The sequence below is a fragment of the Pseudonocardia oroxyli genome (genome assembly GCF_900102195.1).
Taxonomy (GTDB): Bacteria; Actinomycetota; Actinomycetes; order Mycobacteriales; family Pseudonocardiaceae; genus Pseudonocardia; species Pseudonocardia oroxyli.
In genome coordinates this window covers 1-41,017 of record NZ_FNBE01000026.1, presented here as the reverse complement: position 1 = coordinate 41,017, position 41,017 = coordinate 1, and the positions used below count along the sequence as shown (strand labels likewise).

At 73.2% G+C, this 41,017-nt stretch carries 38 protein-coding genes; 24 read left to right on the top strand and 14 right to left on the bottom strand.

Annotated elements, in window-relative coordinates; translation table 11 throughout:
- Positions 1 to 570: 570 nt before the first annotated feature.
- Positions 571 to 1,743: an HNH endonuclease gene (locus BLS43_RS27845; RefSeq protein WP_176921605.1), complete on the top strand. Its 1,173-nt coding sequence runs from the start codon at positions 571 to 573 to the stop codon at positions 1,741 to 1,743.
- A 113-nt stretch (positions 1,744 to 1,856) separates the two neighbouring features.
- Positions 1,857 to 2,702, top strand: coding sequence for an Ltp family lipoprotein (locus BLS43_RS27840; RefSeq protein WP_218130040.1), 846 nt, complete (start codon positions 1,857 to 1,859; stop codon positions 2,700 to 2,702).
- A gap of 26 nt (positions 2,703 to 2,728) precedes the next feature.
- Here BLS43_RS27840 and BLS43_RS27835 read toward each other — a convergent pair whose 3' ends face one another.
- Entirely contained in the window at positions 2,729 to 3,634 is a 906-nt protein-coding gene (locus BLS43_RS27835) for a DUF8129 domain-containing protein (RefSeq protein WP_093089683.1), read from the bottom strand.
- A gap of 160 nt (positions 3,635 to 3,794) precedes the next feature.
- On the opposite strand from BLS43_RS27835, the gene BLS43_RS27830 reads away from it, so the two are divergent.
- Positions 3,795 to 4,145, top strand: a complete 351-nt coding sequence (locus BLS43_RS27830; RefSeq protein ID WP_093089682.1) for a hypothetical protein — start codon at positions 3,795 to 3,797, stop codon at positions 4,143 to 4,145.
- 44 nt (positions 4,146 to 4,189) lie between these two features.
- Here BLS43_RS27830 and BLS43_RS27825 read toward each other — a convergent pair whose 3' ends face one another.
- Both BLS43_RS27825 and BLS43_RS27820 read right to left on the bottom strand, forming a co-directional pair.
- Positions 4,190 to 5,692 (bottom strand): flavin-containing monooxygenase, encoded by a 1,503-nt coding sequence (locus BLS43_RS27825; protein WP_218130039.1) that lies wholly within the window; start codon positions 5,690 to 5,692, stop codon positions 4,190 to 4,192.
- Positions 5,693 to 5,804: 112 nt separating this feature from the next.
- A complete protein-coding gene (locus tag BLS43_RS27820) occupies positions 5,805 to 6,392 on the bottom strand; it encodes a TetR/AcrR family transcriptional regulator (RefSeq protein WP_093089680.1) in 588 nt (195 codons plus the stop codon).
- Positions 6,393 to 6,569: 177 nt separating this feature from the next.
- On the opposite strand from BLS43_RS27820, the gene BLS43_RS27815 reads away from it, so the two are divergent.
- A complete protein-coding gene (locus tag BLS43_RS27815) occupies positions 6,570 to 7,310 on the top strand; it encodes an alpha/beta fold hydrolase (protein WP_093089679.1) in 741 nt (246 codons plus the stop codon).
- Here the strand turns inward: BLS43_RS27815 and BLS43_RS27810 are convergent.
- Positions 7,285 to 8,310, bottom strand: coding sequence for an AraC family transcriptional regulator (locus tag BLS43_RS27810; protein WP_093089678.1), 1,026 nt, complete (start codon positions 8,308 to 8,310; stop codon positions 7,285 to 7,287). The genes BLS43_RS27815 and BLS43_RS27810 overlap by 26 nt on opposite strands.
- A 70-nt stretch (positions 8,311 to 8,380) precedes the next feature.
- Here BLS43_RS27810 and BLS43_RS27805 point away from each other — a divergent pair, with 70 nt between their 5' ends.
- The 3 genes from BLS43_RS27805 to BLS43_RS27795 are packed head-to-tail and all read left to right on the top strand — an operon-like array spanning position 8,381 to position 11,462.
- Complete coding sequence (locus BLS43_RS27805) at positions 8,381 to 9,835, top strand: flavin-containing monooxygenase (protein WP_093089688.1); 1,455 nt, start codon at positions 8,381 to 8,383, stop codon at positions 9,833 to 9,835.
- A 1-nt stretch (position 9,836) separates the two neighbouring features.
- A complete protein-coding gene (locus tag BLS43_RS27800) occupies positions 9,837 to 10,661 on the top strand; it encodes an SDR family NAD(P)-dependent oxidoreductase (RefSeq protein WP_093089677.1) in 825 nt (274 codons plus the stop codon).
- A gap of 30 nt (positions 10,662 to 10,691) precedes the next feature.
- Positions 10,692 to 11,462, top strand: coding sequence for an alpha/beta fold hydrolase (locus BLS43_RS27795; RefSeq protein ID WP_093089676.1), 771 nt, complete (start codon positions 10,692 to 10,694; stop codon positions 11,460 to 11,462).
- Here BLS43_RS27795 and BLS43_RS27790 read toward each other — a convergent pair.
- The gene (locus BLS43_RS27790; RefSeq protein ID WP_093089675.1) at positions 11,440 to 12,588 is read right to left on the bottom strand and encodes an acyl-CoA dehydrogenase family protein; all 1,149 of its coding nucleotides are present in this window, start codon (positions 12,586 to 12,588) and stop codon (positions 11,440 to 11,442) included. The two genes, BLS43_RS27795 and BLS43_RS27790, sit on opposite strands and share 23 nt — an antisense overlap.
- Positions 12,589 to 12,658: 70 nt before the next feature.
- Between BLS43_RS27790 and BLS43_RS27785 the strand changes: the two genes are divergently transcribed.
- From BLS43_RS27785 to BLS43_RS27775, 3 genes are read left to right on the top strand one after another with little or no spacing between them, the layout of a single operon-like run.
- Positions 12,659 to 13,564, top strand: a complete 906-nt coding sequence (locus BLS43_RS27785; RefSeq protein WP_093089674.1) for a LysR family transcriptional regulator — start codon at positions 12,659 to 12,661, stop codon at positions 13,562 to 13,564.
- A gap of 25 nt (positions 13,565 to 13,589) precedes the next feature.
- Positions 13,590 to 14,453: an SDR family NAD(P)-dependent oxidoreductase gene (locus tag BLS43_RS27780; RefSeq protein WP_093089673.1), complete on the top strand. Its 864-nt coding sequence runs from the start codon at positions 13,590 to 13,592 to the stop codon at positions 14,451 to 14,453.
- A 9-nt stretch (positions 14,454 to 14,462) separates the two neighbouring features.
- On the top strand, positions 14,463 to 14,843 hold the full coding sequence (locus BLS43_RS27775; RefSeq protein WP_093089672.1) for a DUF5313 family protein: 381 nt from the start codon (positions 14,463 to 14,465) through the stop codon (positions 14,841 to 14,843).
- A gap of 16 nt (positions 14,844 to 14,859) precedes the next feature.
- Here BLS43_RS27775 and BLS43_RS27770 read toward each other — a convergent pair whose 3' ends face one another.
- The 3 genes from BLS43_RS27770 to BLS43_RS27760 all read right to left on the bottom strand — a co-directional run bounded on the left by BLS43_RS27770 (position 14,860) and on the right by BLS43_RS27760 (position 18,334).
- The gene (locus BLS43_RS27770; RefSeq protein WP_093089671.1) at positions 14,860 to 15,123 is read right to left on the bottom strand and encodes a hypothetical protein; all 264 of its coding nucleotides are present in this window, start codon (positions 15,121 to 15,123) and stop codon (positions 14,860 to 14,862) included.
- Positions 15,123 to 16,472, bottom strand: a complete 1,350-nt coding sequence (locus tag BLS43_RS27765; protein ID WP_093089670.1) for an O-antigen ligase family protein — start codon at positions 16,470 to 16,472, stop codon at positions 15,123 to 15,125. Before BLS43_RS27765 ends, BLS43_RS27770 begins: the two co-directional genes overlap by 1 nt.
- Positions 16,473 to 16,741: 269 nt before the next feature.
- On the bottom strand, positions 16,742 to 18,334 hold the full coding sequence (locus tag BLS43_RS27760; protein WP_093089669.1) for a glycoside hydrolase family 13 protein: 1,593 nt from the start codon (positions 18,332 to 18,334) through the stop codon (positions 16,742 to 16,744).
- Between the two features lie 47 nt (positions 18,335 to 18,381).
- On the opposite strand from BLS43_RS27760, the gene BLS43_RS27755 reads away from it, so the two are divergent.
- Complete coding sequence (locus tag BLS43_RS27755; protein WP_093089668.1) at positions 18,382 to 19,374, top strand: LacI family DNA-binding transcriptional regulator; 993 nt, start codon at positions 18,382 to 18,384, stop codon at positions 19,372 to 19,374.
- Between the two features lie 988 nt (positions 19,375 to 20,362).
- Here the strand turns inward: BLS43_RS27755 and BLS43_RS27750 are convergent.
- The gene (locus tag BLS43_RS27750; RefSeq protein ID WP_218130038.1) at positions 20,363 to 20,776 is read right to left on the bottom strand and encodes a MarR family winged helix-turn-helix transcriptional regulator; all 414 of its coding nucleotides are present in this window, start codon (positions 20,774 to 20,776) and stop codon (positions 20,363 to 20,365) included.
- 79 nt (positions 20,777 to 20,855) lie between these two features.
- On the opposite strand from BLS43_RS27750, the gene BLS43_RS27745 reads away from it, so the two are divergent.
- From BLS43_RS27745 to BLS43_RS27735, 3 genes are all read left to right on the top strand, one after another.
- Entirely contained in the window at positions 20,856 to 22,052 is a 1,197-nt protein-coding gene (locus BLS43_RS27745; protein WP_093089667.1) for an FAD-dependent oxidoreductase, read from the top strand.
- 81 nt (positions 22,053 to 22,133) lie between these two features.
- A complete protein-coding gene (locus tag BLS43_RS27740; protein WP_093089666.1) occupies positions 22,134 to 23,453 on the top strand; it encodes an ammonium transporter in 1,320 nt (439 codons plus the stop codon).
- 70 nt (positions 23,454 to 23,523) lie between these two features.
- A complete protein-coding gene (locus BLS43_RS27735) occupies positions 23,524 to 23,736 on the top strand; it encodes a hypothetical protein (RefSeq protein ID WP_093089665.1) in 213 nt (70 codons plus the stop codon).
- Between the two features lie 106 nt (positions 23,737 to 23,842).
- Here the strand turns inward: BLS43_RS27735 and BLS43_RS27730 are convergent, their stop codons facing one another.
- Positions 23,843 to 25,735, bottom strand: coding sequence for a copper-translocating P-type ATPase (locus BLS43_RS27730; protein WP_245707884.1), 1,893 nt, complete (start codon positions 25,733 to 25,735; stop codon positions 23,843 to 23,845).
- A gap of 213 nt (positions 25,736 to 25,948) precedes the next feature.
- Between BLS43_RS27730 and BLS43_RS27725 the strand changes: the two genes are divergently transcribed.
- From BLS43_RS27725 to eutC, 3 genes are read left to right on the top strand one after another with little or no spacing between them, the layout of a single operon-like run.
- Positions 25,949 to 27,331 (top strand): ethanolamine ammonia-lyase subunit EutB, encoded by a 1,383-nt coding sequence (locus tag BLS43_RS27725; protein WP_093089663.1) that lies wholly within the window; start codon positions 25,949 to 25,951, stop codon positions 27,329 to 27,331.
- Positions 27,328 to 27,495, top strand: a complete 168-nt coding sequence (locus tag BLS43_RS30330; RefSeq protein WP_176921604.1) for a hypothetical protein — start codon at positions 27,328 to 27,330, stop codon at positions 27,493 to 27,495. The genes BLS43_RS27725 and BLS43_RS30330 overlap by 4 nt, the downstream gene beginning before the upstream one ends.
- A complete protein-coding gene (gene eutC / locus BLS43_RS27720; RefSeq protein WP_093089662.1) occupies positions 27,492 to 28,205 on the top strand; it encodes an ethanolamine ammonia-lyase subunit EutC in 714 nt (237 codons plus the stop codon). Before BLS43_RS30330 ends, eutC begins: the two co-directional genes overlap by 4 nt.
- Here eutC and BLS43_RS27715 read toward each other — a convergent pair.
- The 3 genes from BLS43_RS27715 to BLS43_RS27705 form a co-directional block, all read right to left on the bottom strand.
- The gene (locus BLS43_RS27715) at positions 28,194 to 28,577 is read right to left on the bottom strand and encodes a DUF6401 family natural product biosynthesis protein (protein ID WP_143030269.1); all 384 of its coding nucleotides are present in this window, start codon (positions 28,575 to 28,577) and stop codon (positions 28,194 to 28,196) included. The two genes, eutC and BLS43_RS27715, sit on opposite strands and share 12 nt — an antisense overlap.
- Positions 28,578 to 28,870: 293 nt before the next feature.
- A complete protein-coding gene (locus tag BLS43_RS27710; protein ID WP_093089660.1) occupies positions 28,871 to 29,914 on the bottom strand; it encodes an alpha/beta hydrolase in 1,044 nt (347 codons plus the stop codon).
- 19 nt (positions 29,915 to 29,933) lie between these two features.
- Positions 29,934 to 31,439 (bottom strand): benzoate-CoA ligase family protein, encoded by a 1,506-nt coding sequence (locus tag BLS43_RS27705; protein WP_093089659.1) that lies wholly within the window; start codon positions 31,437 to 31,439, stop codon positions 29,934 to 29,936.
- A gap of 110 nt (positions 31,440 to 31,549) precedes the next feature.
- On the opposite strand from BLS43_RS27705, the gene BLS43_RS31435 reads away from it, so the two are divergent.
- The 5 genes from BLS43_RS31435 to BLS43_RS27680 all read left to right on the top strand — a co-directional run bounded on the left by BLS43_RS31435 (position 31,550) and on the right by BLS43_RS27680 (position 38,089).
- Entirely contained in the window at positions 31,550 to 33,361 is a 1,812-nt protein-coding gene (locus BLS43_RS31435; protein WP_143030268.1) for an AAA family ATPase, read from the top strand.
- Positions 33,362 to 33,449: 88 nt separating this feature from the next.
- On the top strand, positions 33,450 to 34,253 hold the full coding sequence (locus tag BLS43_RS27695; protein WP_093089657.1) for a PIG-L family deacetylase: 804 nt from the start codon (positions 33,450 to 33,452) through the stop codon (positions 34,251 to 34,253).
- A gap of 164 nt (positions 34,254 to 34,417) precedes the next feature.
- On the top strand, positions 34,418 to 36,172 hold the full coding sequence (gene ctaD, locus BLS43_RS27690; protein WP_093089656.1) for an aa3-type cytochrome oxidase subunit I: 1,755 nt from the start codon (positions 34,418 to 34,420) through the stop codon (positions 36,170 to 36,172).
- A 4-nt stretch (positions 36,173 to 36,176) separates the two neighbouring features.
- Positions 36,177 to 37,394, top strand: a complete 1,218-nt coding sequence (gene serB, locus BLS43_RS27685) for a phosphoserine phosphatase SerB (protein ID WP_093089655.1) — start codon at positions 36,177 to 36,179, stop codon at positions 37,392 to 37,394.
- On the top strand, positions 37,391 to 38,089 hold the full coding sequence (locus BLS43_RS27680) for a peptidyl-tRNA hydrolase (RefSeq protein WP_093089654.1): 699 nt from the start codon (positions 37,391 to 37,393) through the stop codon (positions 38,087 to 38,089). Before serB ends, BLS43_RS27680 begins: the two co-directional genes overlap by 4 nt.
- 13 nt (positions 38,090 to 38,102) lie before the next feature.
- On the opposite strand, the gene BLS43_RS27675 is transcribed toward BLS43_RS27680, so the two are convergent.
- Positions 38,103 to 40,127, bottom strand: a complete 2,025-nt coding sequence (locus tag BLS43_RS27675) for an ATP-dependent DNA helicase (protein WP_483880050.1) — start codon at positions 40,125 to 40,127, stop codon at positions 38,103 to 38,105.
- A gap of 378 nt (positions 40,128 to 40,505) precedes the next feature.
- On the opposite strand from BLS43_RS27675, the gene BLS43_RS30325 reads away from it, so the two are divergent.
- Both BLS43_RS30325 and BLS43_RS27670 read left to right on the top strand, forming a co-directional pair.
- Positions 40,506 to 40,673: a hypothetical protein gene (locus BLS43_RS30325; RefSeq protein WP_176921603.1), complete on the top strand. Its 168-nt coding sequence runs from the start codon at positions 40,506 to 40,508 to the stop codon at positions 40,671 to 40,673.
- Between the two features lie 68 nt (positions 40,674 to 40,741).
- Positions 40,742 to 41,017, top strand: a 276-nt coding sequence (locus BLS43_RS27670) for a helix-turn-helix domain-containing protein (protein ID WP_218130008.1), incomplete at its 3' end; no start/stop codon positions are given.

The following is a 41,017-nucleotide window of genomic DNA, read 5'->3' as shown; positions in this document are numbered from 1 at the left end:
CGCAGCTCCAGGCCCAGATCGACGCGTTCGACCACATCGACAACGCCGAACGCCCCCACCAAGGACTGCCCGGCCGCACCACACCGGCAGCCGCGTGGCAGGCCACACCGAAGGCCGATCCACCCCGCCCCGGAACCGCCCGACCCCACCAGCAGGTCTCCCGGCCGGCACCCGCGTCCGAAAGGTCAGCTCCACCGCCACGATCACCCTCGACAAGGTGTTCTACGAGATCGGCGCCGAGCACGCGTTCAGGCAGGGGTCCTGATCATCAGCGCCGGCATCCAGCCCGGCGCCACGATCATCGTCGCCGACCTCGACGGCGAGATCCTCCTCGAGCGCAACAGACCCGAACCCGGCATCCGCTATGTCGGAAACGGTCGTTCCCCCGGACGCCGCCCGAAACACCCCCCCCGAGTGTCACCGATGTCCTGACACGCCAACCGTCACCAAAGTCCTGATGCAGAACTGTCACCCATGTCCTGAGGCATCACAGCGGGTACGGGCGACGGCCGGTCCACATGGATCGAACACATGTTCGTTTCATGGGTGCTGAGCTGCTATGATGGCTGCATGACCACGACCCTCACGGACCCTCCCGCAGCGACAGGCACCGTGCCGTCGCGGGAGGAGCGGGCCGCGGGGTTCGCCCGGATCGAGCGGCTGGTCGCGCTGCGGAACCGGATCGACGCGGAGATCGCCGAGGAGGTCCGGGCCGCGGCGCAGCGGGAGGTCGAGGCCCGGCTGGAGGAGGCGCTGGCCGATCCCGAACGGGTCGAGGCGAGCATCGTGGGGCAGCTCGGGCTCGCCCTGCGGATCTCGCCCACCCGGGCCCGCACCCAGCTACGACTCGCCCGTGACCTGCACGCCGGGCTGGAGAAGATCCGGGAGGCGTTCGCGGCCGGGGAGCTGGACGAGCGGCGGGTCGCCGCGATCGTCGCCGCCGCCAGACACCTGAGCTCTGACGAACGGACCGAGCTGGACCGTCGACTCACCACACACGACCTGCCCATGCTCGGGGTGCGCAAGGTCGCCGACCTCGCCCGGACGGTCGCCGCGGCGGTGGCGCCGGAAGCCTTCGCCGAACGTGCCCGTGCCGCCCGTCGGGACCGGCACGTCGCGATCTCTCCCGCCGAGGACGGGATGGCGGTGTTGCGGGCGCTGTTGCCGATGGAGCAGGCCATCGCCTGCTACGCGGCGCTGCGCAAGGCGGTCACCGAACACTGGGTGTCCCCGGAGCCGGTGACCCGGACCCGCGGGCAGATCATGGCCGACACGCTCGTGGAGCGCCTGAGTGGGCAGGCCGCCACGACCCCGGCGCAGGTGGAGATTCAAGTCCTGGTGCCGGTGGAGTCGCTGCTGGACCCGGACTCGCCGTTGCCGGCGGAGATCCCGGGCCTCGGCACCACTGATCTCCTCGACCAGGCCACCTGTGTGGGTTGGCGGCGGCTGGTCACCAAGGAGGGGATCGTCATCGGCGGTGACTCCCGCCGCCGCGCCTTCGGTGGGGTGCTGGCGGACTGGATCCGGGCCCGGGACCGTGGCCGGTGCACCGAACCGGGCTGTGACGCCCCGATCGCCCACCTCGACCATCGCAGACGCTGGTCCGAAGGCGGGGCGACGAGTCTGGAGAACGGCCGCGGTGCCTGCGCCTTCCACAACCAGGTGCGTGAACAGGCCGGGTGGAGTGTGGAGGGCGCGGCCACCGTCACGCCTACCGGACGCCGTTACGCGTTGCGGCTGTAGGGCGGCGAGGACGCACAAATCGTACGCAATGCTGATGAACTGCACGTTCACTGTGTACGGCCACGCCCACGCCGCGCGATGGGGAGAGCAGACGATCGAACGGAGCCTCCCCGATGACGTACCCGGGCAACCCACAGCACGGCGGACAGCCGCACGGCGGCCACGATCCGTACGGCCGCCGGCCCGGGCCGCACACCCGGCAGGCGCCCCCGCCGCAGTACACGCAGCAGATGCCGTCGCCGCAGTACACGCAGCAGGCTCCCCAGCCGACGTACGGGGCGCGGGGGATCCCGCTGCAGCGTCAGCCGCACCCGACGAACGTGCCCGTCCGCCTGCCTCATCCGAAGCGGTCGAAGCGGCCCATGCTCGCCGGTGGCGTTCTCGGCGGGATCGCCGTTCTCGCCCTGGTGGTCGCCGCGCTGACGGGCGGCGGGTCCTCGTCGAGCACGGCGAGCCGGTCGGGCTACACGCAGTTGCCCGAGTCGTCCCGCTCCCCGCTGTCGGTGCCGACCGTGTCGAGCGCACCCGCCGTGGCGGCGGCGCCCACCGCTGCTCCTGCCCCCACGACGTCCCGCGCACCGGCCGCGGCGGTGACACCGGCGGCCCCCGCGTCTCGCGCACCTGCTGTCGCCGCAGCCCCGGCGGCTGCCCAGCCTGCGGCCCCCTCAGGAAGCGTGTCGCAGCGCAATGCGGTCAGGAAGGCCGAGAGCTACCTGTCCTTCGCGTCGTTCTCCCGTACGGGATTGATCGAGCAGCTGGAGTACGAGGGCTTTTCGAAGGCCGACGCCACGTACGCCGTCGACCACGTGACCGTCGACTGGACCGACCAGGCCGCGAAGAAGGCCCAGAGCTACCTGGAGTTCACCTCGTTCTCCCGGTCCGGGCTGATCGAGCAGCTGAAGTACGAGGGCTTCACCCAGGCCCAAGCCGAGCACGGCGCAGACGCCGTGGGGCTCTGACCCCTCACTGACCCCTCACCGACCCGTCACCGACCCGCGGCGTCCCGCGCGACCGTCTCCGCCTGCTCCCGCAGCGCGTTCAGCACCCCGCGGCGGTTCTTGTGGCGCTCCTCGTAGCGCTGCACGGCACGCACGTCGGCGGGGTCGCGCAGCCTGGCCACGGCGACCGAGGCGTCCGCGACCGAGAGCTGGTCGATGGTCGGGATCGGCAGCTCGGCGGCGGCGAGCCCGCCGGTCTCGCGGCGCACGGCATGGGCGAGGTCGCCGTCGTCGGTCTCCTCGGCGCGGCGGGCGGCGGACTCGAGACCACCGGCGAGGACCTGCCCGGCGGTGGACGCGGTGCCCGCGATCCTGCCGAGCCCGGCCTGCACCCGGTCGGCGGCCTTGTTGACGCCCTCGACGGTCAGTCGGACCGGCAGCTGGGCGGCCTTGCCGACGCCGGCGGCCACGGTCTGCAGCGGTGTGGGTGCGAGGGCGGTCGGCCCGCCGCCCGCCTCCTGGGCGAGCACGCCCTGCAGCCACCCGATGGTCTCGGTGTGGGCCGCGACGAGCCGGTCGGCCAGGTCGTGCACCGGCCCGGACCGGGTGAGCGCCTTGAGGTACCGGGCCCGGTCGGCGAGCTGGTGTTCGAGGGCGAGGTCGCCGAGCAGCGCCTCGTCGATCGGCTGGGTCTGCTCGACGGCGCCCTTCACGAGCGTGCCGAGCCACCCGACCGCCGGCGCGACGACGTCCGGCACGGTGCCCAGCTCGCGCAGCGCGTCGGCGATGGCGGCCGAGCGGTCCTCCGCCTTCGCCGCGTTGTCCAGCAGCTCGTCCCGGACGGCGTCGGTGCGTGCCTGGGCGGTGCGGGTGCGCGCCAGCGCGATCTCGGTGCGGGTGAGGTGTTCGAGCGCCCGGAGCTGGGCGACGACGGCGGTCCTGGTGTCGGTCATGGGGCTCCTCGGGGTCGGGGACGGGGACGGGGACGGGGACGGCGAGCTGAGGGGCTCCCCGGCCCGACGCGGAGTACACCGGCCTGTGGGCACTCGCACACCCCGTGCGTGGCGCGGGACCGATCCGGGTAGCCCGGCGCAGTCGATCATCGGAGGAACCATGACCACGTTCGCTCGCGCCCTCGGCGTCGCGACCGCCGCCTACGCCGTCGCGACGCTCGTCCGGCCCTCGGTGCTCACGGGGCCGACCGGGCTGGGCGACTCGGCGCCCGCCCAGGTGCTGACCCGCGCCGTGGGTGCCCGCGACCTGGCCTCCGGTGTCGCGGTCGCGACCGCGCCGACCGGCAGGGCGCTCGAGTTCGCGCTCGGGGTCCGCATCGGCGCCGACCTCGGCGACGCGGTGGCCTTCGGCCTGTCCGACATCCCGTCGGACGCCAAGAGGAAGACCCTGGCCGTGTCCCTCGGCTGGGCCGCGCTGAACGGTGTGGCGCTCGCCCTGCTCCGGAGGTAGCGGACGGCGCCGACGCACCCGCGTGCGTCGGCGCCGCGGCCCGCTCAGGAGTAGGTCAGTCCGTCCTCGATGTCCGCTTTCGGCAGCTCGACGCGGTCGACGTCGTGCTCGTGCATGTGCAGCCACGGCTCCCGGTCGCCCTGGCCGAACATGCGGTCCTGCGAGCGCTGGACGTACCCGGGGTTGAAGTTGTCCAGGTCCGACCACGGCCGCAGGGGCATGTCCGCGTCCGTCGGCCGCAGCTTCGGGGTCACGGTGTGCAGGCCCGACTCGTCCATGTGCCGCATGATCCGCTCGACGACGTCTGCGACCAGGTCGACCCGCAGCGTCCAGCTGTGCCGGAAGTAGCCGAAGGCGTACGCCATGTTCGGCACGTCGCTGATCATCAGGCCGCGCCAGGTGACCTTCGTCCGGAAGTCGACGGCCTCCTCGTCGACCCGGAACGGGACGTCGGCGAAGGCGGAGAGCCGGAACCCGGTGGCGGTCACGATGACGTCCGCCTCCAGCTCCTCGCCGGAGCCGAGCCGCACGCCCCTCTCGGTGAACTCCTCGATGGTGTCGGTGACGATCGAGACCTTGCCCTCGCGCATCCGCTCGAACATGTCGCCGTCGGGCACGAACGCGATGCGCTGCTGCCACGGCCGATAGGTCGGCGTGAAGTGCTTCTCGATGTCGGTGCCCTCCGGCAGCAGCGGCCGGATGCCCTCGATCAGGAACTCGTGCAGCTGGTCGGGGTCGTCCTTGCCGGTCGTGGCCAGCCAGTCGAGCTGCTGGATGTACTGGCGGCGGAGGATCTCGTGGGTCCACTCGGCGGGCAGGTCGAGCGGTTCCAGGGTGGCGGCGAGCTCGTGGACGGTGGGTGCGGCGAACCAGTACGACGGCGAGCGCTGCACCATCGTGACGTGGGCGGCGGTCTTCGCCGTGTTCGGGACCACGGTGGCGGCGGTCGCCCCGGAACCGATCACCACCACCTTCTTCCCGGCGTAGTCCAGGTCCTTCGGCCAGGACTGCGGGTGCACGATCGGCCCCCGGAAGCGGTCCATCCCCGGCCATTCCGGGGTGTAGGGCTCGTCGTGCTTGTAGTAGCCGGAGCACATCCACAGGAAGTCCGTGGTGTAGCGCAGCTCCTCGCCGGTGTCCTCGCGCACCACGTCGACGGTCCAGCGGTGCTCGGCCGAGGAGAAGTCCGCCGCGGTCACCCGGTGCCGATAGTGGATCTTGTCGGCGAGGTCGTCCTCCTGGATCACCTCGTCGAGGTACTCGAGGATCGCCCCACCCGCGGCGATCGACGGGCCGCGCCACGGCTTGTGCCGGTAGCCGTAGGTGAACAGGTCGCTGTCGGAGCGGGCGCCGGGGAACTGATGGGTCCACCAGGTCCCGCCGCGGGCGTCCTGGGCCTCCAGGATCGCGAAGCTCCGATCGGGGAACGCCTCGCGCAGGTGGTGCGCGACGCCGATGCCGGAGACCCCGGCTCCGACGATCAGCACGTCGACGTGGCCCGCGTCCGTGGGCGTGGCGGGGCGGTCGGTCGTGGCGGAAGTCGTCACGGTGGGTACACCTCCCTGTGTCCTGCGTCTCATCGTGAGCGACCGGGGCCCCTCGCTCTTCGTGCGCGCCGCACAACACTGGGGTCGGCCCGTCGTCGCGCCGGACGAAGGCTCAGGGCGACAGGGCGCGCCGCCACTGCTCCCGGACGGCACCGCGCAGCCGGTCGAGGTCGACCGCGGCGGGGTCCAGGTGGTGCTGCAGGGCGATCCCGCGGAGCTGTCCGAGGATCGCGACGGCCGTGTCGTCCGGGTCCACCTCGCGGACGGTGCCCGCGGCGATCCCGGCCGCGACGTCCGCGCGCAGGTCGGCACGGAACCCCGCGTCCCGGGCGCGGAAGGTCTCCGCGATCTCGGGCGAGGTCAGCGACTCGGCCCAGAGCAGCAGGAAGGCCCGGTTGGCGGGCCCGGAGCCCGCGAGCGCGCCGATGTACCCGTCGACCAGGAACAGCAGCCGCTCCAGCCCGGGCGCGTGGTCGACGCCCGGTACGAAGCCGCTCTGGGTCGTGCGGGCGAGCGCGGCGACCAGGGCCTGTTTGGAGCCGAAGTGGTGGGTCACGATCCCGCGGCTGTACCCCGCCCGCTCGCCGACCCTGGCCAGGGTCAACGCGCCCAACCCGCCCTCGACGACGAGATCCGCCGCGGCGGCCAGGAGGGCGACGCCGGTCTGGGCGCGGCGTTCGGCCTGGGTGCGGCGGGGCATGTCGGGACCCTATCATCAAGTTGCGTGTTGAATAGCAAGTATGTCAGAGTGGAGGCGGATCCGGAGGAGGACCGCGATGATCGAGATCGATGAGCGGGCGCTGGAGCGCCTCGTGGGACAGGGCGAGGGCCCGGTGGGGGAGTCCGTGCTGCAGCCGACCGCGCCCGGGACGCCCTCGTGACCGTCGTCCTCGTCCACGGCAACCCGGAGACGGCCGCGGTCTGGCGGCCGATGCTCGCCGAGCTGGGGCGAGACGACGTGGTGTGCCTGTCGCCGCCCGGGTTCGGTGCGCCGCTCCCCGCGGGGTTCGGCGCGACCGTCCTGGAGTACCGGGACTGGCTGGTCGGCGAGCTGGCGGCGCTCGACGGCCCGGTCGACCTCGTCGGTCACGACTGGGGCGGCAACCACGTGCTGGCGGCGGTGAACCTGCGCCCGGACCTCGTCCGCAGCTGGGCGAGTGACACCCTCGGCGCGTTCGACCCGGACTACGTGTGGCACGAGCTCGCGCAGCGGTGGCAGACCCCCGGCGTGGGCGAGGCGGACGTCGCCGACCGGTTCGAGTCGTTCGACGCCCGTCGCGCGGCGCTCGTCGAGCGGGGATTCCCGGAGGACCTCGCCTCGGAGATCGCCGCCGGTCAGGGGCCCGAGCTCGGGGCGGCGGTGCTCCTGCTCTACCGCTCGGCGGTCCAGCCGGTGATGGCGGAGCTGGGTCGCGATCTCGGCGGGCTCGGCACCCGGCCCGGGCTCGCCGTCGTGGCCGGTGCGGACCACGTCGTGGGCTCGGACGAGTACCGGCGCCGGACCGCGGCGCGGGCAGGCGCCCGGGTGGCGGAGCTGCCCGACCTGGGCCACTGGTGGATGGTGCAAGACCCGCCGCGCGCCGCGGCGGCGCTCACGGAGTTCTGGGCGAGCCTGTAGCCGCCCGGCGGAGCTCGGTCGGCGTGCGGTCGAACCAGCGCTTCGACGCCCGGGTCAGGGCGGACTGGGCGCGCAGCCCCACCATGGCGGTGACCTGGGTGAACGGCAGATCGGTCGTGGTGATCAGGCGGCGGGCGGTGTCCCGGCGGACGTCGTCGAGGATCCGCTCGAAGGTGGTCCCCTCCGCCGCGAGGTGGCGTTGCAGGGTCCGGGGGTGCAGTCGCAGCAGACGGGCGACGTCCCCCGCCCGCGGGGCCGTGGAGCCGAGCGAGCGGGCCAGCGCCCCCCGCACCCGTCCGGACACGGTCTGGCCGGGCTCGGCGAAGCGGCTCTCCAGGTAGTCCAGTGCGAGGGTGCGCAGGACCTGGTCCCCGCCCGCGATCCGCGCCTCGGTCAGGCCGGCGGGCAGCCGGAGTACGCCGGAGTCCCGCGAGAAGCGGACGTCCGCGCCGAAGAAGTCCGTGTATCTCGTCACCGGGACGAGTGGTGGATGGGTGAGATGGGCGGACCGCAGGCCGTACGGACCGCCGTGCAGGAGCACGATGATCCGGTGCAGCAGCCCCAGCCCGAGATCCGACGCCTGCGCGGGCATCGGCTCCGGGCCCGTCGCCCCGTAGCGCAGTGCGGCCACCCCGCGCACCTCCTCCGGGTCGGGGACCAGGGCGATCGACAGCGCGGGACTGTGGACGAACAGGAAGCGCGAGGCGCTCGCCATCGCCTCGCCGAGCGTCCCCGCGTTCTCGATCGCGACGGCGAGCGGGCCGAGGATCCCGGTGTCCTGCCGCTCGGCGAGCAGCAGGCCGAGGTCCGGGCGATCGAGCTCGGCCGCGGCCACCTCCAACAGGAGCCCGACGGTGCGGACCGCCACCACGGCGTCGTCCGCGGAGAGGGCGGCGGGGTCGATCCCGAACCGGGCGAACAGCGCGGCGGAGTCGCCGCCCAGACCGTCCACGAGCTGGGGCAGTCCCCGCAGGGACGCTGCCCGCACCACCGCTCCCATGTCGCGTGAGGATAAATCATTGTCGCGTTCGGATAAGCACGGCGAGGGGGAGGAGGCCACGATGAAGGCCATGAACGACGACGTGGTCGAGACAGACGTCCTCATCGTCGGGGCCGGTCTCTCGGGCATCGGCGCCGCGTACCGCCTGCAGCAGGAGCGCCCGGGGGACAGCTACGCGATCCTCGAGCAGCGCTCCGCGATCGGCGGCACCTGGGACCTGTTCCGGTACCCGGGCGTGCGGTCCGACTCCGACATGTTCACCCTCTCCTACCCCTTCCGGCCGTGGCGCGGGGAGAAGTCCCTGGCGGACGGCGAGAGCATCCGCACCTACATCCGGGACACCGCGCGCGAGGCGGGCATCGACCGGCACATCCGGTTCGACACGACGGTGTCCGCCGCGGAGTGGTCCAGCGCGGACCAGCGCTGGACGGTGCGCACGAGCCGGGGGGAGTGGCGCGCGAAGTTCGTCTACCTCTGCGCCGGCTACTACTCCTACGACCGGGGCTACCAGCCGGACTTTCCCGGTCTCGCCGACTACGCGGGCACGTTCGTGCACCCGCAGGCCTGGCCCGAGGACCTGGACCACACCGGCAAGCGGGTCGTGGTGATCGGGTCCGGGGCCACCGCCGTCACCCTGGTCCCGGCGATGGCCGAGAAGGCCGAGCACGTGACCATGCTGCAGCGGTCGCCGTCCTACCTGACCGCGCTGCCGCCACGGGACGGCTTCGCGGACACCCTGCGCCGGCGGCTGCCCGCCGGACTGGCGCACCGCATCGTCCGGGCGAAGAACATCGCCGTCACCCAGGCCTTCTACCAGCTCGCGCGGCGGCGACCGACGCTCGTGCGCAAGACGCTGCGCCGGATGGCGCTGCGGTTCCTCGACGAGCAGGCCGTCGACCAGCACTTCACGCCCCGGTACGAGCCCTGGGACCAGCGGCTGTGCGTGGTGCCGGGCGCGGACTTCTACAAGGTCGTCCGGGCGGGGGACGCGTCCGTGGTCACCGACCACATCGACACCTTCACCGAGAAGGGCATCCGGCTGGCGTCGGGCGAGGAGCTGACGGCGGACATCGTCGTGTCCGCCACGGGCCTGCGGATGCTCCCGCTCGGCGGGCTGTCGCTGAGCGTCGACGGCGAGCCGGTGACCCTCGCGGACACCTACTCCTACCGCGGCCTGATGCTCTCCGGCGTGCCGAACCTCGCCTACTGCATCGGCTACACGAACGCCTCGTGGACGCTGCGCGCGGACCTGTCCTCGCGCTACGTGACCAGGCTGCTGACCCACCTCGAGAAGCACGGCTACGACTCGGCCGCGCCGACCACGCCCGCCGCCATGGAGCGCCGTCCGCTGCTCGACCTCACCTCGGGCTACGTGCAGCGCTCGATCGACGCCTTCCCGCACCAGGGCACCGCGGCGCCCTGGCGGGTCACCCAGAACTATGTCGTCGACCTCGTCCAGATGTCCCGCGCGGACCTCGCCGAGGACATGGTGTTCACGCCGGCCCGTTCGCTGCAGGAGGTCTGAGATGGAGAAGTACCGGTTCGCGGGACGCACCGCCGTCCTGACCGGCGCCGCGAGCGGCATCGGGGAGCAGCTCGCCTACGGCCTGGCCGAGCGCGGCAGCCCGCTGGTCCTGGTCGACCGGGACGCGGACGGGCTCGAACGCGTCGCCGCCCGCGTGCGCGCCACGGTGAAGGTCGAGACCCACGTAGTGGACCTGGCGGACCGGGCCGCGGTGGCGGCGCTGGGCGAGGAGCTCGCGTCGACCCCGGTCCGACTCCTGATCAACAACGCGGGGGTCGCGCTCGGCGGCCGGTTCCGCCAGGTCACCCTCGACGAGTTCGAGTGGGTCATGGACATCAACTTCCGGGCGCCCGTGGTGTTGACCCACCACCTGCTGCCCGCGCTGACCGCGGAGCCGGGTGGGCACCTGGTCAACGTGTCCAGCCTGTACGGGCTGATCGGCCCCGCGGGGCAGTCGGCATACTCGTCGAGCAAGTTCGCGATCCGCGGCTTCAGCGAGGTGCTGCGCCACGAGCTGGCCGAGACCGGCACCGGGGTCACCCAGGTGCACCCCGGCGGCATCCGGACGAACGTGGCGAAGAGCGCGCGCCTGGGGTCCGGTGTGGATCCCGACGAGGCGGCGCAGCACCAGGCCGCGTTCGCGAAGCTGCTCAGCTACCCGCCGGAGAAGGCCGCGGCCGAGATCCTCGACGGTGTCGAGAACCGGCGGACCCGGGTGCTGATCGCCTCCAGCGCGAAGGTCCCGGACGTGCTCGCCCGGGTGCTGCCGGGCTCCTACGGCCCGGTGCTGGACCGGCTGGTCGCCCTGCTCGCCCGCCGCGCCTGAGCCGGTCGTCACCCCGATAGGGTGACGACCATGGAGGTGCACGGGCCGTCCGGGCCGCCGGTGGTGCTCGTGCCCGGCGGGGCGGCGCCCTGCACAGGCTTCTTCCCCGGGCTGGTCGAGGGGCTCGCGGGCGACTGTCGCGTGGTCGTGCACGACCGGCCCGGCACGGGCACCGCGGGGCCGGGTGAGCTGAAGGACGCCACGGCCCACCTGCACGCGCTGGTCGGCGCGCTGGACATGGGCCCGGCCGTCGTGGTGGGGCAGAGCCTCGGCGGGGCCGTCGCGGCGCTGTGGGCGCGTGATCACCCCGGGGACCTGGCCGGGATCGTCCTGCTCGACGCCACGCCGATCACCGATCCGCGGCTGTGCCGGATCATCGAGTGGCAGACCCGCCTGCTCGGCGGGCCCGCCCGGCTGCCGGGCCTGGGGCCGTTGCTGGACAAGGGCTTCGCCGCCGCGGGGCGGCGTGCGGTGCTGAAGGCGCCGCTGCCCGCGCAGAGCGTCCCGGCGATCGACACCCTGTTCGACGGCGGCCTCGGGAGGCTCGCTGCGGCAGTCCGCGGGATCGCCGCCCTGTCCGACGGGTTCCGGACGGCCGACCTGCCGCTGCTGCCGTCCGCGGTCGTCTCGGCGGACCGGGCGCGGCCGGGCGCGATGGGCCGCTCGCACGAGGCCCTGGCCACGGCGTTCGGCGCCACCGTGACCACCTGGCCCGGAGCCACGCACACCGTGCACCTCGACCATCCGGACGAGGTGCTGGCCCTCGTCCGGGACGTGGTCAGGCGAGCCCACCCCGCTTGACCAGCTGCGCGGCGATGACGTTGCGCTGGATCTCGTTGGTGCCCTCGCCGACGATCATCAGGGGGGCGTCCCGGAAGTAGCGCTCGACGTCGAACTCGGTGGAGTAGCCGTAGCCGCCGTGGATGCGCACGGCGTTGAGCGCCACCTCCATCGCGATCTCGGAGGTGAACAGCTTCGCCATGCCCGCCTCCATGTCGCAGCGCTCGCCCGCGTCGAACTTCTCGGCGGCGAACAGGATGAGCTGGCGGGCGGCGGTGAGCTTGGTGGCCATCTCCGCGAGGTAGTTCCCGATCGACTGGTGCTGCCAGATCGGCTTGCCGAAGGACTCGCGCTCCTGGCTGTAGCGCAGCGCGTCGTCGAACGCGGCCTGCCCGACGCCGAGGGCGCGCGCGGCGACCTGGATCCGCCCGGTCTCCAGGCCCTTCATCATCTGCGCGAAGCCCCGGCCCGGCTCACCGCCGAGCACCGCGGACGCCGGGACGTGCATGTCGTCGAACACCAGCTCGCAGGTCTCGACGCCCTTGTACCCCAGCTTCTTGAGGTCCCGGGACACGGTCAGCCCGGGACCGTGCTCGACGAGCAGCACCGAGACGCCCTTGTGCTTGGGCTCGGCCTCGGGGTCGGTCTTGCAGAGCAGCGCGATCAGCCCCGAGCGGCGGGCGTTGGAGATCCACGTCTTGGCGCCGTTGATCACGTACTCGTCGCCGACGCGCGCGGCGTGGGTGGTCATCGCCTGCAGGTCCGAGCCGCCGCCCGGCTCGGTGAGCGCCATCGTCGCGCGCAGCTCGCCGGTCGCCATCCGCGGCAGGTAGCGGTCCTGCTGCTCCCGCGTGCCGAAGGACTGCAGCAGCTTCGCCACGACGGTGTGCCCGCCCATCGCGCCGGCCAGGGACATCCACCCGCGCGCCAGCTCGGCGGTGACCAGCGCGTAGCAGGGCATCGAGACCGGGGCCTCGCCCCACGGCTCCGGGATCGCGAGCCCGTAGATCCCGAGCTCCTTCATCTGCTCGATGAGCTTCTCGGGGTAGGTGTCCGCGTGCTCGAGGTCGGCGACGACCGGCTTCACCTCGCGGTCGACCCACTCCCGGACCGTCGAGACGACTGCCCGCTCCTCGGTACTCAGCATTCATCCATCATGAGCCCGCATGGCCGTCGCCGTACAATGCCGGCTCCTGATGGGGTCATGAGGGAGTGGCATGGAGGTCCGGCAGCTGCGGGCGGTCGTGGCCGTCGCGGACACCGGCAGCGTCACGCGCGCCGCGGTGTTGCTGCACCTCGTGCAACCCGCGGTGACCCGCCAGGTGCACGCGCTGGAGGAGGAGCTCGGAGTGGAGCTGTTCGTGCGCAGCCGCACGGGCATGCGTCCGACGGAGGCCGGGCTGGCGTTCGTGGAGCGCGCCCGGCGGGCGTTGACCGAGCTGGACCGCGCTCGGGCCGAGGTGCAGCCCAGCGTCGAGGTGGGCGGCAGCGTGGCGGTGGGGCTGCTCGACAGCCTCACCGAGGCCGTCGCCGTCGGGTTGGTGGCGCGGGTCCGGCAGGACTACCCCGGCATCCGGCTGCGGCTGATGACCGGCTACTCGGGGCACCTGCAGGAGTGGCTCGAGTCCGGCACGGTCGAGATCGCGCTGCTCTACGACGTCACGACCTCGGCCTCGGTGGCGGTGCGACCGCTGTTCGAGGAGTCGCTCTGGGCCGTCGCGCCGCCGGGGGACTGGCCGGGCGGGCCGGTGGCGCTGACCGATCTGGCCGCACACCCCGTCGTCATGCCCGCCCCGCCGCACGGCCTGCGCACCCTGCTCGACGGGGCGTGCGCCCGCGCCGGCGTCGAGCTGGACGGGATCGTCGAGGTCAACACCATGATCACGCAGAAGCGGCTGGCCGCGTCCGGGGTGGGCTGGACCGTGCTCCCCGCGGTGGCGGTGGAGGCGGACGTCGCGGCCGGGGTCTTCTCCGGCGGCCCGCTCCCGGTGACCCGCTCGGTCGTCCTGGCCCGCTCGGCGGGGCGCCGCCCGTCGCCCGCGATGGAGGTCGTCTCGCGCGAGCTCGAGCGGGGCGTGAGCCACGCCGCCTTTTCTTCGCCGCCGCCCCGGTATAAGGATTGAGGCAGTCGTATGCGAGGGAGCGGACATGGCCGGGGTTCAGGACAGGGTCGTCGTGGTGACCGGGGCGGGAGGCGGGCTCGGGCGCGAGTACTCGCTGCTCCTGGCGCGTGAGGGTGCGCAGGTCGTGGTCAACGACCTCGGTGGTTCCCGGGACGGGTCCGGGAGCGACGGGTCGGCGGCCGACAAGGTCGTCGCCGAGATCATCGAGGCGGGCGGCCGGGCCGTCGCCAACCACGACAGCGTGGCCACGGCCGAGGGCGGCGCGGCCATCGTGGCGACCGCGCTCGAGGCGTTCGGCCGGATCGACGGCGTGGTGGCGAACGCGGGCATCCTGCGGGACCGCACGTTCATCAAGATGACCGACGACGACTGGGACGCGGTCCTCAAGGTGCACCTCTACGGCGCCTACAACGTGATCCACAGCGCCTGGCCGCACTTCCGGGAGCAGGCCCACGGCCGGATCGTGGTGGCCACCTCGACCACCGGGCTCTACGGCAACTTCGGCCAGGCCAACTACGGCGCGGCCAAGCTCGGTCTGGTCGGGCTGATCAACACCCTCGCCAAGGAGGGCGCGAAGTACGACATCAAGGCGAACGCCGTGGCGCCCGTCGCCGCCACGCGGATGACCACGGACATCATGCCGCAGGAGGTCCTGGACAAGCTCCCGCCGGACTTCGTCGCGCCGCTGATCGGCCTGCTCTGCGGTGACGAGCTCGAGGAGAACGGCGCCACCTTCGTCGCCGGGTTCGGCCGCTACCACCGCGTGGAGCTGTTCCACGCCGCGGGCGCCGCGTTCGAGAAGACCCCGACGGTGGCCGAGCTGGCCGCGCAGTGGTCCTCGGTCGTCGACCTGTCCTCGCCGCAGCCCGGGATGGGGCTCTCGCTCTAACCTGGGGACGTGCAGCGTCCTGGAGTGCTGAGGTGGGTCTGGTACGCCTGCGGTGGCAGGCTGCCCGCCCGGTACGCCGACTGGGTGCTGCACGACGCCACGTGCTCCACCTGGGTGGTCCGGCACCTGGCGCGCACCGTCGTGCCCCTGGTGATCGTCTCGGTGCCGATCGTGCTGCTGGTGCCCGGGCCGTTGTGGGTGCGGCTGTGCGGGCTGCTGCTCGGCTGGTTGGTCTCCGCCCAGTTCGCGATCTTCCTGCTGCACGATGCGGTGGACCACCGGGTCCGCCGCGCCGGCTACCCGCCCGGCTACGCGCAGGCCGTCCGGGACGTGACGGCCCGCGCGGAGCGCGAGGCGCGCCGTGCGGCCTACCGCCGGCGCTACGGGTAGCACGCGCTGTGCGTCGTCAGTTCGGCGGGAAGGGCGGGATCCCGGGGATCGCGTTCGGGGCGCTGAACCCACCCACCGGCTGACACAGCCCGGCGGGCACCGGGTTGCTGAACTGGCCGACCGCGAGGCCCGAGTTGGCCACCGGGTTGCTCTTGCAGATCACCACCGACGGTGGGCTGTAGTCCGCGAGGGCGGGCGCGGCGCCGCCCGCCCACACCAGGACTCCGCTTCCGAGGACGATGAGTGCGGTGCGCAGGACCGTGCGGGACTGCGTGGTCATCAGGAGATCTCCTTGTGGGTCGGGTGGGGCTCGTCGGTCGGGTGGGGGCTGATCAGGACGACGGCCGCGCAGGCGAGCAGCGGGACCGCCGGGATGTGCCAGAGGAAGTCGAGGGCGCTCTGCACGGCGAGCGCAGCGAGGATCGCGAGGCCCGCCGCGGAGCGGTGCCCGAACGCGAGCGCGGCGGCCGCGGCCAGGACGAGGGCGAGCCCGACCAGTCCGGTCTCCGTCGCGACCTGCAGGTACTCGAGGTGGGTGAACCAGGCGTGCACCCGGTTGCCCGCGTGGTCGAGGTAGGTCAGGTCGAGCCTGCCCGGCCCGATCCCGGTGACGGGTGCGGTCCGGAACTGCTCGAGGGTCACCCGCGCCAGGTCGACCCGGGCCGAGGAATCGCCGTTGAGCCGGGTGTCGGCGATGGCGACGACCGCGGTGTCGACCGGCGGGCTGCCCCACGGACCGACGACCAGCCCGGTCACGGCCAGGACGGGGGCGGCGGCGAGCGCGGCGAGCCGCGGGGTCCCGCGCAGGAGCAGGCCGGCACCCGCGGCCAGACCCGCGGCGGCGAGCAGGGGTTGCGGCGTGGCGCCCTCCGGCAGCGACGGCAGCAGCCCGACGAAGCCCAGTCCTGCGGCGAAGGGCACCGGAGCGAGGGAGCGCAGGCGGGTGCGCCCAGCCGGGGTACAGGCGAGGACGACGAGCCCGACGGCGAGGGCGAGCGCCCCGCCGCGGCTCAGGGTCGCGGCCAGCCCGAGGAGCAGGACCGCGACGAGCAGCCGCCGGTGCAGCCGGTCCTCGACCCGGGTCACGGCCACGATCAGAACGGTCACCAGGACCGCGGCCGCGGCGTTGGCGTAGGTCAGGGTCGAGGAGGCCCGCCACAGCCCGACACCCGGGATCGACAGCGGCGCCAGGTGCAGCGCGGTCCCGATCCAGCCCGCGGCCGCGACGACCACGCCGAGGGTGAGCACCACCCCGCGCAGGAGGTCGCGGGCGGCGGGCCCGAGCCCGGCCGCGATGACGATCGCGATCGCGAGCACCCCCGCGACCGCCGCCGTGGGCAGGCCGAGGAGCGCGTCCCCGGACACCGCGGCCCGCACGAGCGCCCACGCGGCGAACGCACCCAGCAGTCCGGCCGCGAGGAGCGGGCCGCGCGCTACCGGTGTCCGGCTGCGCTCCCGGAGCGCGCAGCACCCCGCGGCGACGACGAGGACGGCGCAGAGCAGGAACGGGCCCGGATGGAACGCGCCCTGGCCGAGGACGGCGACCGCGAGCGCCGCGCCGAGCACCGTGGCGGTGGTCCGGTGTCCTGATCCGGTGGTGGCGCGGATCGGTGCCTCTGTGATGAGCATGATGTGTACCCCCGTGACGGAGGGTGCACCTGTGGCGCGTGGTTCGGGATACCGATCACCTGTTCCGGCGACCTCACGAACGAGTGGTTCGCGGTGATCATGAACACTGCGTGAGCGACACGCGCGGGCCGGCCGTCGACCGTGAGCTGACAGTCACCGGCGCGGGCCCACCCGCAGAAGGGAGACTCCGCGTGTCCGGAACGGGGGACTCGCGGGGCACCCCCCGCGAGTCCCCCGGTTCCGACACGCGAGTCGGACACCCGGGTGGATCAGACCCGGATCCAGGCCGCGGTGTCCCGAGGGAGCTCGCCCGCGTCCGTCAGCGGGGCGCTGGTCAGGACGACCTCGGCTCCCTCGGGGAGGTCGAAGGGCTCCGCGTCGATGTTCAGGAGCAGGGCGAAGCCCGGGTCGCGGACGAAGCCCAGCGCACCCGGCGAGACGTCCAGCCAGGTCAGCGGCCCGTCACCGAGCGCAGGCTCGGCACGGCGGATCCGCAGCGCCGTGCGGTACAGGTTCAGCATCGAGTCGGGGTCCTTGTCCTCCCGCTCGGCGGCGAACCGCACGAACCAGTCCGGCTGCGGGAGCCACGGCTGCCCCTCGCCGGGGCCGAAGCCGAACGGCGCGGAGTCACCGGACCACGGGATCGGGACCCGGCAGCCGTCCCGGCCGCGCTCGGTATGGCCGGAGCGACGCCAGGTGGGGTCGTCGAGCGCGGCTTCGGGGAGGTCCTCGACCTCGGGCAGGCCCAGCTCGTCGCCCTGGTAGACGTACGCGCCGCCGGGCAGCGCCAGGATCAACAGGGCCGCCGCGCGGGCGCGCCGCAGGCCCAGCTCGAGATCGGCGGGCACCCCGAGCAGCGAGTCCAGCGACGTGCCGATGTCCGCCCCCGGGTCCCGGGCCAGCCGCGACACGTGCCGCGCCACGTCGTGGTTGGACAGCACCCAGGTCGCGGGCGCCCCGACGACGGCGTGCTCGCGCAGCGTCCGCTCCACCGACTCGCGCAGCGCGGGCGCCCGCCACGGGGCCTTCAGGAAGTCGAAGTTGAACGCCGTGTGCAGCTCGTCCGCGCGCAGGTAGCGGGCGAAGCGGTCCGCCTCGGGCACCCACGCCTCGGCCACGAACACCTTCGGCGGGTCGTAGGAGTCCGCGATCCGGCGCCAGTCCTGGTAGATCTCGTGGACCTCGTCCCGGTCCCAGTGCGGGTGCGGGCCGGGGTCGTGGTGGCCCTTCTCCCCGACGTCCGGCAGGCCCTGCTCCTTGATCAACGAGTTGGCGACGTCGATCCGGAACCCGTCGACCCCGCGGTCGAACCAGAACCGCAGGGTCTGCTCGAAGTCGGCGCGGACCTCCGGGTCCTCCCAGTTCAGGTCCGGCTGCTCGACGTCGAACAGGTGCAGGTACCACTGCCCGTCCGGCACCTGGGTCCAGGCGCTGCCGCCGAACATGGCCTTCCAGTCGTTCGGCTCGTCGCGGAAGAGGTAGCGCTCGCGGGCCGCCGAGCCCGGGCCCGCGGCGAGGGCCTCCTGGAACCACGCGTGCTGCGACGACGTGTGGTTGGGGACGATGTCGAGGATGACCCGCATGCCGCGCTCGTGCGCCTCGCGGACCAGCGCCTCCGCGTCGGACAGCGTGCCGAACCGCGGCTCGATCGCGCGGTAGTCCGCGACGTCGTACCCGGCGTCGGCCAGCGGGGAGGGGTACCACGGGTTGATCCACAGGGCGTCCACGCCCAGGTCGGCGAGGTGGTCCAGGCGACTGCGGAGCCCGGCGATGTCGCCGATCCCGTCCCCGTCGCCGTCCGCGAAACTGCGGATGTAGACCTGGTAGATCACCGCGCTCCGCCACCAGTCGGACTCTCGCACCCTGACCCTCCTCCACGTGTTGCAGGTGTTGTTCCATACTGTTCCACATGGGGGAGAAGCCCACGATCCGGGACGTCGCGCGGCGCGCGGGGGTGGCCCCCTCGACCGTGTCCCGGGCCCTGTCCGGCACCTCCTACGTGGCCCCGGAGACGGACGAGCGGGTCCGGCGGGCGGCCGCGGAGCTCGCCTACCCCCGACCCGTGCGGCGGCCGCGGGGTGCGCAGACCGTCGCCGCGCTCGCGCGGTTCCCCTCGGCCTGGTTCTTCGCCGAGGCCGTCGGCGGGATCGAGCGGACGCTGCGGGCGGGCGGCTACCACGTCCTGCTGCACAACGTCGGGGACCCGGCCGCCCGCGCGGCCCTCCCGGACGAGCGGTGGGGTCTGGCCGGGCTGATCGTCGTGGCGTCGTCGTTCACCCCTGCCGAGCAGGCGCGCCTGGAGGAGCTGGCGGTGCCCGTCGCCGTGGTGGGCGGGAGTTGGGCGGGCGTGCCGCGGGTCGGGATCGACGACCGGGCGGGCGCGGTGGCCGCGGTGCGGCACCTGGTCGCGCTGGGGCACCGGGAGATCGCGCTGCTGGCCTTCGACCCGGACGACTTCGTCGGGCGGGCCACCGCCGAGGCCCGGCGGCTCGGCTACCTCGACGCGCTCGCCGAGGCGGGTCTGGAGCCGAACCCGGACTGGGTCGTCGCGACGGGACACGACGCGCCCGCGGGCGCCCGCGCCGTCGACCGGCTGCTGAGCGGGCCCCGGCTGCCGACCGCCCTGTTCGCGATGTCCGACGAGATGGCGCTCGGCGCCCTGCGCACCCTGCGCCGCGCCGGGATCGACGTCCCGGGCCGGGTGTCCGTCGTCGGGTTCGACGACCAGGCGGTCGCCGAGTACGCCGACCTCACGACCATCGCGCAGCCGGCCCGTGAGCAGGGCGAACGCGCCGCGGCCCTGCTGTTGGAGTCGCTGGCGGGCGTGCTCGACGGGGTCCCGGACGTCGATCTCCCTACCCGGCTCGTCGTCCGCGGCACCACCGGCCCGCCCGCGGTCTGATCCACGCGGCGGAATCCGCCCGCCATGGCGCTCCGACCGCTGCTCGATGAAGGCGGACCCGGCCCACCACATCACCGGCGAGTACCGCCGCGGCGTCGCCGAGGGTGCTGGTCGAGGACCGCCCACCGACTCGGCCCGCCCGCCTCGGGGTCTTGATCCACTCGTCGGGCGTCACGCGGTCGATGGCCGACCGGACCACTCTCCATGGGTGGATCATGGGCGTCGGGGCGGCGGGACCGCGCCCACCTGGCCCACGGCGAGACGACCCACCGACCCGAGTCTCCGCCCGCCCCAGCCCTGCCGCCCGGCCACGCCCTGCCCGGTTCGGCTCAGCCCGACGTCGACCAGCCCGCCAGCCATGATCTACTCGTCGCGAGCCGGGCGGACGAATCCCGACCGGTTCCCTCCCAAGGGGTGGATCATGAGCGCGAGACGGGCGAGGTCACGGTCCCGGCCCGCCGACGGCGACACCGGCCCGACCCGCCCGACCGGCCCGCTTCGCCCGACCCACCCCGACCCGCCCGGCCGTCCATGATCCACAGTCCGGGAGCCGGGCGGACGAATCCCGACCGGTTCCCTCCCAAGGGGTGGATCATGAGCGCGAGACGGGCCGGGGCACCGTGCCGGCCCGCCGTCGGCGACACCGGCCACGGGGCCGGACTTGGGACCGGCCCGACCGGCACGACCCGCCCGACTCGCACCTGGCCCCGCTCGACCCGCCACCCAGTCCATGATCCACAGCCCGGGAGCTGTGCGGTCGAATCCCGACCGCGCTCCTCCCCACGGGTGGATCATGGTGTGGGGCGGGCGGCGGAATCGTCACCGGAAAGTGTCGGTGGCCTGTGCTGCACTGGTGGCGGAGGTGGTCGCAATGCAGGTGCACGGCCATGCCCGCGGCCCCGGGGAGGTCTCGTGGCACCTTCGGCGCCCGCACGGGCCGGGGCCGGGGCAGCTGCCGCTCTGGGTCGAGGTCCCGCGGCAGCGCGGGTTACCGGAGCAGGTCCGCGAGGAAGTCGGCGATCACCCGCTGCTCCTGCGGGCTGCGTCGGTCCAGGAGGTCTCGGGTCGCGCGGTCGTAGGCGGCGTACTGCGGGTGCAGCCGCTGCTCGGCGGCGCGGCGGTCCGGTGTCACGATCACCTTCCGGCGGTCGCCCGGGTCGCGGTCGCGGCGCACGAAGCCCGCCTTCTCGAGGCGGTCGACCACGCCCGTGACCGTGCCCGAGGTCAGCCCGGTCAGCTCGGCGAGCCTGCCGGGGGAGAGCGGGCCGTGCACGTCGAGCAGCGTCATGAACTGGGAGTCCGTGGGGCCGAGCCCGACCTGCTGGGACACCGCGTGGTTGTGCAGCACGACGCTCGCGATGAACCGCACCAGCGAGCCCATGATCTCGTCCCGAACGTCCACGTCTCTCCTTGACAAGTATCTCGCTTTGCCAAGATACTCGTCTGAACGAGATACTTGGCGACCCGAGTGAGGATACGAGATGACGACGGCGTTGGTGATCGGCGCGGGGGTGGCGGGCCCGGTGCTCGCGATGGCACTGCAGAAGGCGGGCCTGCACGCGGAGCTGTACGAGGCGGACACCGAGACCGCGGACCACCGCGGAGCGTGGCTGACCCTGCAGGTCAACGGCATCACGGCGTTGCGGGCGATCGACGCCCACCCGGTCGTCGAGCGGGTCGGGTTCCCGTCGCGTCGGATGCGCTTCTTCTCCGGGACCGGTCGCGAGCTCGGCGAGCTGAGCCTGGGCGCGCCGCTGGAGGACGGGACGGTGGGGCGGTTGATGGCGCGGTCGGACCTCTACCGCGCGCTGCGGGACGAGGCGGTCGCCCGCGGGGCGGAGATCCGGCTCGGCAGCCGGCTGGTGGGGGCGCGCCGGGTCGGAGACCGGGTCCGGGCCGAGTTCGCCGACGGTGGCACGGCCGAGGGCGACCTGCTGATCGGCTGCGACGGGATCCGCTCCCGGGTCCGCACGCTGATCGACCCCGCGGCCCCGCCGGTGCGCTACACCCCGGTGCTGAACGTCGGCGGGTTCGTTCCCCGGTTCGCGCTGGACACGCCGTCGGACGAGTTCCAGATGATGTTCGGCAGACGCTGCTTCTTCGGCTGGTCGGCCACTCCCGACGGTGGTGTGGCGTGGTTCGCCAACCCGCCGCGGCGAGACGAGCCGGGTCCCGGGGTCCTGGCGGCGATGACGGACGCCGACTGGCGGACCTGGCTGCTGGACCTCCTGTCGGTCGACCGGTCGCCCGCCTGCGACATCGTCCGTGCCGCACCCGGTCCGCTGGTCGGCTGGGCGACCTACGACGTCCCCCGCGTCCCGGTCTGGCACCGGGACCGGATGATCGTGATCGGCGACGCGGCGCACGCGACCTCGCCGTCGGCGGGGCAGGGTGCGTCGATGGCCATCGAGGACGCCGTGATCCTCGCCCGCTGCCTGCGCGACCTCCCCGTGGACCGGGCGTTCGGCGCGTTCGAGGCGCTGCGTCGCGAGCGGGTGGAGGCGGTCGTCGCGGCCGGGAGGCGGGCGAGCTCCCAGAAGGCGGCCGGCCCCGTCGGGCGGGTGGTGCGGGACGCGATGATGCCGATGCTGCTGCGGTGGGTGAGCAGGCGCGGCGGGGCCTCGCCGGTGTGGCTGCTGCGACACCCGATCGCCTGGGACGAGCCGACCCACGTCTGAAAGATTCGTGCACACGGTTGTAACCGGACAAACGTTGCACAACCGTACGATCGGCGCGCTCCCGGCCCCCATGGAGGTTTCGTGCCGCCCGAAGTCGAGTCCGCCGTCGAGACCATGACCGCGGTGAACAACGAGTTCTTCTACTGGATGTCCATCGCCCTGATGATCCTGATCCACGCGGGCTTCCTCGCGTACGAGTCGGGGGCGTCGCGGTCGAAGAACGTCCTGGCCACCGCGATCAAGAACCTGCTGGCCTTCGCCGTCGTGGTCGCGTCCTTCTACTTCGTCGGCTGGTTCCTCTACAACGCCATGCCGAGCGGCTGGTTCGCGATGAGCGACGCCGCGGTCGCCGCGCTCCCGTGGAGCGACAACATGGGGCCGAACATCGAGGACCCGGCCAGCGGCATCTTCTGGGGCGCCTTCGCCCTCTTCGCCGCGACCACCGGCTCGATCATGTCCGGCGCGGTGCTGGAGCGGATCCGCACCAGCGCGTTCCTCATCCTGGCCACGGTGCTCGGCTCGGTCGTGTGGATCATCGGGGCGGCCTGGGGCTGGCACCCGTCGGGCTGGATGCTCACCCAGCTCGGCCTGCACGACGTCGGCGCCGCGGGCTGCGTCCACCTCATCGCGGGGACCTTCACCCTCGGCGTCCTGCTGAACCTCGGCCCGCGCCTGGGCAAGTACGCGCCGGACGGCACGGTCCGCGACATCCGCCCGCACAACCTGCCGATGACCATGCTGGGCCTGATGCTGATCTTCGTCGGGTTCTTCGGCTTCCTGATGGGCTGCGTGATCTACACCGGCGAGGGCTTCGAGACGATCTACGGCAGCCCGACCACGCTGTCCGCCTTCGCCTTCAACACCCTGATGGGCCTCGCGGGCGGCATCATCGGCGCCTACCTCACCTCACGCGGCGAGCCGTTCTGGACGATCTCCGGCGGGCTGGCCGGCGTGATCTCCGTGGCCTCCGGGATGGACCTCTACCACCCGGCGCTCGGGTTCCTCATCGCGCTCGCGGGCGGTGCGCTGGTGCCGATGATCGGCATGCTGCTGGACCGCTTCAAGATCGACGACGTCGTCGGCGCGGTCGCCGTGCACGGCGGCGCGGGCGCGTTCTCGCTGATCATGGCGGGGATCTTCCTCGGCGGGTACCCGAACACCGACGGGAACCCGTCGATCTCCCTGTGGGGTCAGCTCGTCGCACTGGTCGTGTTCGCGGCGCTCGGCTTCGTCCCCGGCTACGGCCTGTCCTGGATCCTGAAGAAGGCCCAGTCCCTGCGCACCCCGCCCGCGGTCGAGGCGGCGGGCCTCGACCTGTCCGAGGTGCCCGCCACCCCGTACCCCGAGGGCACGCCCGTCACCGTCATGCGGAACGGTCACGTCGAGGAGCTGAAGGTATGAGCGGGCTCGCGAGCGAATCGATGACACAGCGCCCGGGCGAAGCGCCGGGCCCGCGCAGCGGGGGAGAGCGATGAGCCCGATCGAGACGTACGACGGCGCGTCCGTCGTCTTCACCTTCGGCGGCTTCTCGGTCGGGGTGTGGGTCTGCTTCGTCCTCGCGGTCGCCCTGTTCGTCGGCTTCCTCGCGCGGGTGGTGCAGCACGAGAACCGGGCCTACGCCGCGATGGCCGCCCACGAGCCGGTGGAGGCGGGCCCGCCCGTCGAGGCCGAACCCGCCACCTGAGCCGTGAGTGGCGATGGTCGCCAGAGCGACCATCACCGCTCACGGGACGTGATCCTCCTGCTCAGCCCCCGTGAGTGGCGATAGTCGCCCTGGCGACCATCGCCACTCACAGGGGGACGCGGCGCAGGAGCTGTGCGTTGGCGGCGACCACGATCGTCGAGACGCTCATCAGGACCGCGCCGACCGCGGGCGGCAGCACGAACCCGACGCCGGCCAGGACGCCCGCCGCCAGCGGGACGCTGAGCAGGTTGTAGCCCGCGGCCCACCACAGGTTCTGCAGCATCTTCCGGTACCCCGCGCGGGACAGCGTGATCACCGAGAGGACGGCGCGCGGGTCGTCCGAGGCCAGGACGACGCCTGCGGACTCGACCGCCACGTCCGTGCCGGCCCCGATCGCGATCCCGACGTCCGCGCGGGCGAGGGCGGGGGCGTCGTTCACGCCGTCCCCGACCATCGCGACGGTGTGCCCGCGGGCCTGCAGGTCGGCGACCGCGGAGTCCTTGTCCTCGGGCAGCACCTCCGCGATCACCTCGTCCACCCCGACCTGGGCACCGACGGCCTCGGCGACCGGGCGGGCGTCTCCGGTGAGCAGCACCGTGCGCACGTGTCGTGCGCGCAGTGCGGACACGGCGTCCCGCGACTCCGGGCGCACGGCGTCGGCCAGCGCGAGGGCGCCGACGACGAGCCCGTCCCGCAGCACGTACAGCACGGTGCTGCCCTGCGCCGACCACGGTCCGGCCTGCGCGGCGATCTCGTCGGGCACCGTGGCGCCGAGCTCGCGGACGAGCCCCGGCCCGCCGACCGCGATCTCGGCGCCGTCGACGGAGGCGCGCACGCCGCGTCCGGTGAGCGAGCGGAAGCCCGTGGCGCGCCGGACGGACGGTGCCGCGGCGACGATCGCGCGGGCCAGGGGGTGTTCGCTGTCCTGCTCGGCGGCCGCGGCCAGCTCCACCGTCTCCGGGGCGCCGACCGTGCCGACGACCTGCGGCTTCCCGGTGGTGAGGGTGCCGGTCTTGTCGAACAGCACCGCGTCCACGGTGCGCATGCGCTCCAGGGCGAGGCGGTCCTTCACCAGGATCCCCGCCCGGGCGGCGCGCGCGGTCGAGATCGCGATGACCAGCGGGATCGCCAGGCCGAGGGCGTGCGGGCAGGAGATGACCAGCACCGTGACGGTGCGTTCGACGGCCTCCGACAGCGTCCCGATCAGCGACCACACCACGAACGTCACCACGCCGACGCCGAGCGCGAACCAGAACAGCAGCGCCGCGGCCCGGTCGGCGAGGGCCTGGGCCCGGGAACGGGAGGTCTGGGCCTCGGCGACCAGCCGCTGGATCCCGGCCAGCGCGGTGTCGGAGCCCACCCGGTCCACCCGCACGCGGATCGCCGAGTCGGTGGCCACGGTGCCCGCGACGACGCGGTCCCCGACGCGCCGGGTGACCGCGCGGGACTCACCGGTGATCATCGACTCGTCGACGGCCGCCTCCCCGTCGACGACCACGCCGTCGGCCGGCACCCGGCCGCCGGAGCGGACCAGCACGACGTCCTCCGGGTGCAGGTCGGCGAGCGGCACCAGCGTGCCGTCCTCGCGTTCGGCCTGGTCGGGGAGCAGGGCGGCGAGGGCGTCGAGCGCACCGGAGGCCTGGCCGAGGGCGCGCATCTCCAGCCAGTGGCCCAGCAGCATGATCACGACGAGGAGCGCGAGCTCCCACCAGAAGTCCAGCATCAGCAGGCCTGCGGTGGTGAGCGCGCTCGCCACGAACGCGACCGTGATCGCGAGCGCGACCAGCAGCATCATCCCCGGTTGCCGGGCCTTCACCTCCGACCAGGCGCCGGTGAGGAACGGCGCGCCGCCCCAGAGGTAGATGACCGTGCCGAGCAGCGGCGAGATCCACGCGGTGCCGGACGGCAGCGGGTAGCCGAGGAGGTCGGCGAACATCGGGCTGAACGCCACGACCGGCAACGCGAGCAGCAGCGTCCACCAGAAGCGGGTGCGGAACATGGCGGCGTGGTCCCCGTGCCCCGAGTGCCCCGAGTGCCCCGAGTGCCCCGGGTGACCGGAGTGCTCGCCGTGCCCCGCGTGCTCGCCGTGGTCGTGAGCTGCGTGCTCGTGTGTCCGCTCCGCGTCCATGTACGCAGCAACGTTGATACCCCCCATGGGTATTCCCGCCGAATCGCAACCCCGTCGAAACCGGCGCTGCGCCAGACTGGGGCCATGACCCGGCGCCGGGCCGCGCTCGGCGGCCGCACGTACGAGTTCGCGGACCTGGCGGCCCTGCTCGCGGCGGCGACCCCGGAACGCTCCGGGGACGTGCTCGCCGGGGTGGCGGCCGAGTCGGAGCAGGAGCGGGTGGCCGCGCAGGGGCTGCTCGCGGACCTGCCGCTGCGCACGTTCCTCGACGAGCAGGTGGTCCCGTACGAGACCGACGAGGTCACCCGGCTGATCGTCGACACCCACGACGCGGAGGCGTTCGCGCCGGTCGCCGGCCTGACCGTGGGCGCCTTCCGGGACCACCTCCTGCACCCGCGCACCGACACCACCGCGCTGCGGGCGGGCCTCACGCCGGAGATGGTCGCCGCCGTCTCGAAGCTGATGCGCGTGCAGGACCTGATCGCCGTGGCCCGCCGGACCCCGGTGACCAGCGCCTTCCGCTCGACCATCGGCGTGGCGGGCACCCTGGCCACCCGGCTGCAGCCCAACCACCCGACCGACGATCCCGTCGGCGTGACCGCGTCCATCGTGGACGGTCTGCTGCTCGGCTGCGGGGACGCCGTCATCGGGATCAACCCGGCGACGGACTCCCCGCGGCGCACCACCGACCTGCTGCGCCTGATCGACGACATCCGGGAGCGGTACGCGATCCCCACCCAGTCCTGCGTGCTCGCGCACGTCACGACGTCGATCGAGATCATGGAGCGGGGTGCGCCGGTCGACCTGGTGTTCCAGTCCATCGCGGGCACCGAGGCGGCCAACACCGGGTTCGGCGTCACGCTGGCCCTGCTGCGGGAGGCGCACGAGGCGGCCCTGGCGCTGGAGCGGGGCACGGTCGGCACCGACTGCATGTACTTCGAGACCGGCCAGGGCGCCGCCCTGTCGGCGGATGCGCACCACGGCGTGGACCAGCAGACCCTCGAGGCGCGGGCGTACGGCGTGGCGCGGGCCTTCGACCCGCTGCTGGTCAACACCGTCGTCGGGTTCATCGGGCCGGAGTACCTCTACGACGGCAAACAGATCGTGCGGGCCGGGCTGGAGGACCACTTCTGCGGGCGGCTGCTCGGCGTCCCGATGGGCGTGGACGTCTGCTACACCAACCACGCCGAAGCGGACGCGGACGACACCGACACCCTGCTGACCCTGCTCGGGGTGGCCGGGTGCGGCTTCGTGATCTGCGTGCCCGGCGGGGACGACGTGATGCTGCACTACCAGTCGCTGTCCTTCCATGATGCGCTGTACGCACGACAGGTGCTGGGGCTCGGCCCGGCGCCGGAGTTCGCGGCGTGGCTGGAGGGGATGGGGTTGATGACGGCGGACGGTCGGATCGCCGAGCTCGAGCCCGGATCGGCCGCGCTGCAGCAGCTCACCGGGGGTGTGGCATGAGCGATCGGGAGTCGGTCTGGGCGCGTCGGGCCGCGGAGGCGACGGGCTCGCGGCCGGTCACCGGCCGGTCGGTGGGGGGCGGTGTGCTCGCCGACATCGACGCCCTGCTGGTCGAGGAGGAGCAGGCGGACTCCCCGAAGGACGAGGACGGACCGCCGCGGTGAGCGACGCCTTCGACCGGCTCCGCGCCGCCACCCGTGCGCGGGTGGCGCTCGGCCGCGCCGGGGACGCCCTGCCGACCGCCGAGCTCCTGGAGCTGCGGGCGGCACACGCCGCCGCGCGCGACGCGGTGCACGCACCGCTGGACGCCGAGGCGCTGGCGGGCGAGATCCGCGCGCTCGGGCACGAGGTGGTGCGCGTGCACAGCGCGGCTGCAGACCGTGCCGAGTACCTGCAACGACCCGACCTGGGCAGACGGCTCGCATCACACGAGCTGGAGGCCGGGGAGCACGACGTCGCGTTCGTCGTGGCGGACGGGCTGTCCCCGCTGGCGGTCCACACCCACGCCGTGTCGATGCTGCGCGCCGCCCTCGCCCGGCTGGACGGCTGGCGGGTGGCGCCGATCGTGGTCGCGGAGCAGGCGCGCGTGGCCCTCGGGGACGAGGTGGCGGCGGCGTTGGGCGCGCGCGCCGTGGTGGTGCTCGTCGGAGAACGGCCGGGAATGAGCTCCACGGACTCGCTCGGGCTCTACCTCACCTGGGACCCGCGCCGCGGGCGGCGGGACTCCGAGCGGAACTGCCTGTCGAACGTCCGGCCGCCGCACGGCACCGGCTACGACGCCGCCGCGACGACCCTCGTCATGCTGCTGGAGGAGTCCCGCAGGCTGCGGCTGTCGGGGGTCCGGCTGAAGGCCGACCCCGCGTTAGGGGCCTGAGACCTGGCAGATCGCGATGAGGCGCAGGGTGGTCCAGTCGGTGGGGCGCCAGGTCCCGTCCTGCTGCATCACGATCGACGCGCCGCTGCGGCGCTGCTCGTCCTGCAGGGAGCGGGCGTAGGCGGCGAGCCGGACGCAGGCGCTGGTCCGCGGCGGCGCGACGGTGGCGACCTGTCCGCGCCCGGCCGGGTGCGGCGACTCCCGCACGATGTCCCGCACGGCGGCGGCGTGCTGGTCGACCAGCGCGGCGAGCCCGGGCTCCACGGCCGCGGACCGCAGCCCCGGCCGCCCGACGGTGTCCATCAGCCGGCGCAGCACTCGGTGGGCGGACCACTCGGCGACGGCGGCGCGCATGTCACGCAGGAGCCTCACGACACGGATCGTAAACGTGATATCCCTGATACGGGTGAATCGTGAGCCGATCGGTATCGCGACAGCGACGTTCGGTGATCGTCGGCGAAATGCGGTTGCCCGAATGCTCCATGATCGGGACCCGTGGCCCACATCCTGATGGCGGGCGTCGGCGCCCACGGACACACCAACCCGCACCTCGGAGTGGTGGTCGAGCTGGTCGAGCGTGGGCACCGCGTGCCACGTCGAGGCCCTCCGCCTGCGCTGACCGCCCGCGGGATCCGGGGGACTCGCGCGTCCGGAGAGGAGTGGGGTCAGGCGGTGCGGAGGAAGTCCTCGAGCACCGCGAGCCAGCGGTCGGCGGCGTCGATGTGGGGGCCGTGGCCGGAGCCCTCGAACATCTCGACCCGCACCCGCCCGCCGCGCGCCGCGTAGTCCTCCAGGACCCGACGGATCTGGGTGACCATGGGCTGGGCGGGGAACTCGGCCGCACCGGGCCAACCGGGGACGACGCCGGCCGCGCCGAGGACCCCGAAGTCGAGGGGCGAGGCGTCGGACACCACGAGGTCCGCGGTGCCGTGGGTCCACAGGATCGGCGGCTTGGGGTCGAGGTCCACGATGTCCGCCCAGTGGCAGTACTGGGGGGACAGGGCGTTGAGGATGCCGCGGGTGCCGGGGGCGGCGCCGGGCCAGTTCGGGGACGCCGTGGCGTCTCCGGGGTAGCCGTCGGGGCCGGTCAGGGTCTTGAGGACCTCGGCGACCAGGACGTCCTCCCGGTCGCTCGGCAGCTGGTGCGTCGGCGCCCAGTACAGCGCCCGCATGACGGCACGGATCGAGGCCGGGCTGTCGGCGGAGGTGTCGCCCGCGGCGAGCCGCTCCACGACCTCCGGGTTCGCGCCCCCGCCGCCGGAGCCCGCGAAGTCGGGGTGGACGGGGGTGCCGTCGGCGCGGACGCCCCCGTAGCCGTACGGGGACACCGGGTCCAGGAAGGTCAGGCTCGCGACCGGGTGGGCCTTCGCGAACGTCGCGATGGCCGCGCCCGCCGTGGACCAGCCCACGAGGTGCGGCGGGTCGGTGAGGTCGAGCGCGCGCAGCAGGGCGGCGAGGTCGTCCGCCCAGTCGCCGAGGCCGCGGGTGGCGTCGAGGCCCTTGGGCTCGGTGTCGCCGAAGCCACGCATGTCCGGTGCGATCACGCGGTAACGCTGCGCGAGCGCGGGCATCAGATGCTCGTAGAAGCGGCCGGTGGAGAGGTTGCCGTGGAGGAGGACGAGCGTCGCGCCCGCGCCCGCCTCCAGGTAGTGCGTGCGGAGGCGGTCGGTGTCGACCGTGGCGGACCGCACCCCGGGCAGCAGTGTCATGGAGCGGATCGTGGAGGCCTCACACCGAGACGGTCAAGGGACGCTCGCGCAGCCGGTAGCGCTGCACCTTGCCGGTCGCGGTCTTCGGCAGCTCGGCGACGACCACCACCGCGCGCGGCCGCTTGAACGAGGCCAGCCCCGCACGGCAGAAGGCCACCAGCTCGTCCGGGTCGACCACCGCCCCGTCCCGCGGGACGACGTAGGCGACGGGCTTGTCCAGGCCGTCCGTGTCCGCGACCCCGACGACGACGGCCTCGGCCACCGCCGGATGCTCGAGGATCCGGGACTCGACCTCCGCGGGCGCGACCCAGATGCCGCCGACCTTGAGCACGTCGTCCGCCCGGCCGAGGCAGGTCAGGGACCCGTCGGGGTTGCGCACGTACTGGTCGCCGGTGCGCATCCACTCGCCCTGGAAGACCTGCCGGTTCACCGCCGTCCGGCACCAGTAGCCGGTGCAGACGGAGTCGCCGGAGATCCACAGCATCCCGGGCTCCTCGGTCCCGGTGATCACGGTGCCGTCCGGGCGGCGGAGCTCGACCTCGTAGCCGGGCACCGGGAAGCCGCTGCTCCCGGGCACGACGGCGCCGGGCCGGTTCGAGATGAAGATGTGCAGGGCCTCGGTGGACCCGATGCCGTCGAGGATCTCGACGCCGAAGCGGTCCCGGATGCCGGTGAACATCCGGGCCGGGAGGGTCTCGCCGGCCGAGACGCCGCGGCGGACCCCGGCCAGTGCGTCGTCCGGCAGGTCGGACGCGAGCAGCGGACCCCAGAAGCTGGGTACCGCGAAGAGCAGGGAGACCCCGTACCGCCGCACGCGACTGGCCAGAAGGTCAGGTGCCGGTCGGGCGGGTTCGAGCACCACGGAGGCGCCCACCGAGAGCGGGAAGAACATGCTGTTCCCGATCCCGTAGGCGAAGAAGAGCTTGGCGACGGAGAGGCAGACGTCCTCCGGGCCGATGCCGAGCACCTGCCTGCCGTAGGTCTCGCAGACGTACCGGATGTCCGCGTGCCGGTGCATGGCGCCCTTGGGCTTGCCCGTGGTGCCGGAGGTGTAGAGCCAGAGCGCGGGGGACTCGTCCCAGGTCGGGTAGGCCGGGGCCGGGTCGGCGCGCAGCGTCTCCCACTCGCTCGTCATCACGACGTGCTCGACCTCGGGCCCGACGGCGGCCCGCACGGTGTCGGCGAACTGGTCGCTCCCGAGGACCACCCGCGCCCGCGAGTCGCTGACCAGCACGGACAGCTCCGTGGCGGTGAGCATGGTGGAGCAGGGCACGGCCACCGCGCCCAGGCGCATGGTTGCGAGGATCGCGGTGAAGAGCTCCACGTCGTCCGCCATGCAGAGCAGGACGCGCTCCTCGGGGCGGACGCCGAGGCGGGCCAGGCCGCCCGCCACCCGCGCGACCTCGGCGGACAGCTCGGCGTAGGTGAGGGTCCCCCGCGGGTGGTGGACCGCGGTGCGGGCGCCGTCTCCTTCCGCCACCCGGCGTTCGGTCAAGTACTCCGCAGCGTTGAAGAGTTCAGCCATCGTGGCTCCTGTTCGGGTGAGCTAGAACTCTACAGCGAGGCTGCGTAGCGTCAACGATCCGTAGAAGATCGGTGTGCTACACAGATGATCGGGAACCGAGGAGGGTGCCTGTGACCACACCCGTCGTGGGGCTGCGGCGTGAGCGCGAGGTGCTCACCGTCGCACTCGCCACCGGACGACACGTCGTCCTGGAGGGGCCGCCGGGAACCGGGAAGTCCACGCTGCTGCGTTCCATCGCGCGCGACTCGGGCACGAGCGTGGTCTTCGTGGAGGGGAACGCCGAGCTGACACCGGCGCGGCTGGTCGGCGCGTTCGACCCCGCCCAGGTGCTCAACGAGGGCTACCTCCCCGCGAGCTTCGTCGACGGGCCGCTGCTCACCGCCATGCGCGAGGGCGGGCTGCTGTACCTCGAGGAGCTCAACCGGGTGCCCGAGGAGACGCTGAACGTCCTGATCACGGTGCTCACCGAGGGCGAGATCGCCGTCCCGCGGCTCGGCGCAGTGACCGCACAGCCCGGGTTCCGGCTGATCGCGGCGATGAACCCCTTCGACGCCGTCGGGACCGCGCGGGTCAGCCAGGCCATCGCGGACCGGATGTGCCGGGTCGTGCTCGGCTACCAGTCCGAGCCCGCGGAACGCGAGATCACCACGGCCGTCAGCGGGGTGAACGGCTGGGTCACCGAGCTGTCGGTCGGCCTGACGCGCGCCACCCGCGACCACCGCGACCTGCGGATGGGATCGTCGGTGCGCGGGGCGATCGACCTCGCCCACGTGCTGACCGGGCTGGCCGAGCTCCGCGGGGAGGACAAGCCCGCCCGCGAGACGGCGCGAGACGCCGCGTACGCCGCCCTCTCCGGGCGGATCAAGGTGACCGACGGGCTGGACCGGACCCCCGAGTCGATCATCGACGAGCTGCTCGAACGGCTGTGGCCGCAGGACGCCCCGGAACCCACCTCGGACGAGCCGGAGGGCGATCCGGGAAAAGCTGATCCCCCTCCGCCGGGCGGCGGAGGGGGGCAAGCGGGTCGGGACAAGCCCAGCCGGGGGCAGCGCACGATGGGTCGCGGCGAGCTGGGGTCGCGGCACGAGCAGTTCGAGGACGTCTCGCCCGAGGTCGGGCAGCTCGACGAGCAGGCGTTCGACGCCGTGCTGGCCGAGAACCCGGACGCGGCCGCGGCGCTGCTCGCGGACCTGGCCGTGGCGACCGACGCGTCGCTGCGCGCGCAGGCCCGCACGCTCGCCGGACGGGTGTTCCTGCAGCTCGGCAAGGTCGGTCCGGCCAAGGCGCGGGGGACGCGGCGGATCGCCCCCGCGCTCGGCGGCGACGGGGACCTCGACCTGGACCGCACGTTGGACCGGTGGCAGCCCGCCGCCTCCCGGCGCCCGCACGAGTTCGTCACGCGCCAGTGGACGGCGCACCGGCGTGCCGTGTCGCTGGTCGTGGACATCTCCGGGTCGATGCAGGGCCTCGCCGTGGCGTTGGCGGCGGTGTCCGCGGCCGGGGTGGTGCTGGCGTCGGAGGGCAAGCTGGAGCCGGGTGTGCTGGCGTTCGGCTCGCAGGTCCGGATCCTCCAGCGGCAGGGGGTCCGGCGGCCGCCGGACGACCTGGTGGGCGAGCTCGTCGCGTTGCGGGGGCACGGGACCACGGACGTGGCGGCGGCGCTGCGCGAGGCCTCGCGGCAGCTCGCGGGCACGGTCGCCGACGAGCGCACGGTCGTCCTGCTCTCGGACTGCCTGCACACCGCGGGGGAGGACCCGGCCACCGCGCTGGGCGGCATCGACCGGCTCCATGTGCTCTGCCCGCTGCCGGACGAGGAGGCCGAGCGCACGGCCCGAGCGCTCGCGGCCCGGGGCGGCGGCAGCTACCAGGAGGTCAGACGCCTGACGGACATCGCCCCCGCCCTGACCCGAATCCTCTGCTGACCCCCCGCATTATGGAGCCACAATGCACGTTTCGCGGGCCTGAAACGTGCATTGTGGCTCCATAATGCGGCGGCGGTAGGGTGCGCAGGTGGGAACGATCGTGTCCTTTCATGCCCATCCCGACGACGAGTCGATCGGCACCGCCGGCACGCTCGCGAAGGCCGCCGCGGCGGGCCACCGGGTGGTGCTCGTCTTCGCCACCCGCGGTGAGCTGGGCGAACCCGTGCCGGGCGTGCTGGCCGAGGGCGAGCAGCTCTCCGTGCGGCGCTCGTACGAGTGCTACGAGTCGGCGAAGGTCATCGGCGCCGCGCGCGTGGAGTTCCTCGGCTACACCGATTCCGGGATGATGGGCGAGCCCTCGAACGAGGCGCCGTTCTGTTTCTGGCAGGCGTCGGTCGAGCACGCGGCGAAGCGGCTGGCGATCATCCTCGACGAGGAGGAGCCGGACGTCCTCACCGTCTACGACGACAACGGCGGCTACGGCCACCCCGACCACATCCAGGTCCACCGGGTGGGCCTGCGGGCGGCGGAGCTGGCGGCGGTGCCGGTCGTCGCGCAGAACACGATCAACCGGGACTGGATGGTCCGCGGGATGCAGGGCCTGCGGGACTCCGGCGCGACGCCCGAGGGGTGGCAGGCGCCGGACCAGCCGCCCCCGAGCTTCGGTAAGCCCGAGTCCGAGATCACCCACCGGGTCGAGGCCGTGGACTTCACGGAGCAGAAGCGGTCGTCGATGCGCTGCCACGCCAGCCAGATGGGCCCCGACCACTTCATGCTGGCCATGCCGGACCCGGTGTTCGCGATCGGCTTCGGCACGGAGTTCTACATCGTCACCGGGGCCGAGAGCATGCCGTCGGAGCTGTTCACGGACCTGTTCCTCCCGCTGCGCTGAGCCGGGCCCGCGGCGCTGTGACGCACGATCGGGCGCCCCGGGGTTGGGCGTTCTACCCTTCGTAGAGCACAATGCCGGTGCGCGCCGTCCCGATCACCTCGGAGCAGCGAGCGGGAGATAGAGTTCGGGCCTGCCCCACCACGAGGTCCAGTGCAGGAGGCACAGTGACAGCCGTCGCGCCCAAGCCGATCGAGACGCGCCCGTATCCGGCGCATCGACCGGGCAAGGGTTCCACGTTCCTGAAGATGCTCAGGACGACGGACCCCAAGGACATCGCGATCCTGTACCTGGTCACGTCGTTCGCCTTCTTCATGGTGGGCGGCGCCATGGCGCTGCTGATCCGCGCCGAGCTGGCGCGCCCGGGGCAGCAGATCCTCAGCTCCGAGCAGTACAACCAGATGTTCACCATGCACGGCACGATCATGCTGCTGCTGTACGCGACGCCGATCCTGTTCGGCTTCGCGAACTACATCGTGCCGCTGCAGATCGGCGCCCCGGACGTGGCGTTCCCCCGGCTGAACGCCTTCTCCTACTGGCTGTTCCTGTTCGGCGGCCTCACCGTGCTGTCCGGCTTCCTCACCCCCGGCGGCGCCGCGGACTTCGGGTGGTTCGCCTACACCCCGCTGTCCGACGCGATCCGCTCGCCCGGCGCGGGTGCGGACCTGTGGATCATGGGTCTGGCGGTCAGTGGTCTGGGCACCATCCTCGGTGGCGTCAACTTCGTGACCACGATCGTCTGCATGCGCGCCCCCGGCATGACGATGTTCCGGATGCCGATCTTCACCTGGAACATCTTCATCACCGCGCTGCTGATCCTGATCGCGTTCCCGGTGCTCACCGCGGCCCTGTTCGGCCTCGCGGCGGACCGCCACCTCGGCGCCCACGTGTTCGACCCGGCCAACGGCGGGGTCATCCTCTGGCAGCACCTCTTCTGGTTCTTCGGCCATCCCGAGGTGTACATCGTCGCCTTGCCCTTCTTCGGCATCGTGTCCGAGATCTTCCCGGTGTTCAGCCGCAAGCCCGTCTTCGGCTACAAGACGCTGATCTACGCCACGATCGCCATCGCGGCCCTGTCCGTCGCCGTGTGGGCGCACCACATGTACGCGACCGGCGCCGTCCTGCTGGCGTTCTTCTCCTTCACCACGTTCCTCATCGCGATCCCGACGGGCGTCAAGTTCGTCAACTGGATCGGCACGATGTGGAAGGGCAAGCTCACGTTCGAGACGCCGATGCTGTTCTCCGTCGGCTTCCTCGCCACGTTCCTCTTCGGCGGTCTGACGGGCGTGCTGCTCGCCTCGCCGCCGATCGACTTCCACGTGTCCGACACGTACTTCGTGGTGGCGCACTTCCACTACGTCCTCTTCGGCACCATCGTGTTCGCCACCTACGCGGGCATCTACTTCTGGTTCCCGAAGATGACCGGCCGGATGCTCGACGAGACGCTGGGCAAGTTCCACTTCTGGACCACGTTCATCGGCTTCCACACCACGTTCCTGGTGCAGCACTGGCTGGGCAACGAGGGCATGCCGCGTCGCTACGTGGACTACCTGCCCTCCGACGGGTTCACCACCCTGAACATGATCAGCTCGATCGGCGCGTTCATCCTGGGCGCCTCGACCCTGCCGTTCATCTGGAACGTGTTCCGCAGCTACCGCTACGGGCGCGTGGTCACCGTGGACGACCCGTGGGGCTACGGCAACTCCCTGGAGTGGGCCACGAGCTGCCCGCCGCCGCGGCACAACTTCACCGAGCTGCCCCGGATCCGTTCGGAGCGCCCGGCGTTCGAGCTGCACTACCCGCACATGGTGGAGCGCTTCCGGGCCGAGGCCCACGTCGGGCACGCGGCGGACCCGGGCGAGAAGATCACGCAGTCGATCGCCCCGGAGTCGCAGCCCAACGGCGACCCCAAGTCGCGCTAGTCGGTTGCGTTCGTCCGTACTGGTCACCGTCACGGGGCCGGACCGCCCCGGGGTGAGCTCGGTGTTGTTCACCGTGCTCACCCGGCACGCGGTCGAGCTGGTGGACGTGGAGCAGGTCGTGATCCGGGGGATGCTCACCCTGGGCGCGCTGGTCGAGGTCGAGGGTGACCCGGAGGAGCTGCAGGAGGCCGTCGAGGCCGCCATGCACTCCATCGGGATGCAGGTCGAGACCTCGCTCGGCGGCGACCGCGGCGTGCGCAGGCACGCCACCCACGCCGTCGTCGTGTTGGGGCGGCCGATCACGGCACGGGCGTTCGGCATGGTGGCGCAGGCGCTGGCGGACGTCGGGGCGAACATCGACTCGATCAAGCGGGTCGCGGACTACCCGGTGACCGGCCTGGAGCTGGAGGTCTCGCCGAACCCGGACGACCCGGCCCAGCCGCACGGCACGCTGCGCGCCAAGCTGGTCGAGGTCGCCCGGGACGCGGGCGTGGACGTCGCGGTGGAGCGGGTCGGGCTGGCCCGGCGCTCCAAGCGGCTCATCACGTTCGACGTCGACTCCACCCTCGTCCAGGGCGAGGTCATCGAGATGCTGGCGGCCCACGCCGGCGTCGAGGAGCAGGTCCGCGCGATCACCGAGGCGGCCATGCGGGGCGAGCTGGACTTCGCGGAGTCGCTGACGGCCCGGGTCGCCACCCTGGAGGGCCTGCCGGAGTCGGTCGTCGCGGACGTCGCGGCCGACCTGGAGCTCATGCCCGGCGCCCGCACCACGATCCGCACCCTCAAGCGGCTCGGCTTCCGCTGCGGGGTGGTGTCCGGCGGGTTCACGCAGGTCATCGCCGGGCTGGTGGAGGAGCTCGGCCTCGACTTCTGCGCGGCCAACACCCTGGAGATCCTCGACGGGCGGCTGACCGGCCGGGTCGTCGGGGAGATCGTGGACCGGCCCGGCAAGGCCGTGGCGCTGCGCCGGTTCGCCGCCCAGCACGGAGTGCCGATCGAACAGACCGTCGCGGTCGGGGACGGCGCCAACGACATCGACATGCTCTCCGCCGCGGGTCTGGGCATCGCGTTCAACGCCAAGCCCGCGCTGCGTGAGATCGCCGACACCGCGGTGAACCTGCCCTACCTGGACGTGGTGCTGTTCGTCCTGGGCATCACCCGCGACGAGGTGGAGTCCGCGGACGCGGCCGAAGGCGTGCTCCGCCGCGTCCCGATCGCATGAGCGCACCGTCGCCCGAGGAGGGAGCAGGCGAGCCTCGGCCGTCGATCCTCGAGGCGCTGGCGGCACGCTACGGCCGCGCGCCGGTGGAGATCCCGCCGGAGGCGGACGGGGTGGTGCGGGCGATGCCCGTGATCCTGCGGATCGAGCGGGACCCGCTGCCCGGGCGCACCGCGTTGTTGGAGGCCGCGGCGCAGGCCGCGCTCGCCGTGTGCGTGGAGCCCGAGCCGGAGTGGGAGGAGCCGCTGCGGCGCTGGGTGGACGGCCGGATCCGCAAGATCGCCCGGCGGGCCCGCGGCGCGCACTGGGCGGCGGTGCAGGAGCTCCCCGGCGTCACCGTGGAGGTCGACGGCGCGCAGGCCCGCGCCCTGCTGCCCGGCCCGGTCGACGACGTCCCCAAGACCGTGTCGAGGCTGCAGATCGGCGGCACCGAGCTGCCCCCGGACGACCCCGGTCCCGCGGGCAGTCCGATCATCGTGCTGAACCCCGCGGTCGACATGACGCTCGGGAAGGCGGCGGCCCAGGTCGGGCACGCGTCGATGATCCTCGCCGCGGTGCGCGGCTGGACCACGGCGCCGCGGTTCCACGTCCGCCGCGACCCGGCCCTGTGGGCGGAGCCGGCGGGGACCGGCGTCGAGGTGCGGGACGCCGGCTTCACCGAGGTGGACCCGGGCACCGTCACCTGCCGCGCGTGGTGACGCCCCCTGATGCCTAGGCGTCGCGGAGGCGGGTGAGGGCGCCGCGGACCGTGGCCTGGTCGGTGGTCTGCCAGAACGGGGGGAGGCTGGCCCGCAGGAAGCCGCCGTAGCGCGCGGTGGCGATCCGCGGGTCGAGGATGGCGACCACACCCCGGTCGTCGTTGCCGCGCAGCAGCCGGCCCGCGCCCTGGGCCAGCAGCAGCGCGGCGTGGGTGGCCGAGACGGTGAGGAACCCGTTGCCGCCGCGGGAGTCCGCCGCCTTCTGCCGGGCGGCGACCAGGGGGTCGTCCGGGCGGGGGAAGGGGATCCGGTCGATGATCACGCAGCTCAGCGACGGCCCGGGCACGTCCACGCCCTGCCACAGCGACAGCGTGCCGAACAGGCAGGTCGGCTCGTCCTCGGCGAACCGCTTCACCAGCAGCATCGTGGCGTCGTCCCCCTGGCAGAGCAGCGGCACGTCCAGCCTGCCGCGCAGCGCCTCGGTGGCCTGCTTGGCGGCGCGCATCGAGGAGAACAGGCCCAGCGTGCGCCCGCCCGCGGCCTCGACCAGGCCCGCGATCTCGTCCAGGTAGGCCGGGGCCAGCCCGTCCCGCCCCGGCGGCGGGAGGTGCTTGGCGACGTAGAGGATGCCGCTGCGGCCGTGCGCGAACGGCGACCCGACGTCCAGCCCCTTCCAGCGCGGCGCCTCGGGGTCCCGGACCGGGTCGTCGGAGTCGCCCCCCGAGGGTGGGAGGCCCCACTGCCGGGCCAGCGCGTCGAACGAGCCGCCCAGGGCCAGGGTCGCGCTGGTCAGCACCGTGGTGCGCTGCCCGAAGAGCCGCTCGCGCAGCAGCCCACCGACCGACAGCGGGGCCACCCGCAGGACCTTGTGCCGCGACCCGTCCGGGCCCTGCTCGGCCAGCCACACGACGTCGTAGCGCTTGGCGGGATCGGCCTCCTCGAACGTCTTGAGCACCCGGACGACGTTCTCGGACACCTCGTCCAGCAACGCGAGCGCGAGCTTGCGCCCGGTCGCGGCCTCGGGGTCCTCCTTGCGCTCGGAACCCAAGGCCTGGCGGCACATGCCCGCGGCGTCCCGGATGACGGTCAGTGCCCCCGTCGCCGCCTGCGGGATCGACTCCCACCGGCCCGGCGGCAGGTCCTCGAGGACCATCCCGAGGCCCTCGCCCGCCTCGGCCAGCCGGTCGGCGAGCGCGTCCTCGACGAGCTTGCCGCAGCGGCGGGCGGCCGCGGTGACCGTGCCGGCGGTGAGTTCCCCGGTGGCGGCGCCGGTGACCCGGTCGACGAGCTCGTGGGCCTCGTCGATCACCACCACGTCGTGCTCCGGGAGGACGTTCGCGTCCCCCATCGCGTCGATCGCCAGCAGCGCGTGGTTGGTGACGACGACGTCCGCCCGGCCCGCCTCGGCCCGCGCCTTCTCCGCGAAGCAGTCCTCCCCGACGGGACAGCGCGACACCCCGAGGCACTCCCGCGCGGTGACCGACACCTGCCGCCACGCGCTGTCCGGCACACCCGGGACCAGCTCGTCCCGGTCCCCGGTCTCGGTGTCGCTCGCCCAGTCGTGCAGGCGCTTGACGTTTCGCCCCATGGCCGAGATGGCGAACGCGTCGAACAGCTGGTCGTCCTCCGGCTCCGCGGTGTCGTCACCGTGCAGCTTGTTGAGGCACAGGTAGTTCCGACGGCCCTTGAGGATCGCGAACGTGGGCTCGCGGCCGAGGGAGGCCTTGAGCGCCTTGGCCACCCGCGGCAGGTCCCGGTCGACGAGCTGGCGCTGCAGGGCGATCGTGGCCGTGGAGATCACGACGGTGGTGTCCCGAGCCATCGCGTGGCGGATCGCCGGGACCAGGTAGGCCAGCGACTTGCCGGTGCCCGTGCCCGCCTGCACCGCGAGGTGCTCCCCGCTGGACAGCGCCTTGCGGACGGCCTGCGCCATCGCGTCCTGCCCCTCGCGGCGCGTCCCCCCGACGGCGGTGACCGCGACCTCGAGCAGCTCGGCGACGCCGGGGAGGTCCGCGGACTTCACGGGGGCGGTGGGCACCGGCCGACGATAGCCGCCCGGTCCGACGGATTCGGCGGAACGGGGGGATCCGGTCGCGCGCGCCGCGGCTCACACGTGATCTCGGTCGGGTCGGTGCAGCTCAGCGCGGGGGACGGGGCACCGTGGCCGGGTGACGTCCGCGCAGACCCCGCCCGCGCCGCTCCCCGTCGTGCTGGAGGTGGCGCCGCGCTGCCCGAGAGTGCCCGCGCGGCACGTCAACAACGTCGCGCTCGCGGGCTGGTACCTCGACGGGCCGGCCGAGCTGCACACGGACGTCCTCGGCTACCGGGAGGGCGGCCCCCTCGACGGGCTCGCCCCGAGCTCGCTGCACGTCGAGTACTCGACGAGGTCCGCTTCCCGGGCATCTACCAGCTCCGGGTGGGCGTCCGGGAGCTCGCGGACGGCGCCGTGTCCTACGAGTGCGCCCTGTTCGACGGCCCGAGGTGCCTCGGCCTGGCGGACGCCGCGGGCACGGTCCGCACCGACGAGGTGGACCTGACCGCGGCCTTCGAGGCGTTCCGGATGCGGGGTTGGATCCGGGGCTAGTGTCCTGCGTCTGAAGTTCGCTGAATATCGATAGGCTGTCGGTCGTGCCGAACAAGCAGGGGCGGCCGGTGGCCGAGCTGAACCTGTCCGACGAGGAGCGGGAGACGTTGAACCGTTGGGCTCGGCGGGCGAAGTCATCGCAGGCCCTGGCGCTGCGCAGCCGGATCGTGCTGGCCGCGGCCGAGGGCGAGTCGAACAAGGCGATCGCGGCCAGGCTGGGCTGTCACGCGGTGACGGTCGGGAAATGGCGGGCCCGGTTCGCGAAGGTCGGCCTGGACGGCCTGCTCGACGAGCCGCGCCCGGGCGCGCCGCGGAAGATCACTGACGATCAGGTCGAAGCCGTC

Bases quoted from the DNA above. Each gene is read 5' to 3' on its own strand.
- BLS43_RS27845 (WP_176921605.1), top strand. From the start codon at position 571: ATGACCACGACCCTCACGGACCCTCCCGCAGCGACAGGCACCGTGCCG.
- BLS43_RS27840 (WP_218130040.1), top strand. From the start codon at position 1,857: ATGACGTACCCGGGCAACCCACAGCACGGCGGACAGCCGCACGGCGGC.
- BLS43_RS27835 (WP_093089683.1), bottom strand. From the start codon at position 3,634: ATGACCGACACCAGGACCGCCGTCGTCGCCCAGCTCCGGGCGCTCGAA.
- BLS43_RS27830 (WP_093089682.1), top strand. From the start codon at position 3,795: ATGACCACGTTCGCTCGCGCCCTCGGCGTCGCGACCGCCGCCTACGCC.
- BLS43_RS27820 (WP_093089680.1), bottom strand. From the start codon at position 6,392: ATGCCCCGCCGCACCCAGGCCGAACGCCGCGCCCAGACCGGCGTCGCC.
- BLS43_RS27810 (WP_093089678.1), bottom strand. From the start codon at position 8,310: ATGGGAGCGGTGGTGCGGGCAGCGTCCCTGCGGGGACTGCCCCAGCTC.
- BLS43_RS27805 (WP_093089688.1), top strand. From the start codon at position 8,381: ATGAACGACGACGTGGTCGAGACAGACGTCCTCATCGTCGGGGCCGGT.
- BLS43_RS27800 (WP_093089677.1), top strand. From the start codon at position 9,837: ATGGAGAAGTACCGGTTCGCGGGACGCACCGCCGTCCTGACCGGCGCC.
- BLS43_RS27795 (WP_093089676.1), top strand. From the start codon at position 10,692: ATGGAGGTGCACGGGCCGTCCGGGCCGCCGGTGGTGCTCGTGCCCGGC.
- BLS43_RS27790 (WP_093089675.1), bottom strand. From the start codon at position 12,588: ATGCTGAGTACCGAGGAGCGGGCAGTCGTCTCGACGGTCCGGGAGTGG.
- BLS43_RS27785 (WP_093089674.1), top strand. From the start codon at position 12,659: ATGGAGGTCCGGCAGCTGCGGGCGGTCGTGGCCGTCGCGGACACCGGC.
- BLS43_RS27780 (WP_093089673.1), top strand. From the start codon at position 13,590: ATGGCCGGGGTTCAGGACAGGGTCGTCGTGGTGACCGGGGCGGGAGGC.
- BLS43_RS27770 (WP_093089671.1), bottom strand. From the start codon at position 15,123: ATGACCACGCAGTCCCGCACGGTCCTGCGCACCGCACTCATCGTCCTC.
- BLS43_RS27765 (WP_093089670.1), bottom strand. From the start codon at position 16,472: ATGCTCATCACAGAGGCACCGATCCGCGCCACCACCGGATCAGGACAC.
- BLS43_RS27755 (WP_093089668.1), top strand. From the start codon at position 18,382: ATGGGGGAGAAGCCCACGATCCGGGACGTCGCGCGGCGCGCGGGGGTG.
- BLS43_RS27745 (WP_093089667.1), top strand. From the start codon at position 20,856: ATGACGACGGCGTTGGTGATCGGCGCGGGGGTGGCGGGCCCGGTGCTC.
- BLS43_RS27735 (WP_093089665.1), top strand. From the start codon at position 23,524: ATGAGCCCGATCGAGACGTACGACGGCGCGTCCGTCGTCTTCACCTTC.
- BLS43_RS27730 (WP_245707884.1), bottom strand. From the start codon at position 25,735: ATGTTCCGCACCCGCTTCTGGTGGACGCTGCTGCTCGCGTTGCCGGTC.
- BLS43_RS27725 (WP_093089663.1), top strand. From the start codon at position 25,949: ATGACCCGGCGCCGGGCCGCGCTCGGCGGCCGCACGTACGAGTTCGCG.
- BLS43_RS30330 (WP_176921604.1), top strand. From the start codon at position 27,328: ATGAGCGATCGGGAGTCGGTCTGGGCGCGTCGGGCCGCGGAGGCGACG.
- BLS43_RS27710 (WP_093089660.1), bottom strand. From the start codon at position 29,914: ATGACACTGCTGCCCGGGGTGCGGTCCGCCACGGTCGACACCGACCGC.
- BLS43_RS27705 (WP_093089659.1), bottom strand. From the start codon at position 31,439: ATGGCTGAACTCTTCAACGCTGCGGAGTACTTGACCGAACGCCGGGTG.
- BLS43_RS27680 (WP_093089654.1), top strand. From the start codon at position 37,391: ATGAGCGCACCGTCGCCCGAGGAGGGAGCAGGCGAGCCTCGGCCGTCG.